This is a genomic window from Marinobacter santoriniensis NKSG1, assembly GCF_000347775.1.
Classification (GTDB): Bacteria; Pseudomonadota; Gammaproteobacteria; order Pseudomonadales; family Oleiphilaceae; genus Marinobacter; species Marinobacter santoriniensis.
Genome location: NZ_APAT01000029.1, coordinates 55,978 through 102,768, shown reverse-complemented (window position 1 = coordinate 102,768; position 46,791 = coordinate 55,978). Strand labels below are relative to the sequence as shown.

39 protein-coding genes and 1 riboswitch (1 of these 40 only partly in view) are annotated in these 46,791 nt (G+C 58.7%); of the genes, 19 read left to right on the top strand and 20 right to left on the bottom strand.

Going from position 1 to position 46,791, the window contains the following annotated elements; translation table 11 throughout:
• Positions 1 to 28 precede the first annotated feature (28 nt).
• Both MSNKSG1_RS18195 and rpmE read right to left on the bottom strand, forming a co-directional pair.
• Positions 29 to 1,294, bottom strand: coding sequence for a malic enzyme-like NAD(P)-binding protein (locus tag MSNKSG1_RS18195; protein WP_008940765.1), 1,266 nt, complete (start codon positions 1,292 to 1,294; stop codon positions 29 to 31).
• A gap of 219 nt (positions 1,295 to 1,513) precedes the next feature.
• Complete coding sequence (gene rpmE / locus MSNKSG1_RS18190) at positions 1,514 to 1,735, bottom strand: 50S ribosomal protein L31 (RefSeq protein ID WP_008940764.1); 222 nt, start codon at positions 1,733 to 1,735, stop codon at positions 1,514 to 1,516.
• Between the two features lie 220 nt (positions 1,736 to 1,955).
• Between rpmE and MSNKSG1_RS18185 the strand changes: the two genes are divergently transcribed.
• From MSNKSG1_RS18185 to hslU, 5 genes are all read left to right on the top strand, one after another.
• Positions 1,956 to 4,121, top strand: a complete 2,166-nt coding sequence (locus tag MSNKSG1_RS18185; RefSeq protein WP_008940763.1) for a primosomal protein N' — start codon at positions 1,956 to 1,958, stop codon at positions 4,119 to 4,121.
• Positions 4,122 to 4,253: 132 nt separating this feature from the next.
• Entirely contained in the window at positions 4,254 to 5,939 is a 1,686-nt protein-coding gene (gene argS, locus MSNKSG1_RS18180) for an arginine--tRNA ligase (RefSeq protein ID WP_008940762.1), read from the top strand.
• Positions 5,940 to 5,948: 9 nt separating this feature from the next.
• Complete coding sequence (locus MSNKSG1_RS18175; RefSeq protein WP_008940761.1) at positions 5,949 to 6,587, top strand: SPOR domain-containing protein; 639 nt, start codon at positions 5,949 to 5,951, stop codon at positions 6,585 to 6,587.
• Between the two features lie 92 nt (positions 6,588 to 6,679).
• On the top strand, positions 6,680 to 7,210 hold the full coding sequence (gene hslV / locus MSNKSG1_RS18170) for an ATP-dependent protease subunit HslV (protein WP_008940760.1): 531 nt from the start codon (positions 6,680 to 6,682) through the stop codon (positions 7,208 to 7,210).
• 19 nt (positions 7,211 to 7,229) lie between these two features.
• A complete protein-coding gene (gene hslU, locus MSNKSG1_RS18165; RefSeq protein ID WP_008940759.1) occupies positions 7,230 to 8,561 on the top strand; it encodes an ATP-dependent protease ATPase subunit HslU in 1,332 nt (443 codons plus the stop codon).
• A gap of 69 nt (positions 8,562 to 8,630) precedes the next feature.
• Here the strand turns inward: hslU and MSNKSG1_RS18160 are convergent, their stop codons facing one another.
• From MSNKSG1_RS18160 to MSNKSG1_RS18150, 3 genes are read right to left on the bottom strand one after another with little or no spacing between them, the layout of a single operon-like run.
• A complete protein-coding gene (locus tag MSNKSG1_RS18160) occupies positions 8,631 to 9,872 on the bottom strand; it encodes a patatin-like phospholipase family protein (RefSeq protein WP_008940758.1) in 1,242 nt (413 codons plus the stop codon).
• 10 nt (positions 9,873 to 9,882) lie between these two features.
• Positions 9,883 to 12,186, bottom strand: coding sequence for a phosphoenolpyruvate--protein phosphotransferase (gene ptsP / locus MSNKSG1_RS18155; protein WP_008940757.1), 2,304 nt, complete (start codon positions 12,184 to 12,186; stop codon positions 9,883 to 9,885).
• A 15-nt stretch (positions 12,187 to 12,201) separates the two neighbouring features.
• The gene (locus MSNKSG1_RS18150; protein ID WP_008940756.1) at positions 12,202 to 12,732 is read right to left on the bottom strand and encodes an RNA pyrophosphohydrolase; all 531 of its coding nucleotides are present in this window, start codon (positions 12,730 to 12,732) and stop codon (positions 12,202 to 12,204) included.
• A 168-nt stretch (positions 12,733 to 12,900) separates the two neighbouring features.
• Between MSNKSG1_RS18150 and MSNKSG1_RS18145 the strand changes: the two genes are divergently transcribed.
• Positions 12,901 to 13,557, top strand: a complete 657-nt coding sequence (locus tag MSNKSG1_RS18145) for a histidinol-phosphatase (protein ID WP_008940755.1) — start codon at positions 12,901 to 12,903, stop codon at positions 13,555 to 13,557.
• A gap of 10 nt (positions 13,558 to 13,567) precedes the next feature.
• Here MSNKSG1_RS18145 and MSNKSG1_RS18140 read toward each other — a convergent pair whose 3' ends face one another.
• From MSNKSG1_RS18140 to MSNKSG1_RS18130, 3 genes are read right to left on the bottom strand one after another with little or no spacing between them, the layout of a single operon-like run.
• Entirely contained in the window at positions 13,568 to 14,764 is a 1,197-nt protein-coding gene (locus MSNKSG1_RS18140; RefSeq protein WP_008940754.1) for a class I SAM-dependent rRNA methyltransferase, read from the bottom strand.
• Between the two features lie 5 nt (positions 14,765 to 14,769).
• Positions 14,770 to 15,162, bottom strand: a complete 393-nt coding sequence (gene gcvH / locus MSNKSG1_RS18135; protein WP_008940753.1) for a glycine cleavage system protein GcvH — start codon at positions 15,160 to 15,162, stop codon at positions 14,770 to 14,772.
• A gap of 46 nt (positions 15,163 to 15,208) precedes the next feature.
• A complete protein-coding gene (locus MSNKSG1_RS18130; RefSeq protein ID WP_008940752.1) occupies positions 15,209 to 16,099 on the bottom strand; it encodes a LysR family transcriptional regulator in 891 nt (296 codons plus the stop codon).
• Positions 16,100 to 16,218: 119 nt separating this feature from the next.
• Between MSNKSG1_RS18130 and metE the strand changes: the two genes are divergently transcribed.
• The gene (metE, locus tag MSNKSG1_RS18125) at positions 16,219 to 18,534 is read left to right on the top strand and encodes a 5-methyltetrahydropteroyltriglutamate--homocysteine S-methyltransferase (protein WP_008940751.1); all 2,316 of its coding nucleotides are present in this window, start codon (positions 16,219 to 16,221) and stop codon (positions 18,532 to 18,534) included.
• Here metE and cpdA read toward each other — a convergent pair.
• The 4 genes from cpdA to thiC form a co-directional block, all read right to left on the bottom strand.
• Positions 18,528 to 19,334 (bottom strand): 3',5'-cyclic-AMP phosphodiesterase, encoded by an 807-nt coding sequence (gene cpdA / locus MSNKSG1_RS18120; protein ID WP_008940750.1) that lies wholly within the window; start codon positions 19,332 to 19,334, stop codon positions 18,528 to 18,530. The genes metE and cpdA overlap by 7 nt on opposite strands.
• Before the next feature lie 162 nt (positions 19,335 to 19,496).
• Positions 19,497 to 19,982: a DUF1249 domain-containing protein gene (locus tag MSNKSG1_RS18115; RefSeq protein WP_008940749.1), complete on the bottom strand. Its 486-nt coding sequence runs from the start codon at positions 19,980 to 19,982 to the stop codon at positions 19,497 to 19,499.
• Positions 19,979 to 20,599, bottom strand: a complete 621-nt coding sequence (locus MSNKSG1_RS18110; RefSeq protein ID WP_008940748.1) for an NUDIX domain-containing protein — start codon at positions 20,597 to 20,599, stop codon at positions 19,979 to 19,981. The genes MSNKSG1_RS18115 and MSNKSG1_RS18110 overlap by 4 nt, the downstream gene beginning before the upstream one ends.
• Before the next feature lie 433 nt (positions 20,600 to 21,032).
• Positions 21,033 to 22,910, bottom strand: a complete 1,878-nt coding sequence (gene thiC, locus MSNKSG1_RS18105) for a phosphomethylpyrimidine synthase ThiC (protein WP_008940747.1) — start codon at positions 22,908 to 22,910, stop codon at positions 21,033 to 21,035.
• Between the two features lie 88 nt (positions 22,911 to 22,998).
• Positions 22,999 to 23,113: riboswitch (TPP riboswitch) on the bottom strand.
• A gap of 171 nt (positions 23,114 to 23,284) precedes the next feature.
• Here thiC and MSNKSG1_RS18100 point away from each other — a divergent pair.
• Positions 23,285 to 24,643 carry a TolC family outer membrane protein gene (locus tag MSNKSG1_RS18100; RefSeq protein WP_008940746.1) on the top strand — a complete coding sequence of 453 codons (1,359 nt, stop codon included), beginning with the start codon at positions 23,285 to 23,287 and terminating at the stop codon, positions 24,641 to 24,643.
• Positions 24,644 to 24,681: 38 nt separating this feature from the next.
• On the opposite strand, the gene waaA is transcribed toward MSNKSG1_RS18100, so the two are convergent.
• On the bottom strand, positions 24,682 to 25,935 hold the full coding sequence (waaA, locus tag MSNKSG1_RS18095; protein WP_008940745.1) for a lipid IV(A) 3-deoxy-D-manno-octulosonic acid transferase: 1,254 nt from the start codon (positions 25,933 to 25,935) through the stop codon (positions 24,682 to 24,684).
• Positions 25,936 to 26,036: 101 nt separating this feature from the next.
• Here waaA and lpxL point away from each other — a divergent pair, with 101 nt between their 5' ends.
• The 4 genes from lpxL to MSNKSG1_RS18075 are packed head-to-tail and all read left to right on the top strand — an operon-like array spanning position 26,037 to position 30,091.
• Complete coding sequence (gene lpxL, locus MSNKSG1_RS18090; RefSeq protein WP_083871166.1) at positions 26,037 to 26,984, top strand: LpxL/LpxP family Kdo(2)-lipid IV(A) lauroyl/palmitoleoyl acyltransferase; 948 nt, start codon at positions 26,037 to 26,039, stop codon at positions 26,982 to 26,984.
• 14 nt (positions 26,985 to 26,998) lie between these two features.
• Positions 26,999 to 27,934 (top strand): mitochondrial fission ELM1 family protein, encoded by a 936-nt coding sequence (locus tag MSNKSG1_RS18085; protein WP_008940743.1) that lies wholly within the window; start codon positions 26,999 to 27,001, stop codon positions 27,932 to 27,934.
• Between the two features lie 22 nt (positions 27,935 to 27,956).
• Positions 27,957 to 29,069, top strand: a complete 1,113-nt coding sequence (locus MSNKSG1_RS18080) for a glycosyltransferase family 4 protein (protein WP_008940742.1) — start codon at positions 27,957 to 27,959, stop codon at positions 29,067 to 29,069.
• Complete coding sequence (locus MSNKSG1_RS18075) at positions 29,066 to 30,091, top strand: glycosyltransferase family 4 protein (protein ID WP_008940741.1); 1,026 nt, start codon at positions 29,066 to 29,068, stop codon at positions 30,089 to 30,091. The genes MSNKSG1_RS18080 and MSNKSG1_RS18075 overlap by 4 nt, the downstream gene beginning before the upstream one ends.
• On the opposite strand, the gene MSNKSG1_RS18070 is transcribed toward MSNKSG1_RS18075, so the two are convergent.
• Complete coding sequence (locus MSNKSG1_RS18070) at positions 30,076 to 30,912, bottom strand: glycosyltransferase family 2 protein (protein WP_008940740.1); 837 nt, start codon at positions 30,910 to 30,912, stop codon at positions 30,076 to 30,078. The two genes, MSNKSG1_RS18075 and MSNKSG1_RS18070, sit on opposite strands and share 16 nt — an antisense overlap.
• 120 nt (positions 30,913 to 31,032) lie before the next feature.
• Here MSNKSG1_RS18070 and MSNKSG1_RS18065 point away from each other — a divergent pair, with 120 nt between their 5' ends.
• From MSNKSG1_RS18065 to MSNKSG1_RS18055, 3 genes are read left to right on the top strand one after another with little or no spacing between them, the layout of a single operon-like run.
• Positions 31,033 to 32,454, top strand: a complete 1,422-nt coding sequence (locus tag MSNKSG1_RS18065) for a mannose-1-phosphate guanylyltransferase/mannose-6-phosphate isomerase (RefSeq protein ID WP_008940739.1) — start codon at positions 31,033 to 31,035, stop codon at positions 32,452 to 32,454.
• Complete coding sequence (locus MSNKSG1_RS18060) at positions 32,451 to 33,356, top strand: lysophospholipid acyltransferase family protein (protein ID WP_008940738.1); 906 nt, start codon at positions 32,451 to 32,453, stop codon at positions 33,354 to 33,356. Before MSNKSG1_RS18065 ends, MSNKSG1_RS18060 begins: the two co-directional genes overlap by 4 nt.
• 46 nt (positions 33,357 to 33,402) lie before the next feature.
• On the top strand, positions 33,403 to 35,163 hold the full coding sequence (locus MSNKSG1_RS18055) for a glycosyltransferase family 2 protein (RefSeq protein ID WP_008940737.1): 1,761 nt from the start codon (positions 33,403 to 33,405) through the stop codon (positions 35,161 to 35,163).
• 16 nt (positions 35,164 to 35,179) lie between these two features.
• Here MSNKSG1_RS18055 and MSNKSG1_RS18050 read toward each other — a convergent pair whose 3' ends face one another.
• The 3 genes from MSNKSG1_RS18050 to MSNKSG1_RS18040 form a co-directional block, all read right to left on the bottom strand.
• Complete coding sequence (locus MSNKSG1_RS18050; protein ID WP_008940736.1) at positions 35,180 to 36,265, bottom strand: CDP-glycerol glycerophosphotransferase family protein; 1,086 nt, start codon at positions 36,263 to 36,265, stop codon at positions 35,180 to 35,182.
• Positions 36,266 to 37,387 carry a glycosyltransferase family 4 protein gene (locus MSNKSG1_RS18045; RefSeq protein ID WP_008940735.1) on the bottom strand — a complete coding sequence of 374 codons (1,122 nt, stop codon included), beginning with the start codon at positions 37,385 to 37,387 and terminating at the stop codon, positions 36,266 to 36,268.
• 65 nt (positions 37,388 to 37,452) lie between these two features.
• Positions 37,453 to 38,193, bottom strand: a complete 741-nt coding sequence (locus MSNKSG1_RS18040; protein WP_008940734.1) for a 3-deoxy-D-manno-octulosonic acid kinase — start codon at positions 38,191 to 38,193, stop codon at positions 37,453 to 37,455.
• Between the two features lie 150 nt (positions 38,194 to 38,343).
• Here MSNKSG1_RS18040 and MSNKSG1_RS18035 point away from each other — a divergent pair, with 150 nt between their 5' ends.
• Genes MSNKSG1_RS18035 through MSNKSG1_RS18020 form a run of 4 tightly spaced genes read left to right on the top strand, consistent with a single transcriptional unit; the run spans position 38,344 to position 42,644 of the window.
• Complete coding sequence (locus MSNKSG1_RS18035) at positions 38,344 to 39,381, top strand: glycosyltransferase family 9 protein (protein ID WP_008940733.1); 1,038 nt, start codon at positions 38,344 to 38,346, stop codon at positions 39,379 to 39,381.
• Positions 39,378 to 40,748: an O-antigen ligase family protein gene (locus tag MSNKSG1_RS19620; protein WP_008940732.1), complete on the top strand. Its 1,371-nt coding sequence runs from the start codon at positions 39,378 to 39,380 to the stop codon at positions 40,746 to 40,748. The genes MSNKSG1_RS18035 and MSNKSG1_RS19620 overlap by 4 nt, the downstream gene beginning before the upstream one ends.
• Positions 40,738 to 41,670 carry a glycosyltransferase family 8 protein gene (locus MSNKSG1_RS18025; protein WP_008940731.1) on the top strand — a complete coding sequence of 311 codons (933 nt, stop codon included), beginning with the start codon at positions 40,738 to 40,740 and terminating at the stop codon, positions 41,668 to 41,670. Before MSNKSG1_RS19620 ends, MSNKSG1_RS18025 begins: the two co-directional genes overlap by 11 nt.
• Positions 41,667 to 42,644 (top strand): glycosyltransferase family 8 protein, encoded by a 978-nt coding sequence (locus tag MSNKSG1_RS18020; protein WP_008940730.1) that lies wholly within the window; start codon positions 41,667 to 41,669, stop codon positions 42,642 to 42,644. The genes MSNKSG1_RS18025 and MSNKSG1_RS18020 overlap by 4 nt, the downstream gene beginning before the upstream one ends.
• 77 nt (positions 42,645 to 42,721) lie before the next feature.
• Here MSNKSG1_RS18020 and MSNKSG1_RS18015 read toward each other — a convergent pair whose 3' ends face one another.
• The 3 genes from MSNKSG1_RS18015 to glnE all read right to left on the bottom strand — a co-directional run.
• The gene (locus tag MSNKSG1_RS18015; RefSeq protein ID WP_008940729.1) at positions 42,722 to 43,126 is read right to left on the bottom strand and encodes a DUF6165 family protein; all 405 of its coding nucleotides are present in this window, start codon (positions 43,124 to 43,126) and stop codon (positions 42,722 to 42,724) included.
• 80 nt (positions 43,127 to 43,206) lie between these two features.
• A complete protein-coding gene (locus MSNKSG1_RS18010) occupies positions 43,207 to 44,133 on the bottom strand; it encodes a branched-chain amino acid transaminase (RefSeq protein WP_008940728.1) in 927 nt (308 codons plus the stop codon).
• A 79-nt stretch (positions 44,134 to 44,212) separates the two neighbouring features.
• Positions 44,213 to 46,791, bottom strand: the 3' portion of a protein-coding gene (glnE, locus tag MSNKSG1_RS18005) for a bifunctional [glutamate--ammonia ligase]-adenylyl-L-tyrosine phosphorylase/[glutamate--ammonia-ligase] adenylyltransferase (RefSeq protein WP_040887085.1). Its footprint extends 325 nt past the window's final position; only the last 2,579 of its 2,904 coding nucleotides appear in the window; its start codon lies off the right edge, out of view; it ends in the stop codon at positions 44,213 to 44,215.

The following is a 46,791-nucleotide window of genomic DNA, read 5'->3' as shown; positions in this document are numbered from 1 at the left end:
CGCCGGTTTTTTTGTACGCTTTTGCTGCTCAGATAATGTCGTCCATGGACTTGAGCGGGTAATGCGCCGGATACGGATCCCGGGCCACACCCGAATCCACGGCAGCACGGGCGACCGCAGCCGGAACGACCTCCAGCAGGCGCACGTCCATCGGTTTCGGAATGATGTATTCCCGACCGAACTCAAACTTGTCAACGCCATACGCCTCGCAGATCTCCTGCGGTACCGGCTCTTTCGCCAGCTCGCGAATGGCATGCACCGCGGCCACCTTCATTTCTTCGTTGATCGCCGTTGCGCGAACATCCAGGGCACCACGGAAAATGAACGGGAAGCCAAGAACATTGTTCACCTGGTTCGGATAGTCCGAGCGACCCGTCGCCATAATCAGATCATCGCGAACCGAGTTGGCCAGCTCCGGACTGATTTCCGGATCCGGATTGGAACAGGCAAATACGATTGGATTCGGCGCCATTTTCTTCAGTTGCTCACCGGACAACAGATCCGGACCGGAAAGACCGACAAACACATCCGCCCCATCAATGGCATCATCAAGGGTGCGCTTGTCGGTATCATTGGCAAACATCGCCTTATACTGATTCAGGTCGTCACGCCCCGAATGGATCACGCCCTTGCGGTCCAGCATGAAGATGTTTTCGGAGCGGACACCGCAACTGATCAGCAGCTTCATGCAGGCATTCGCCGCGGCACCAGCGCCCAGACAGACCACTGTTGCCTCCTCAATCTTCTTGCCCTGCAGTTCGAGGGCATTGATCATCCCGGCCGCTGTTACGATCGCGGTGCCATGCTGATCATCGTGGAATACCGGAACGCTGCATTTTTCGATCAGCGCGCGCTCGATCTCAAAGCATTCAGGGGCCTTGATATCCTCAAGGTTGATACCGCCAAACGTATCCGCGATGCGCTCGACCGTCTCGATAAAGGCCTGCGGACTCTCGGAATCGACTTCGATATCGAACACATCGATTCCGGCGAAGCGCTTGAACAGTACGCCCTTTCCTTCCATGACCGGCTTGCTGGCCAATGGCCCCAGATTACCCAGACCCAAAATCGCAGAACCGTCAGAAATCACAGCGACGAGGTTGCCCTTGCCTGTGTATTTATAAGCATTCTCCGGGTCTTTCGCGATCTCGCGGACCGGCTCGGCAACCCCGGGACTGTACGCCAGGGAAAGGTCGCGGGACGTTTTGGTCGGCTTGGTGATTTCAACACTCAGCTTTCCCGGCCGCGGTTTGGCGTGATATTCAAGGGCTGCTGCTTTCAGATCTTGAGACATTGCCACTGTTCCGTTTGTCACGTTTAAAGGTAATGATCCACCGATGCTCCGGCGGAGCGCGCCATTATGGCCCGCCCGACCCAAAACGACAAGTAGTCGACGCACAACTTTCGGGCCGTCAATACGTCCATTTGCTTATATCGCACCAAACTACATATTTTTGGGTTGCCCACAAAAAAAGCGCCCAAAGGCGCTTTTTTCAAGAACATCTCGACTGGATTACGACTTTTTGCCGCCGATCCGACCGCCGAAACGCTTGTTGAACCGGTCAATACGACCACCGGTATCCATCACTTTCTGCTTACCAGTGTAGAACGGGTGACACTGGGAGCATACGTCCAGCTGCAGATCGTGACCAACGGTTGAGCGGGTCTGGATAACATTACCGCAGGAGCAGGTAGCGGTAATTTCTTCGTACTTGGGGTGGATACCTTCTTTCATGACGAACCTCTATCGGTCATGCCGCTACCCGGTCATAGGCAAATCGCCCGGCGCCAGGCACCGCATGTTTGAATCAAAGTTAAAGGCAAGGCAAAATCAGCCCTCGCCCAAAATCAGACCGCGAATCATACTTGCAAAGCCGAACCCAGGCAAGCCTTGAGGGTGCCCCGAAACCCGAAGATAGGTAAAAATCCGCAGGCCTGACACCAATGGAGTTCCAGTGCCCAAGACTGTGCGAATTGCCCTGAACCGGCCACTCCGTAGACTGTTCGATTACACGGTGCCGGAAGGACTGGCACTCACCCGCGGACAACGGGTTCAGATCCCGTTTGGTCGGCAGCAGCTGACCGGACTGGTGGTCGAAATCGATTCTCCACCACCGGAAGGCATCCCCCTGAAGCCTGTCACCGGCGCACTTGAAAGCTGGCCAGCCCTTCCACCCGAAACCGTCGATCTACTGACCTGGGCCAGCACCTATTACCAGCACCCCCTCGGGGAATGCCTTTTCACGGCTCTACCTCCGGCTTTGCGCAAAGGCCGGAGCACCGAAGTCGCCCGGGAACGCTTCTGGATACCAGCCCGCTCCGACGAGCCGTTGCCGGCCAACGCCCATCGTCAGAGGGCGCTACTGGAGTGGGTCTCAGAACAGCCGGCCCCTGTCAGCGAGCGCGCGATCCGCGACGCAGGCTTCACCCTGGCTCAGATAAAAGCATTGGCGGACAAGGGGCGGATCAGCCATGCGGTCCCGGCGACAGAATCTACTACCGAGGCATCACCTGTCGCCCCCCCGCGCCTGACCCCGGCACAACAGCAGGCAGCCGAACAATTGCAACAGGGTCGAACGGGCTTTGATGCCTGCCTCCTGTACGGCATCACCGGCAGCGGGAAGACCGAACTGTACCTTCATTATCTGAAACACCAGCTGCAGCCGACCGACCAGGCCCTGGTACTGGTGCCGGAGATCAACCTTACGCCACAGACCGTGGCCCGATTCCGTCACTATTTCGGCGACCGGGTCGTTGTCTGGCATTCGGCCCTGAACGATGGCGACCGCCTGGCAACCTGGCTGAAGATCCGAAACGGGGAGCCCGTTGTCCTGATTGGCACACGATCAGCGGTGCTGCTCCCGTTCGCAAAACTGAAAACCATCATTGTCGACGAAGAGCACGACACATCGTATAAACAGGGAGAAGGCTTCCGCTATTCTGGCCGGGACCTTGCTGTGTACCGTGCCCACCTCAATGAGTGCCCGGTAATCCTCGGCTCGGCGACACCATCGCTGGAGTCCTACAACAATGCCCTTCAGGGCAAATACCGATTAGTCAAACTGGAACAGCGAGCCAAAGAAGCCTCACCGCCCACCCTGAAACTGCTCGATATACGAAGCCGGCCTCTGGAGGGCGGCCTGTCCCGACCAGCACTGCAGGCAATCCGGGAGACTCTGGAACGCGGCGAACAGGCACTGGTATTCGTCAACCGGCGAGGCTTTGCGCCGATCATGATGTGTTTTGACTGCGGACACATCGTCGAATGCCCCCGGTGCGATACCCGACTCACTTACCACCGCAGGGATCGAGCGATGCGCTGTCATCACTGCGATTATCAAACCGCGGCCACCAGTCACTGCCCCAAATGCCAAAGTGACGCATTCAAACCCGTCGGGCAAGGCACAGAGCGCACTGAAGATGTCCTGTCGCAGTCACTGCCGAACATCCCGATTGTTCGGGTCGACCGTGACAGCACCCAACGCAAGGGCAGCATCCAGGCGATCCTTGAACGGGTTAACAGCGGTGCTCCCTGCGTACTGGTGGGCACCCAGATGCTTGCCAAGGGGCACGATTTTCCGAAAGTTACCCTGGTGGTCGTGGTCAATGCCGATGGCGGGCTCTTCAGCGTCGATTTCCGGGCTCCCGAACAGCTGATCCAGACACTGCTTCAGGTCAGCGGTCGGGCCGGCCGTGCAGAAAGACCCGGAACCGTACTGATCCAGACCTGTCACAGCGATCACCCGCTGCTCAAATCACTGTGCAACGACCATTACCTGAGAATTGCAGATCGATTGCTCGGGGAACGGGAAGCCAACCGATTCCCTCCGTTCAGGCACATGGCGATTTTCAGGGCCGAAGCGGACACCATGGAGGCCAGCCTGGGACTGCTGGACTCCATCAAACCCCTGGCGCAGCACCCCGGCATCGAAACCTGGGGTCCCCTGCCGGCTATGATTGCCCGTCGCGCCGACCGCCACCGGGCACAGCTGATCCTTCTTTCAGAAAATCGAGGACGCCTGAACGCGACACTTTCCGGGGTCTGCCAGGCGCTGGACCAACGCAAGCTCCCCGCTCGTCTCAGATGGATGATTGACGTCGATCCCCAGGAAACGGGCTGACCGATACGCCGATCGCTCTCTGCCGCAGGGGCTTTTGCTTGCAGGGGCACTTTCCGCGATAATACGCGTCTTTATTCCTCCGGCGATCTCCGCCGCGCTCAAACTTTCATTTAATCCGAGTCATCCGACAGCATGAAAGAGACCGTTTCCGAGCTGCTACAATCCGCACTGGCCGCCCTTCAATCCGAAGGCACCTTACCCGCAGACCAGGCCTTCACGCCCCAAATCGGCAACACCAAGGACAAGGCCCATGGTGATTACGCCTGCAACATTGCCCTGGTCGCCGCCAAGGCCGCGGGATGCCCACCGCGACAACTGGCGGAAGCCCTGGTCAGAAATCTGCCGGACAGCAAGGCGGTCGCCAAGGTGGAAATTGCCGGACCCGGGTTCATCAACTTTTTCATGAGCACAGAGAGTGCATTCGAAATCGTCAGCACGATTCTCGACGATGCCGAGCGGTTTGGCCGGAGTGACCGTGGTCAGGGCCAGAAAGTACAGGTTGAGTTCGTTTCGGCCAACCCGACCGGCCCACTGCATGTGGGGCACGGCCGGGGAGCCGCCATCGGCGACTGCCTGAGCCGCCTGCTGGAAGCCAACGGTTTTGATGTGACCCGTGAGTTCTACTACAACGACGCCGGCGCGCAGATCAATAATCTGGCACTCTCTGTTCAGGCCAGAACCAAAGGACTGACACCGGACGATTCGAGCTGGCCGGCGGATGGCTACCGCGGGAGTTACATCGTCGATGTGGCGAACGCCTATCTGGCCGGCGAAACCGTGACAGCCGATGACAGAGAGGTGACCGGCAAGGGCGACCCGGACAATCTGGACGCGATCCGCGAGTTCGCCGTGGCCTACCTGCGCCGGGAACAGGATCTTGACCTGAAGGCCTTTGGGGTCGAGTTTGACGTGTACTTCCTTGAGTCATCGCTCTACGAAGACGGCAAAGTGGAAGCTACCGTGGAGCGGCTGAGGGACAACGGCTACACCTACGAAAAGGACGGAGCCATGTGGCTGCGGACCACGGAATTTGGCGATGACAAAGACCGGGTCATGCGCAAGAAGGATGGCGGTTACACCTATTTCCTGCCAGACGTTGCCTACCATCTGGACAAGTGGGAACGGGGCTTCACCACCGTCATCAATGAGCAGGGCGCTGACCACCACTCGACCATTACACGGGTTCGCGCCGGACTTCAGGCATTGAACGCCGGGATTCCGAAAGGCTGGCCCGACTATGTTCTGCATCAGATGGTCATGGTGACGCGCTCAGGCCAGGAAGTGAAAATTTCGAAACGGGCAGGCAGTTACGTGACGGTTCGCGACCTGATCGATGAAGTGGGCCGGGATGCAACCCGATTTTTCCTTGCCGCCCGCCGGGTGGACTCCCAATTGACCTTCGATATCGATCTGGCCCGCTCCCAGACCAATGAAAACCCGGTCTACTACATTCAGTATGCCCATGCCCGTATCTGCAGCGTATTGCGCAAGCTGGCCGACGAAGGCATCAAGCGGGACCGGAACGAATGCGTAGGCGACCTGTCGCTCCTCACCCTGGATGAGGAGAAGGATCTGGCAAACCAGCTCGCGAAATACCCTGAACTGATTGCTAACGCAGCAGCCCAGCGTGAACCGCACCATGTCGCGCACTACCTCAGGGAGCTGGCGGGACAATTCCACACCTACTACAACGCCCACAAGGTGTTGATTGAAGATGCAGCAGTCAGGGATGCGAGAGTGAGCCTTTACCTGGCAATCCGTCAGGTGCTGGCAAACGGCCTGGACATTCTGGGCGTCAGCGCACCGGAAGAGATGTAAAACGACACAATGTCCCGAGATTACGCCCGAAAAGAGCGGCCAACCCGGTCGTCCGCCACCCCCCGAAAATCATCATCCGGGGGAAGCCGCGCCAAAGCCCGTCCGCGCACACCTGCACCTGCGCGGCGACAGGGGGGAGGTCTGTCACTGAAATGGATTGTCTCACTCGCGGCGGTGGGCGGGTTCATCGGCTTCATTGTCTACCTGAACTCCCTGCCGGCCGGATCTTCCGGGTCCGCGGCCACGGCGGTCGTCGAAAAAACCGCCCCGAAGGCCCGGGAAACAACGAAAGCGCCGGAGAAAAAACAGGATTTCCGTTTCTACGAAATGCTGCCCGAGTCGGAAGTGGTGCCACCGAAGGTGGACGAATACAGTCCACCGAAATCCATGACCGAGTACGACTATGTCGTCCAGTCCGGCTCTTTCAGGCACCGAGAGGATGCGGAACGACAGCGCGCCCAGATTGCGTTCCAGGGGCTGCGGGCAAGCATCCAGAGAATCGACCTTGAAAGCGGCTCCGTCTGGTTCCGGGTCAACGTTGGTCCCTTCACCTCCAGAAGCGAGATGAACGCCGCCGTCGACAAACTGGTGTCGCTGAATATATCTCCGCTGATACGGAAGATCCCCAAGCCCAAGAAAGAAGGGTGAGCGCCGTTTTTCCTGCGCCCTCACCCTTGAAAACGCCTCCGAAGCCTCCATAAACCCCGAATACCGATTCTATTCAGGCAATTGGAGCCCACATGACTACCATTCTTTCCGTCAGGCGAGACGACGAAGTCGCCATGGGTGGCGACGGCCAGGTTTCTCTCGGCAATACGGTGATGAAGGGCAACGCACGAAAAGTGCGTCGGCTCTACAACGGCAAAGTCATTGCCGGATTCGCTGGCGGTACGGCGGATGCTTTTACGCTCTTCGAACGTTTCGAGGCCCAGCTTGAGAAACACCAGGGCAACCTGACCAGGGCTGCAGTGGAACTGGCGAAAGACTGGCGAACGGACCGGGCCCTGAGAAAACTCGAAGCGCTTCTGGCCGTCGCGGACAAGACGGCCTCCCTGATCATCACCGGCAATGGCGACGTGATCGAGCCGGAACAGGGGCTGATCGCCATTGGGTCCGGCGGTCCGTTTGCCCAGGCATCGGCAAGAGCCCTGCTCGAAAACACCGGACTTTCCGCCCATGAGATCGTGGAGAAAGGCCTCGATATCGCGGCCGACATCTGCATCTACACCAACCACAATCGCACCGTCGAAGTGCTGCCCATCCAAGACTGATCAACGATCCGGAGCGACCATGTCTGCAATGACACCCCGTGAAATTGTCCACGAACTCAACAAACACATCGTGGGCCAGGAAGACGCCAAACGGGCTGTAGCCATTGCCCTGCGCAACCGCTGGCGTCGGATGCAGCTGGACACCGGGCTGCGGGAAGAAATTACCCCGAAAAACATTCTCATGATCGGCCCGACCGGTGTTGGCAAGACCGAGATCGCACGGCGCCTGGCGAAACTGGCGGACGCCCCTTTCCTGAAAGTAGAGGCCACCAAGTTTACCGAAGTCGGTTATGTCGGCCGCGATGTCGAATCCATCATTCGCGACCTGGCCGATATGGCCATCAAAATGCTTCGGGAACAGGAAATGAAGCGCCACGAACATCGGGCGCTCGATGCCGCGGAAGAGCGGATTCTGGATGCGCTCCTGCCGCCGCCCCGTGACTTTCAGGAAGACAGCCAGCAGACCGGCAATGATTCCACCACCCGCCAGCTGTTCCGGAAAAAACTGCGTGAAGGCGAGCTCGACGACAAGGAAATCGAGATCGATCTCAGCAACGCCGGGCCCGGCGTTGAGATCATGGCACCTCCCGGCATGGAGGAAATGACCAGCCAGTTGCAGAGCATGTTCTCCAACCTGTCCTCGGACAAGCGCAAGACCCGCAAGATGAAGGTTGCGGATGCACTGAAGCGCGTGAAGGAAGAGGAAGCCGCCAAACTGGTGAACGAGGAAGAGATCAAGCAAAAGGCCATCCAGGCGGTCGAGCAGAACGGCATCGTCTTTATCGACGAGATCGACAAGGTGGCCAAGCGTTCCGAGAACACGTCATCGGACGTTTCACGAGAAGGCGTCCAGCGGGACCTGCTTCCTCTTATTGAGGGCAGCACCGTCAGCACCAAATATGGGGCTGTCCGGACCGACCACATCCTGTTCATTGCGTCCGGGGCATTCCACCTTTCAAAGCCTTCCGATCTTATTCCGGAACTGCAGGGGCGACTGCCCATCCGGGTGGAACTGCAGGCCCTGACACCAGAGGATTTCAAACGCATCCTGACCGAGCCGGATGCGTCGCTGGTGCAGCAATACGAAGCACTGATGGCGACCGAAGGTGTCACGCTGACGTTTGCCGAGGAGGCCATTGCCCGCATCGCGGAAGTGGCATGGAAGGTGAACGAAACCACCGAGAACATTGGTGCCCGCCGTCTGCACACGGTACTGGAAAGACTGCTGGAAAGCCTCTCCTACGATGCCGGCGACAAGGTCACCGAGACCTTTGAGGTGACGGCGGCCTATGTGGACGAGAAATTGGGCGAACTGGCGGAAGACGAAGATCTGAGCCGCTATATTCTCTAAGGCGAAGTCGGGGGCAGACGAAGCATTCATCTGCCCCCCCTTTTTTTGCTCAACCGGCCTCAGAAGCCCTTACTGAGCACGGGAAAAAAGGTGGGTGACATTGTCCAGGCTCGCCGCCAGTCTGCCTTTCTGGGCCTGTTTCTTGCGACCCTTGGCCACATACAGTGGCAGCATTTCCCCATAGAGACTCGTACTGATCGTACGCTGCTCGTCTTCCAGACGATCCCGACGGAGGCGGATGCCATATTTGGCCAGTTTCGGCTCCAGTTCATCGGCCCGGTTGAGAAGGTCCCTGCGGGTCATCTGGTAGGCATGCTCACAAACCATTCTCCGGCTCTGGAAGCTGAATACATTGGAGAAAAACAGCTTGGCATCATCCCGGGTGGGCTCGAACAGGAGAATGTCCTTATCCGGATAATCCCTGGCGTACTGGGCAATACCCGACTGCATCCGGGAATACACCATGGTCCGGAACATCTGTGACAACAGGTTGGGCAATCCGGACCGGGTCAGCTCACCCGGCTGCATCGATCCGGCGCGAACCGCCGCACTGGCATCAATCGGCACCTGGGGATTCACCGCAAAGACCAGATCGGCACCGTCCTCAAACGCCACAGACGCGTGCAGGCCCTTGCGCAGGGTTCCGTCCACGTAGTAACGGCCGTCGATCTCCACCGGAACATACAGCCCCGGGGACGCGGTGCTCGCCTGAATGGCCTTTGAAATAGGCACATGATCGAACCCCGGAGCACCAAAGCACACTGCCTCGGTACTCTCCACGTCGGCGGCCACCACATACAGACTATGTTTCAGTTGCCGGAAATCGTTGGTGCGTCCGAGCATCGTAAAGGCCCGCTTCAGATATTCGTGCAGGCCTTCGTTATCAAACAGACCCGTCGGAGCCGCCTGTGCCAGGATCGTCAGCGCCTCCAGGAAGCTCTGATCGTAGGGGTTGTTGATAAACCGGCTCAGGGCCGTCGTCATCAGCCCGGGTACAGCCATCAGGCGGCTGCCGATTTCTCCGAAAGCCGGGCGATAGAATACCTCCGGGTGAAAGGGGTGAACCTCAGCCTCGTTGCGGACAAAAATGCGACAGAGCTGCGCCGTGGTCATCTGGTTCGCCAGATTGGCCGCCGCAAAGGAACCCGCGTTGACGCCCACATAGACATCGAGGTTGTTGAAATCCAGGCCATCCAGCGCCTCGTCCAGAGCCCGCAGAGCGCCGATTTCGTAAATGCCGCCCAGCGGACCGCCGCCGCCCAGGGCAAGGCCGATCCTCGGCCCGGATGTTCGCTCCGTAGAAGATGCCATTCTCTGCTCCTTAGACCGCCTGTTCCGCAAACGCGGCAGATGAGGTTTTACCCGGACGCAGGTAGCGACCGAATCCGGCGTTTCTGAGGGCCAGATCCACGCAACTCTTGATCACGTGCGGCGAGTCCAGCAGGAGGACGTCTTCCAGCAACTGCATGGCCCACTCCCGCCCCACGCTGCGAATAACCGATTTGACCTTTGGCAGACTCGCTGCGTTCATCGAGAGCGAATCGTAACCCATCGCCATCAGCAATAGCGCGCCTCCCGGATCCCCGGCCAGCTCACCGCAGATGCCCACAGGCTTGCCAACGGCATGGGCATCCTGTGCGATGCGAACCAGCGCCTGCAGCACGGCAGGGTGGTACGAATGGTACAGCTGCGCGACCCGGGGATTGTTACGGTCCACCGCCAGCAGATACTGGGTCAGATCGTTGGATCCCACGGACAGGAAGTCGACGCGATCGGCCAGTTCACGAATCTGATAGACCGCCGCAGGCACTTCAACCATTACGCCGACCTTCGGCATATGGATGTCGTAGCCCTCTTCCCGCACCTCGTGATACACCCGATAGATCAGGTGCAGTGACTCTTCCACTTCCGAAATATTGCTGATCATGGGTAGCATGATCTGCAGGTTGTTCAGCCCCTCACTGGCCTTGAGCATCGCCCGCACCTGAACCAGGAATATCTCGGGATGATCGAGGGTCACCCGGATACCCCGCCACCCGAGGAACGGGTTCTCCTCCTGGATCGGGAAATAGGTCAGCGCCTTGTCTCCGCCGATATCGAGGGTCCTCATCGTGACCGGATTGGGCGCAAAGGCTTCCAGCTGTTCCCGGTAGTATTCCCGCTGCTCCTGCTCCGACGGAAACCGATCCTTGATCATGAACGGCACTTCCGTGCGGTAGAGTCCGATCCCCTCCGCCCCGTGGGACAGGGAGCGCACCACATCGGTCATCAGTCCGGTGTTGACCAGCAGGGATACCCGGTGACCATCGGTGGTCTCACAGGGCTTGTCCCGAAGCACCTCAAGCCCCTTGATGAGCTCGTCTTCCTCATCGCAGATGGCCTGGTAGAAGGCACGCAGATCCGACGACGGTGAGGCGAAAATCTGCCCTTCGAATCCGTCGACAATCAACTCTTTGCCATCGAGCTGGTTCACCGGAATATCCACCAGCCCCATCACCGTCGGCACGCCCATGGCCCGGGCAAGGATTGCCACGTGGGAGTTACTCGATCCCTTGACCGATACCAGCCCCACCAGTTGCCCCTTGGGGACTTCACCCAACATGGCTGGCGTCAGTTCCTCGCTCACGAGGACGGTCCTTTCCGGATATATCAGATGCTTCTGCTCACCTTCCTGCAGGTGGGACAATACCCGTCGTCCGAGGTCCCGGACATCCACCGCCCTCTCCTGAAGGTAGTGGTCATCCATCCGCTCGAAATGGCGGACATACTGCTGAACCACCTGTTTCAGCGCACCCTGGGCCCAGATGCCTTCACGAATGCGGTTTGCGACCTCGCCGGGCAATGCCTCATCGCCCAGCATGCGCAGATAGACATCGAATAACGCCTGTTCTTCCGGGCGGAGCTGACTGGCCAGACGACTGGCGACCCGTTCGATGTCCTCGCGCACGGCATTGACCGCCGCCCGGAACAGGGCCAGTTCGCCGTCAATGTCTTCCGTGGGTTTCTCGGGGACCACATCGAGATCCGCAGCCGGGTATACCACCACGCCACTTCCGATCGCCACGCCAGGCGCACCGGGAACGCCGTTGAAGCTGACATCCCTTGCCTCTTCGCCGGTCAGGGACATCCCGCTGATGGCGCCGGTTGCCTCACTGTGGGCGATCACTCCCGCCAGCTGAGCGGAGACGGTGACCAGAAAAGCCTCTTCGCCCTCATCAAAACAGCGCGAACTCTCGCGCTGCTGGACGACCAGCACCCCGAGTACCCGGCGGTGGTGAATAATAGGCACGCCCAGAAAGGAGCGGAAACGCTCTTCACCGGTTTCCGGGAAGTAGCGATAGCGGGGGTGGGAAGGCGCGTCTTCCAGGTTGATGGGTTCCTCACGGGAGCCCACCAGACCAACGAGGCCCTCGGAATACCCCAGGCTGACCTGACCGACGGCCTTGCGATAGAGGCCCTCGGTCGCCATCAGGATATAGCGGTTGGTGGCCGGATCCAGCAAGTAGACGGAACAGACCTCGGTGCCCATGGCCTTCTGCACCCGCGATACGATGATATCCAACGCCTCCTGCAGGTCGCGGGCGCCGTTTACCTCTTGTACAAGACTTCGCAGTATGCTCAGCATGGCAGGGTCATTCCGTCATTTCGAGTGATCCTTCAGGCGCCGGCTCTGCTCGGCTTTCCGCCACTGTTCCATGTGGTAAAAGAGCCTGGGAGCCAACTCCCGTAACGCACGTCTGTAGACTTCTCTCTTGAACGAAACCACCTGTCCCAACGGATACCAGTAGCTGACCCACTGCCACCCGTCGAATTCCGGTGAATCCGTGCCGTCCACACAAACCTGTGCGTCCGGTGATAACATCCTCAGCAGGAACCATTTCTGTTTTTGGCCCACACACACAGGGTGCGAGTTCTGGCGCACCATCCTCCTGGGAAGACGGTACCTCAGCCAGCCCCGGGTACAGCTGATGATTTCCACATCGCTGGCTGTGAGGCCGATTTCCTCTCCAAGCTCCCGATACAACGCTTCCTCAGGTGATTCGTCAGTTTTGATGCCGCCCTGAGGAAACTGCCAGGAGTCCTGCCCTATTCGCCTTGCCCACAGGACTTCTCCCCTGTGGTTGGCCAGAATGATTCCGACATTGGGTCTGAAACCGTCTGAATCGATCACGGCACAGTCCTCGCAAAAGTCGGTCGCCGCTCAAATTTTGATCGGCGAAAATTGTCCAAGTTGCTCTCATTCTTACAGAATCCCAAGGGTTCGGCAAACGGAGCCGATGCCGACAGGTCATGGTAGACTGAAGGCCTCTCACAACGCCCCGAAACCCTGGAGGACACTTTGACGCTCGCACTTTTTGATCTGGACAACACCCTGCTGGCCGGCGACAGCGATCACGCCTGGGGCGAGTTCCTGGTGGAAGAGGGACTGGTAGACGCAGAGGAGTATCGTCGGGCGAACGATCGCTTTTACCAGGAATACCTGAATGGTGAGCTCGACATTTTCCATTACCTGCGCTTTGCCCTCCAGCCGCTGGCGCGTCACGATATGGAGGAGCTTCTGGGCTGGCGCAGCACATTCATGAGCAAGAAAGTCATGCCCATGATGCAAGACAAGGCCCGGGAGCTGATCGAGCGGCACCGCCAGCAGGGCCATACCCTGATGATCATTACCGCCACCAATCGCTTCGTAACCGAGCCAATTGCCGAATACCTAGGCATCGAACACCTGATCGCGACGGAACCGGAACTGGTCAATGGACGCTTCACAGGCGAAGTAGCCGGGGTTCCCAGCTTCCAGGATGGCAAGGTCACACGCCTCAACGACTGGCTGCAATCCTGCGATCAATCGCTGGAAGGAGCCTGGTTCTATAGCGACTCCCACAACGACGTGCCACTGCTCAGGAACGTGACTCACCCGGTGGCTGTCGATCCGGATCCGACGCTCGAGCAGCTTGCCCGAGACGCCGGCTGGCCGGTGATTTCTCTTAGAGCGTAAGAGGGATTGGCTAGAAAAAACCGGTCAGCGACCGGACAAAGCACGCCTTGATGTAGTCCGTCTCGGGGATCCCGGGAACGACAGGATGATCCGGCGCCTGGTGTCCCTGCTCCAGCAGCTGAACAAAACGGTCGATCTTCCGGCCGCTGGCGCGGATGATATCAGTCAGCCGTTCCTGGGACAGATGCATCGAACAGGAAGCTGATACCAGCAGCCCGTCCCGTTCGAGGAGTCGGAGTCCGAGCTGATTCAGCCGCGCGTAGGCCTGTTCGCCGGCCTTCTGATCCCGACGTCGCGGAATCAGGGCCGGCGGATCCAGCACCACGATGTCGAACTTCTCTTTTTCATCCGCCAAAGCCTTGAGTGCCTCGAAGGCATCGCCTTCAATGGTTTCCACGTTATCAAGGCCGTTGAGACCGGCGTTGTGGTGGACCGAATCGATCGCAGAGGCAGATGCGTCGACGCAAGTCACCTGTGAGGCACCGGCGCAGCCCGCCTGAAGGCCCCAGCCACCGGCATAACTGAACACATCCAGCACGCGCTTGCCCGGTGCGTAGGCCTGCAGGCGCTGCCGGTTCATGCGGTGATCGTAGAACCACCCGGTTTTCTGCCCACCCGTGATCGGCACCTCAAACCGTACGCCATTCTCCTCAACCCGCAGGCGATCCGTCTCCGGACCGTGAGCCTGTTCAACATAGGTTTCAAGCCCCTCGATCCGGCGCATCTTGCCGTCGTTCTTGAGAATGATCGCGCGGGGCTGTACAAGACGCTGGACGGCACGTACCACGGCGTCCTTGAGCTGCTCCATTCCTGCCGTGGATATCTGGATCACTACGGTGTCGTCGAAACGGTCAATAACCAGCCCCGAAAGACCATCACTGTCACCGAAAACCCAGCGGTAAAACGGTCGATCAAACAGACGATCACGGAGAGCCAGGGCAGTATCCATCCTCTGGGTCAGCCGCTTCGGGGTCATCCCGTGGCCCGGATCCCGGCTGATCAGGCGTCCGCAGATCAGGGCATGCGGATTAACGAACAGGGTGCCAAGGGGCTTGTCGTTGGCCGCACGAAGTTCGGCCTGATCCCCCGGCTGGAAATCGGTCAGAGTCGTACGGCGGGTATCAACTTCGTTGCTGTAGACCCAGAGATGCCCGGAACGAAGCCGACGCTCCGCCCCTTTTCGAAGATACAGAGGGGGAAGGTTCATCCGGGTTACTCTTCCGCCGCCACGTGCTCCGCATAGGAGGTCGCATCCATCAGTCCGTCCAGCTCCCCGGCGTCGGAGAGCTTGACCCGAAACATCCAGCCCTCACCATAGGGATCTTCGTTGACCAGCTCCGGTTCGTCCTCGAGCGCGTCATTGATGGCAATGACTTCGCCAGTGACCGGGCTGAACACATCTGATGCGGATTTTACCGATTCGGCGACGCCCGCCTCTTCACCGCCGTTCACGGTGACGCCAAGGTCTGGCACGCCGATGTAGACAACGTCACCCAGTTGCTCCTGGGCAAAATCGGTAATGCCGACGGTTGCGGTACCGTCATCGGCCACGCGCACCCACTGGTGGGTCTCGATGTATCTGAGGTCTGAGGGGATCTCACTCATGTCGTTTGCTTCCTGTGGAATTTTTCGCGCAGTTTAACGCAAGAGCCTAGCGCCAGCGAACCTCGCGCGCGAGGTTCATGAACGAAGTCAGGTAATCCACGCTCCGATCCCGTTCACGAAGGCCTAAAAAGATCTGTTTGTGAATCCCCTCGATCCCCAACCGAACCGGTACCACGGGAAGTCGATGGCCATATTCGGCGACCATCCAGCCCGGCAAGGCGGACACACCCCGACCGGAGGCCACCATCTGTAAAAGGATATCCGTGGTCTCGATGGTCTTGTGCCGCGCCGGAGCACACTGGGCGGGCAGGAAAAACCGGGTGTAGATATCCAGGCGCTCGATCTCAACGGGATAGGTAATCAGGGTTTCCCGTTCGAGTTCTTCTGGCAGGACAAAATCCTGATCCGCCAGTTTGTGTCCCCGCGGAACCACCAGCATCTGCTCATAATCGAATACTGGCTCGAAAATCAGCCCCGGACGCCGCAAGGGGTCGGGCGTCACCAGCATATCGATCTCGTGCCCGAACAACGCCCCGATGCCGCCAAACTGGAATGCCTGTTTGACGTCCACGTCCACATCCGGCCAGGTCTCCAGATACGGGCCCACCACTTTCAGCAGCCACTGATAACAGGGATGGCATTCCATACCGATCCTCAGCATTCCGCGCTTACCTTTCGCAAACTGCGCCAGCACTGTCTCGGCATGCTCCATCTGCGGCAGGATGCGATGGGACAGCGCCAGCAGATACTCACCCGCCTGGGTCAGCCGCAACTGCCGCCCCTCCCGGGCCCACAATGCCGTTCCGGTCAGGCGCTCCAGTTTTTTCACCGTATGACTGAGCGCCGATTGGGTGAGATGAAGCGCCGCCGCAGCGGCCGTGAGAGAGCCCTCCCGATCGACCGCACGGAGAATTTCAAGATGATGGCGATCCAGCATAGCGCCCCTCTATTCGTGAAAAATCTTCATGGATCAGTGAAATAATACCATTATTTTTCATCACCAGGCCTCGCTATCCTGCCCCGATTCATCAAACAACGGATATGCAGGAGGACAGGATGGTTACCACACATACATTGGGCTACCCCCGAATTGGTGCAGACCGGGAGCTCAAATTTGCGCTTGAAGCCTACTGGGCAGGATCGGTCAGCGCCGAGGCACTGGAAACGACGGCCGCCGACCTGCGTCGCCAGCATTGGCAGGACCAGCGGGATCTGACCCTGGTATCTGTCGGAGATTTCTCGCTGTACGATCAGGTCCTCGACATGAGCGCCATTCTCGGCAATCTCCCGCCCCGAACGGCTGCGGCTGACTCAGGGGAATTGGAGCGATACTTCCGTGCCGCCCGCGGCCGGGGTGCCGGGGACACCGGCTGCTGCGGGACACAGGCCGGAGAAATGACCAAGTGGTTCGATACCAACTATCACTATATTGTCCCGGAACTGGCCAGCGACACACACTTCGAACTCGACGCCCATCGGCTGCTCGCCCAACTCGAGGAGGCCCGGCAGAACGGGCACTCTGCGAAACCGGTCATTATCGGACCTGTAACCTATCTCTGGCTGGGAAAAGCCCGGGACGGGATCGACAGACTCGATTTGCTGGAGCGTCTTCTCCCGATCTACGGGGAACTTCTCAACCAACTGGCCGAAGCCGGCGCCGACTGGGTGCAGATCGACGAACCGGCCCTGGTTACGGAACTCGACGAGGCCTGGCAGCATGCGTTCCGGGTTGCGTACCACCAGCTCAAGGCGGCCCGGCCGAAACTGCTGCTGACGACTTACTTCGGACAGCTTCGCGACAACCTTCAACTCGCCTGCGATCTGCCGGTGGCCGGCATACACCTGGATGCGGTGAGCGCTCAACCCGAAGCCAGTCGTCTGGCGGACTGGCTGCCAACGCACAAGGTGCTCTCACTGGGCGTCATCAGTGGCCGGAACGTGTGGAAATCAGATCTGAGCGAAATACTCGACTGGCTGGAGCCCCTGCATGGGAGACTCGGTGAACGACTCTGGCTCGCCCCTTCCTGTTCACTGCTTCACGTCCCCCTCGACCTGGACAGGGAAACCGAACTGGACCCGGAAATTGAACAATGGCTGTCGTTTGCCAGGCAGAAACTGGGAGAGATTGGTGTCCTGGCTCGGGCCCTGGCCTCAGGACGCGACTCGGTCAGCCGCCAACTCGCCGAAAACCGGTCCGCCCTCGAGGCAAGAAGGCGCTCGCCAAAAACCCGCAATCCGGCGGTTCGCCAGGCACTCTCCCGGGTGACACCGCAGCTCGGACAACGACGCAGTTCCTACCCTTATCGACGCCGACTTCAACACGAACGACTGGGATTGCCTCACCTACCCACCACTACGATTGGCTCCTTTCCGCAGACACAGGATATCCGGACTGCACGGCGCCAGTATCGTAACGGTCTCCTGAGCGATCAGGCGTATCGGCAACACATACGTGAGACCATTGCCCACTGCATCAGGGAGCAGGAAGCGCTTGGCCTGGATCTACTGGTTCACGGCGAAGCCGAGCGAAACGACATGGTGGAGTACTTCGGGGAACAACTGGATGGCTATCTCTTCAGCCGGTTCGGCTGGGTCCAGTCGTACGGATCCCGATGCGTAAAACCCCCCATCCTGTATGGCGACATCCATCGGCCCAAGGCCATGACCGTCGATTGGATCCGGTACGCCCAGTCGCTGACCGGAAAACCCGTAAAAGGCATGCTGACCGGACCGGTAACCCTTTTGAACTGGTCCTTCGTCCGAGACGACCAACCACGCTCCGAGACCGCCTGTCAGTTAGCGCTTGCCGTCAGGGAAGAGGTCCTGGACCTGGAGCAGGCCGGAGTCCCGGTCATTCAGGTCGATGAAGCGGCGCTGAGAGAGGGCCTGCCATTACGGCGGTCGGACTGGAGCGACTACCTGGATTGGGCCATCAAGGCCTTCCGGATTGCCGCAAACGGCGTCAGGGACGAGACGCAGATTCATACTCACATGTGCTATTCCGAATTCAACGATATTCTCGCTGCCATTGCACACATGGACGCGGACGTCATCACCATTGAAGCGTCCCGGTCGGACCTCGAACTCCTGAATGGCTTTCGGGATTACGAGTACCCTAATGACATCGGGCCGGGCGTCTACGACATCCATTCGCCGAATATCCCGGAAACCAACGACATTCTGGAAACGCTGGAAAAGGCGTCCCGGCGCATACCGGGGGACCGACTCTGGGTAAATCCGGACTGCGGCCTGAAAACGCGGCAGTGGCCCGAAGTACGGGAAGCCCTCAAATCGATGGTGGACGCAGCGAAACAGTTACGCCGGGCGCAAGGAGACAGAGCTCCGCTACAGGATCCTGAAAGGTCTCAATAGCCGGAGCTGTTTTCATCCAGTTCGAATTCGAACGCGGAGGCACGGCAAACTTCCGTCGTGAACTCCCCGTTACTCTTGAATTCGAACCAGCGATAGCCAGGCGCCAGGGGCTCAACGGAAAACCCACTGGAACCGGCGGTGAACTGGATACAGGTTGACGGCGTAGCGAACAGCTGTATGCCGTTGCGTGTCCGCTCATACTCCTGATGGACATGCCCCCAGAGCACCACACGGACCTGGGGGTGCCGATCCACAATGCGCCAGAACGCGTCCCGGTTTTTCAGACCGATCTTCTCCATCCAGTCCGAACCGATATCGACCGGGTGATGGTGCAATGCCACCAGCGTTGGGGTATCCGGATACTCTGAAAGGGCAGACTCCAGAAAATCCAGCTCGGTCTCAGCCAATTCGCCAAAGACCTTGCCCGGTACCGAGGAATCCAGGAGCACAAAATGCCAACCGGACTGCAATATCTGCCGCCTGTCGGCCTGATACTCCCCGGCGATTTCCCTGAGAACCGGCGCATTATCGTGATTTCCTGACATCCATGCGGAATCGCCACCAAGCCGGGACAGACTCTCGCCAAATACGCGATACGCGGTCTCGGAACCGTCCTGCGCCAGATCGCCTGTCGCAAGAATGAGATCTGGCTGACCGTGAACAGAGAGAACTTCCTGGATGACCGCTGAGAGGCTGTCCCGGGTGACAACGCCCAGCAGGGCTCCATCCTTGTGGGCCATAAGATGCGGATCTGTAATCTGGAGCACCCGCAGGGGGCGGGCCTCTTCCGGACTGGTCATGGCGTACCTGTTATGCCTTTTTCGAACACCTGAAAACAGGAACAAGTGTACGACGGGCACCAGCAGATTGATCGTCCACAAATGCCACCGGAGTCACATTCTGGCGAGCCACCGGGGACATATTGCATTTTTTGACAACTATGGCACAAACAGAAGACCCAGTCAGTCAATGCCTTCCTTCGCAGACCAGGCGGCGTGCTCCATCGGCAGGTGACCAAAACGCAGGCAGTAATCGAGCCAGTCGGCCAGGAACCCGTTGACCTGGGCCTTTTCGTCCGGGTGATGCATGAAGCGGTTGGGATAGTCGTTGACCGGGGCGATCTGGCGATCACGGTAACAACTGATGACCTCGGCCATAGCCGCGTCATGATAGACCCTTACGGTCATCTGGGGATTGTTGAGCCACCGGCCGGAATTGTGAATCTGCTCAAGCAGGAGGGTTTCGGTGAACTTTGCGGTCTGGAGGACCGTGATCCGGACCCGTCCCAGATACTGGTTTTCCCGGTGCAATTCGAATTCGCACACGGGCTCCCCATCCGCCTCAAGCTGACGAAGCTTGCACAGACGCTGGTAATTCCCATCGCAAAGAGCCCCCAACCTCCGGAGGTCCGGGACGTAGCGCCGGGGTTTCATGGTCCACTGGGTCATTCTGACAGTCCCTCAAGGAGCCTCGGCCGGTTCAGTTCCAGCCATTGGAGCGCAATAATAGCGGCCGCATTGTTGATGGTACCATCGTGGATCATGGCTATTGCCTCACTGGCGGGCAAAACATGGGCGCGAATATCCTCATGCTCATGCTCCACCCCGAACAGCCCACCCGCGTCGCGGGTGCTGATATGGCCGCAATACAGGTGGATCATTTCGGTACTACCACCAGGTGAGACGAAGTAATCGCAAATCTTGTCGAGCTGGCTGAACGTCAGCCCAGCCTCCTCCTGGCCCTCTCTCTGGGCCACTTCCTCGGGTGTTTCACCTTCTTCGTTCATGCCCGCGACCAGTTCGAGAAGCCAGGGCGACTGATTCCGGCCCAATACCCCCAGCCGGAACTGTTCCAGAAGCACGACTTCGTCGCGCTCGGCGTCGTAAGGCAATACGCAGGTGGCATCGCCGCGGATGAACAGTTCGCGGGTAAAGACTGGCATCTCGCGACCATCGAAACGCGGATGGGTCAACCAGAGCTTGTCCATGCGGAAAAAGCCCTGGAAGACGGTTTCGCGTTTTTCGATGGTCACATCGCTTTCGGAAAACTGAAACGGTTTCGGCATGAACACTTCCGGTTAAACGTCGATTTTGAACGATAGCCGGAACTCGGGCGGGACTGCAAGTTACGCTCCCGGGACATGAGACTGGGTGCTTGGCAGACATTGGATCGGGCTTTCCAAAACACGCTCCTGCGGCCCATCCATGGGGCGCTTGGGCTCCGCCATCCATGGCTCCGCACAGTTTTGGAAAGCCCGATCCAATCTCTGCCCCAAACCTCAAGCGGTACGCAAATAAGAACAAACCGACCAGCAATCCAACAGGAGCATAATGGTCAAGCTCTGGTAGAGCCGTGGTGGCGACCTTGTTCAGGAACGTGCGGAGCCAGGGATGGCGGAGCTCGAGACGCACAGGGACGTCTCGAGTCGTTTCCTGAACAAGGTCGCCACCATGGCTCATGCCCCAATCCTGAAGGCTGGCGAGGCTAGCACTCCAGAATCAGATCTTGTCGTAGAGCTTCCCACCGGACTCGACGAATTCCCGGGATTTCTCTTCCATGCCGGCATCAATCGCAGACACCTCATCAAGACCATGCTCTGCGGCGTAATCCCTAACCTCCTGGGAAATCTTCATGGAGCAGAACTTGGGGCCACACATCGAACAGAAATGCGCCACCTTGGCCGATTCCTTCGGCAGGGTCTCGTCGTGGTAGGCCCGTGCCGTGTCAGGATCCAGCCCCAGATTGAACTGGTCTTCCCAACGGAATTCGAAACGGGCCTTGGACAAGGCATTGTCCCGGATCTGCGCGCCGGGATGCCCCTTGGCCAGGTCCGCGGCATGGGCGGCGATCTTGTAAGTGATGATGCCAGTCTTCACATCGTCCTTGTTTGGCAGGCCAAGGTGCTCTTTAGGCGTGACATAGCAAAGCATGGCGCAGCCGTACCAACCAATCATCGCGGCACCAATGCCCGAGGTAATGTGATCGTAGCCCGGTGCAATATCGGTAATCAGCGGCCCGAGTGTGTAGAACGGCGCTTCGTCGCAGCACTCGAGCTGCTTGTCCATGTTCTCCTTCACCAGATGCATGGGCACGTGGCCCGGGCCCTCGATCATGCACTGGACATCGTGTTTCCAGGCAATCTTGGTGAGCTCGCCCAGGGTTTCCAGTTCACCAAACTGGGCCTCGTCGTTAGCGTCGGCAATCGACCCCGGGCGCAAACCGTCACCGAGACTGAAGGACACATCGTAGGCTTTCATGATTTCGCAGATGTCTTCGAAGTGCTCGTACAGGAAGCTTTCTTTATGGTGGGCCAGACACCACTTGGCCATGATGGAGCCCCCGCGGGACACAATGCCGGTGGTTCGCTTGGCGGTCAGCGGAACGTGATGCAGGCGCACACCAGCGTGGATGGTAAAGTAGTCCACGCCCTGCTCGGCCTGCTCAATCAGCGTGTCCCGGAAGATTTCCCAGGTGAGGTCCTCAGCCACACCGCCTACTTTCTCCAGCGCCTGATAGATGGGCACGGTGCCGATGGGCACCGGCGAGTTGCGGATGATCCACTCACGGGTCTCGTGGATGTTCTTGCCGGTGGACAGGTCCATCACCGTGTCCGATCCCCAACGGATGCCCCAGGTAAGCTTCTCTACTTCCTCTTCAATCGAAGAACTGACCGCCGAGTTGCCGATATTACCGTTGATCTTCACCAGGAAGTTGCGCCCGATGATCATCGGCTCCGCTTCGGGGTGGTTGATGTTGGCGGGAATGATGGCGCGACCACGGGCCACTTCGTCACGCACGAACTCCGGGGTGATTTCCGGCGGCAGGTTGGCACCGAACGACTGTCCCGGGTGCTGTTCGTCCAGCAGGCCGTTTTCCCGGGCCTCCTGCAGTTTCATGTTTTCCCGGATGGCGATGAATTCCATCTCCGGGGTAATAATGCCCTGGCGGGCGTAGTGCATCTGGCTGACATTCTTACCCGGCCTGGCGCGCAGCGGCTTGCGCTCATCCATGAACCGGAGCGGATCCAGAAGCGGATCTTTCATGCGCCGCCGGGTAAACTCCGAGGTGTAGCCGTCCAGTTGTTCCGTGTCGCCACGCTCGGCAATCCAGGCCGCCCGAAGAGGCTGAAGCCCTTTGCGGAGGTCGATGCTGGCTTCCGGATCGGTGTAGGGGCCGGAGGTATCGTACACCACAACCGGTGGGTTGGTTTCGCCTCCCATCTCCGTAGGCGTGTCGCCCACGGTAATTTCCCTCATAGGCACCCGCAGATCGGGCCGGCTACCCTGTACGTATATTTTTCGTGAGCTTGGTAACGGTTTGATTGCGGCGGAGTCCACCTGGGCGGAGTCACTGAGGTAGGACGGAAAATCGTTCATCATTCGCTCCCGGATCTGAAGAAGGGTTCGGGTCGCGTATGACGGAGTGTCGGGACGATAGACGAGGCCGGGATACAAATGGCGCTGGTTATCGTCGTGTCTTAATCCCTACGCCGGCATTATCCGGATCAGGTTGCGGGTTCTGCGATGCAATCTCAGCCGGTTTCCCGTGATGGAGGAAACCAGCACCCCGTCAAGACGCGAGTGAATTCTCGTTCGCACACTGAATGTGTGACCTTTGCAAGTGTAGAGCCAGGGGCAATTATTGTCCATAATGGCCAACCAAACGCAGACAGACAGCCGCTCCGGCAGCGAACAGCCGTCATCAAGCGTCCCGGATCGACGCCTTTGAGCACAGGTATTCAGGAGAACCAATGAAAAAACGACTGCTTTCCGGATTGATCGGCCTCATGGCAGCGCAGCCCGTGCTGGCCATGGACCTGATGGAAACCTACAAGAAAGCCCTGTCCTACGACTCTGGCATTGCCGCTGCACAGGCCAGCTACGAGGCCCAGAAGGCCGCCAGTGACGTCAGCAAGAGCGCATTGCTGCCACAGATCGGCGCCTCTGCAGATGCCAAACATACCGATATTGACGGCGAGATCCAGGACGAGAGCTACAAGTCGACCAGTTACGGAGTGCAACTCACACAGCCTCTGTTCCGGGCCGATTCCTGGTTCAGCTACGATGCGAGCAAGTTCCAGACCGAGTCCGCCCGCGCTCAATACAACCTCGCCCAGCAGCAACTCATCCTTGATGTTGCCGCGGCTTACTTCAACGTGCTTCGGGCTCAGGATACCGTCACCACTGCACGCGCTACAGAAGCCGCCATCCAGCGCCAGTACGAGCAGGCGCAGGAACGTTTCGACGTGGGGCTGATCGCCATCACGGCCGTGTACGAGGCTCGCGCCAGCTACGACGACAGCAAAAGCCAGCGCATTGCTGCCGAGAACCAGTTGAACGTGGCCCGTGAACGGCTTGCACGACTGACTGGCGAGTATCCCGAAGGCCTGGATAACCTGCAGCGCAAGTTCCCCCTGGACCGCCCGGAACCCATGGATCCGTCAGCCTGGGAAACCACCGCACTGGCGCAGAACTGGTCCATTCAGTCCTCGCTCTACCAACTGAATGCCAGTGAGGCAAATCTCAAGGTGGCCAAGGCCGGACACTACCCGACCGTCAACCTGACGGCCTCCTACGGCGATACCCAGATCTACGGCGGCAGCCCGCAACAGTTTGAAGGCACACAGGGTGTGATCGGCGTGGAACTGAACGTTCCCCTCTACACCGGCGGTGGAACACAGGCCGGTGTCCGCCAGCAGCGTTCACTCGTCAACGTTGCCGAACAACAGTTGAACACGGTGCGCAGGGATGTTCGCGTCAACACCCGCAGCCTGTTCCTCACCGTTAACAACAACATCGAAACCGCATCTGCGCTCGCCCAGACGATTATTTCCCGTCGGAGCGCCCTGGATGCAACGCGTGCCGGGTACGAAGTCGGGACACGCAATATCGTCGAAGTCCTGGACGCCGAGCGGGCCTACTACGTGGCGCTGCGTGACTATGCCAATGCGCGTTACGACTATGTGATCAACAGCCTTCAGCTAAAGCAGGCCGCAGGCACCCTCAGCCCACAGGATCTGGTGGACCTGAACAACTGGTTAAGTGAAACTGCCCCGGGCATCGAGGCACTCGCCAACGAACAGAAAACGCTTCAGGATCCCACCCAGTAACGGTTAACTGGCATCGACCACCCCGTGGCCGATGCCAGTTACAGCCGATCGATAATCCCGTCCACGACGCGCTCCAGCGCCCCCCGGTTCTGGTTCACCACATTCAGTGCCTTCCGCCCCGTTTCCAGGCGCGCCGTGGGCTGGCTGAAAAGATAAACAAGGGAGGCTGCCAGCTCTTCAGCACTGCCCACAAAGCTGACACCAGCCCCTTCCAGTAACCGATCGTAGATCGTCTCAAAATTGAAAACGTGCTTTCCGGAGAACACCGGAATGCCCCAACCGGCGGGTTCCAGAGGGTTGTGCCCACCGCGCTCAATCAGGGAACCGCCCACAAAGGCGATATCGCTTGCACCATAGAGCATCATCAGTTCCCCCATCGTATCCCCCAGATACACCTGAGCCGATGCAGGATCCTCGCCAGATGAGCGACGAGCCAGGGTAAGCCCGCGAGCGTGGACTTTACCTGCCACGGGTTCGAACCGCTCCGGATGACGAGGGACCAGTATCAATAAGGCATCGGGATGCACGGCCAGCACCTGCTCATGGGCCGTCAGCAACTGAGCGTCCTCGCCGGCGTGGGTACTCCCCCCTATCCAGATCGGCCGCGCGCCCAGGCGATTTTTCAGTTCCCGTGCCTGCCGGCGGATGTCCTCCGGAATATCCACATCGAATTTCACGCTGCCTGTCACTTCCACATTGACTGGAGCCACACCGATCCGACGAAACCGTTCGGCATCCGGCTCGGCCTGGGCGGCGACCCAACTGATGCTTTTGACAATAGGCGCGACCAGCCGACCCACCCGCTCATACCCGCGAGCAGAGCGCTCGGACAAGCGCGCGTTGATCAGAAATACCGGAATATCCCTGGAGCGGCTCTGGCGAATCATGTTGGGCCAGATCTCGGTTTCCATGATGACAAGAATCCGGGGACGGACCCGGTCCAGGAAGCGCCGGATTGAACCCGGGGTATCGTAGGGGGCATAAGCATACTGGATCCGGTTTCCGAACATCTTCCGGGCCTGGGAGAGGCCGGTGTCGGTCATGGCGGTCAGCAGAATGGAAGCCGAAGGATTGCGCACAAGAAGCCGGCGTATCAAGGGCGCCGCGGCGATGGTTTCACCGACGGATACGGCATGCACCCAGATGACCGTGCCAGCCGTAGCAGGCACATAACCCAGACGGTGGCGCCAGTTACGGTGAAGGTCCGGCGCCTCACGTCCCTGCCACCACAGCCGGATCAGAGCAAACGGCAGCAAAAATCGGATCAGCTGGGAATAGATAAATTGAAGCACACGGGACTCCAGACAAAACAGTACGTTATCATACCGACTATCCGTCGGGACCCGAATACTGCCCCGAGAACCCGCATTTGTCGACGCAGAGTTGAACGATTTTGAAGCAGAAGTACCGAAAACTGCCCCGAAATACGGACTATTCGGCCTACCGGCATCCTCGCTGGTGGCCAACCTGGATTGCCGTAGCGTGCATGTGGCTGGTAGCCCAGCTGCCCATCCGTCTGCAATGGTGGCTGGGAAAGATGATTGGATTGCTGGCCTGGAGACTCGCTGGAAGTCGGCGTCACATTACGGAAGTCAACATCCGGCTATGCTTCCCCGAACTGAATGCACAACAGCAGGCAGCGCTGGTCAGGAAGTCCTTCATTGCCAACGGCATCGGCGTGATGGAGCTGGGCATCGCCTGGTTCCGGAATCCGGCAAAGCTGACCGGAATCACCGAAATCCACGGCATCGAGCATTTTGAGAAGGCGCTGGAGGCTGGCAATGGGGTTCTGCTGCTGGGGGGCCATTACAGCACTCTCGATCTGGGCGGCAGCCTGGTGACCGAATATATCGAGGCAGACGTCATGCAACGGGACCATAACAACCCCCTCATGAACGCGGTCATGACCCGGGCCCGTGGGCGTCGATATGGGACCGTCCTGGGCGCCAGGGATCTACGGGGATTGTTCCGCAGCCTTAGAAAGAACCGCGCGGTCTGGTATGCCACAGACCAGGATTACGGGCGCAAGGATATCGTGTTTGCGCCCTTTTTCGGGATCCCCGCAGGAACCATTACGGCAACATCCAGGATTGCCGAACGCAGCCACTGCAAGGTGGTTCCGTTCAGCCATTTCAGGCGGGATGACAAGCCCGGCTACGACATCTATTTTCATCCTCCGCTGGACAACTTTCCCAGTGGCGACGATCTTGAGGATGCCACGCGGATCAACCACATCATCGAGCAGGAGATACGCAAGGCGCCGGATCAGTACCTCTGGATGCATCGCCGCTTCAAGACACGGCCTGACAGGCAGGATCCTGGCTTCTACGGACGCAAATAGGAGCAAACGCTGGCATGGAGGATCAACACACACCTGTGGTGTGGCTGATTACCGACGGCAAACCCGGTCATCGCAATCAACTGAAGGGGCTGGGCAATCGACTGCGGGTTCTTGCCGGGGCCAGCCTCCACTGGCTGGATGCCCGGGAGATTTCAACGCCACTCTGGCGGGTACTGCTTGGTGCCCCTCCGGCGTTGCCCGACCTACCCGATCCCGACCTGATTGTCGCCGCAGGCACAGGCACACACCGCCTGATTCTGGCATTGCGGCGTGTTCGCAACAGCAAGACCCTGGTGCTCATGAAACCCTCGTTTCCGCTCAATTGGGTCGATGCAGCGATCATTCCGGAGCATGATGACGTCAGTGCCTCAGACCGGGTCCTGGTCTCGGAAGGGGTTATCAACAGCATCACGCCCCTGGCCAAACTGACAACAAAACATGAAGCCCTGGTTCTGATCGGCGGTCCGTCCCCACACTTCCATTGGGACAGCGACGCTATCGCCAGTCAGTTGAGCCAGCTGCCGGCAAGCTATCCCGACTGGCGCTGGACAATCAGCGACTCCCGACGTACGCCGGCCGATCTTCGTCAGCGACTGGCGGAGTTAGCGGCACCCAGGGTCACCGTGGTCAGCTCCGATCAAACCCACGAAAACTGGCTGGCGCATCAACTGTCGGCATCAAGAGCTGCATGGGTGACCCCCGACAGCATGTCGATGGTCTGTGAGGCCGTCACCTCGGGGGTACCAACCGGCCTGCTCGAGTTACCATCGAAGGGGCACAGCCGGGTTGCACTCGGCATCGCCCGTCTGGCGGAACGGGGACGGATCGCCCATTGGCGCGACCATCCGGCCGTGATGTCAGCGCGGTTGCGCCACGACAGCAAACTCTGGGAGGCTGACCGGGCTGCGCGCTGGGTGATAAAGCGTTTCTGGAACCCCGGGCACAAATGAACAAGGCAGGATCGACAACAAGGTGAGAATTCTTCAAGCGCTACCGGCGTTGCACAGTGGCGGAGTCGAACGGGGCACGGTCGAGTTTTCGGCGGAGCTGATCCGTCAGGGCCATGAATCCTTCGTGGTTTCAAACGGAGGACCGCTTGCCGAACAGATCCGGGGCCAGGGCTCGACCCACATTCACATGCCGATCCATCGCAAATCACCGGCCTCGTTCGGGCAAATCCTGCCAATGCGGAGACTGCTTCTGGACCTGAAGCCCGACATCGTGCACGTCCGCTCCCGCATGCCTGCCTGGATCGTTTACCTGGCCCTAAGAAGCATTGCTCCGGCCGAGCGCCCCGGAATCGTCTCAACGTTCCACGGCATGTACTCGGTCAATCCCTACAGCGCAATCATGACGCGCGCCGACCACATCATTGCCGTCTCCAACTGCGTTCGGGAATATGTTCTCGAACACTTTCGGGTGCCGGAAAACAGACTCACCGTGATTCAGAGGGGCGTCGACCTGGCAGCCTTCCACAATCGGAACCTGAATACCCAGTGGCTGCAGCAGTTGTTATCACGTTTTCCGCAACTCGAAGACAAACGCATCATCATGATGCCCGGCCGGATTTCACGCTGGAAAGGCCAACTCGACTTCCTGGCGATGATGCAGCGGCTGGTCCAGGATCGTCCGGACTGCCACGGCATCATCGTCGGTGGCGCAGAACCCGGCAAGGAACGTTTCCTGGAAGAGTTGGAGCGGGAGCGGAGCCGGCTGGGACTGACAGACAAGATCACCTTTCTTGGTCAGCGCAACGACATGCACAACCTGTATCTGCTGGCCGATGTCGTCTGTCATATGTCCACCAAACCCGAACCGTTCGGTCGCACCGTCACCGAAGCCCTCGCCTCGGGCACGCCGGTGGTCGCCTATGAGCGAGGCGGCGCTGCGGAGACCTTGCAGGCCTGCTTTCAGGAAGGGCTGGTCCGCCCTGACGACCATCACGAATTCGCAATCCGTGTATCGGAGCTGCTCAGCCGCCCTCGCCGCGACATCAAGATTCCGGAACGTTTCCAACTGGACGCCCAGGTCGGTGCCACACTGGCGATCTATCGGAATATCCTGGACCGGAAACTGTCGGAATGAAGGTGGCGATGATCCTGGGGACGCCCGGAACCGGCTGGGGCGGCATGGAGAAACATACCGCCGAACTGGCCGCCGCCCTCAGCACTCTCGGCCACGAGATTCACGTACTGGCCCACGAATCCTACCGTCCCCGGTTTGCAGAGGACCTGACATTTCATCCGGTCCCCATCAATCTGGGCCGAAGAAATCCCTGGTTACGCCACCGGATACGGCGAATCCTCGAACAAATTGCACCGGATGTCGCCCATGCCCAGGGCAGCAAGGCCGCCGATATCCTGGGCCGACTGCGCCTGCCGGCAAATTGCCAGACCGTGGGAACCCTGCACGGCAGCAAATCCACGGATGCGCCCTTTCGCCGTCTGGACAAGGTCATTGCCGTCAGCCAGTCCCTCTATGACAACCTCTCCCACCCTCACCGGTTTCTCGTCTTCAATGGCACAGAATGGTCTGGCGATAGGTCCCTGCCACCCGGTTTCTGGCCACCGAACTGGTCATCCGGGCACCTGAACGCCATTGCCGCAGGGCGACTGGAGCCGGTCAAAGGATTTGAATCGTTGATTCTCGCCTGGCAAAACGTGCTGGAGCGTTTTCCAACTGCACACCTGACTATTTTCGGCGAAGGATCCCAGAAAGACCGGCTCGGGAGCCTGATCCGGGAACGAGCGCTCACCAGCGCGATCACACTCGCAGGGGCGCGAGGCAGCCTCTCGGGAGCTTACGGGCTTGCTGACCTGACGGTGATCAGCTCGGAAAGGGAGGGGTTTCCCTACGTCCTTGTGGAGGCCCTGCTGGAGCAGTGTCCCGTGGTCTCGACACCCGTTTCCGGTTGCACGGAACTCCTTCCCCCAAAAGCCATTGCCAGGGATCACAGTCATCCCGCCCTCGCCGAGTGCATCGTCAGCGCATTCAGCAGTCTGGAGGAGCTCAGGGCCCAGGAGCAGAAAGCCTTTGTCTTTGCCCGTGCAAACCTGACCGCACGGGCCATGGCGGAGGCCACTCTCGAAGCCTATCTTGCGGCCTGATCCGGCGGAACGGACACCTCCGAGGCCCGGTCCTGACGTGCAAATTCCGCCAGCATCTGTCGTTCCTTCGCTTTGGCGAGCCTCATGAAATTCCTGTTTGCGGCGGTTATCGAAACACTCAAACCAAACCAGCCGTTGAGGATCTGACGGTGGAGCAGGTAGTACTTGAGAAATTTCAACGGAAACTCGACGAACAGCCGACCGGATGAAATATGACGTCCCGTGGCTTCCAGGAAGCGGGCCTGCTCGCTGGACAACTGACAATACTTTTTCTCCATCTGTTCGAGAGAAATGAGGGTACGGTGCAAAACGTCGCCTTTGAGGTCCCGAACCTCCCCGTCCAACACCTTCGGGCGATCATCGTTACTATCGGCCACTGCATTGATCACTGCTTTCTTGCGATTGTACAAACGGAGTATTTTTTTGGTCTTGTCATGCCGGAACGGATGCCTCGGGTCCGGCTGCGACAGGACCCAACGCATGCGGAAGCCCGCAATGTCCGACGAAACCGGACGGGAAAACAGCGACCGGATATTGGCTGCGAGCTCATCGGAAAGCACCTCATCGGCGTCCAGGTCCAGAACCCAGTCATTCCGGCAGAGACTTGCGGCATACGCTTTCTGACTGGCAAAGCCCTCCCATTCGCGGTACACGACCCGCGCACCGAATTGCTCTGCGATGTCGACCGTGCAATCCGAACTGCCGGAATCGACCACAATGATCTCATCCACCCAGCCCCGGACCGACGCCAGGGATTCCGGCAAGCGTTCTTCCTCATTCAGCGTGATGTAGTAAACCGATAGCGGTAGTTTTCTGGTCATTTGCAGCCATTTCCCGATGATTCATGCCGATGGCAAACTGTTGTCCCCGAGCGCCTGTGTTAGAATTCCCGGCCAATGAACAGACCGATGCTGGACCCATCCAACGCCCGGAGCAACTCCATGATACACCCCGTCATTATGGCCGGCGGTACCGGCTCACGCCTCTGGCCCCTGTCGAGGCAGCTGAACCCCAAACAGTTCCTCAGACTCACCGACAGCCGGCTCTCGATGCTGCAGATGACCGTTGCCCGCCTGGAGGGTCTCGATTCAGCCGAGCCATTGCTGATCTGCAACGAGGAACACCGGTTCCTGGCCGCAGAACAGATGCGCCAGTCCGGCCATGAAGAAACCCGAATTATCCTGGAGCCCTGTGGCCGGAACACCGCCCCGGCCATTGCCCTCGCGGCTATTCAGCTGGTCCGGGATTTACCGGAGGACGCGGATGACCCTCTGATGCTCGTGCTCGCGGCCGATCACCTGATCCAGGATGTCGAGGCGTTTCAGCAAGGCATCCACAAAGCCGTGCCTCTGGCGGAACAGGGCAAGCTTGTGACCTTCGGCATCGTTCCGAGCCATCCTGAGACGGGCTACGGCTATATCCACCGGGGCAAGGAACTGGCACCCGAGGCACATACGGTCGACCGTTTCGTCGAGAAACCGGACCAGGAAACGGCTCAGGGCTATCTGGATTCCGGCGACTATCTCTGGAACAGTGGCATGTTTCTGTTCGGAGCCCGTCGCTACCTTGCAGAACTCGAAAAGCATCGGCCCGATATCCTCGCGATCTGTCAGGCAGCATCCGACGATGCAGCCCAGGACCTGCATTTCATTCGCATCAACGCGGACATCTTTGCCGACTGTCCCGAGGACTCCGTCGACTATGCCGTGATGGAAAAAACCAGCAACGCCGCTGTCATTTCCCTGGATGCCGGCTGGAGCGACATAGGCTCCTGGTCCGCGCTCTGGGAAGTCAATGAAAAAGACAGCCAGGGCAACAGTTTCACCGGCGATGTCATCGCCCAGGACACGGCCAACACCCTGGTCCGCGCTGACAGCCGCCTGGTCGCAACCGTTGGCGTGGAAAACCTGGTGATCATCGAGACCAAGGACGCGTTGCTGGTGGCGCACAAGGACAAGGTTCAGGATGTCAAAAAGGTGGTGGAGACGATTCGCAGCGATGGTCGCCACGAACACATGAACCATCGCGAAGTGTATCGCCCCTGGGGCGTCTATGACTCCATCGACAGTGGCGCCCGCTACCAGGTGAAACGGATTACCGTCAAACCCGGAGCCAAGCTGTCTGTGCAGATGCACCACCATCGGGCCGAGCACTGGATCGTCGTCAGTGGCACCGCGCGAGTCACCAACGGAGAGAAAAGCTACCTGGTGACCGAAAACCAGTCCACCTACATTCCGGTGGGCCAGGTTCACTCGCTTGAGAATCCCGGTGTCATCGATCTCGAACTGATCGAGGTACAGTCCGGCTCCTATCTGGGCGAGGACGACATTGTCCGGTACGAGGATCGGTACGGTCGCACATGAGCAAGCTGAAGTCTTTCCTGATTGCCGGCCTGCTCCGGTTGGCCGGTTCCCTCCCCCTGGGCGTGGCCCAGTGGCTGGGCAAATGGCTGGGACTACTGGCCTGGCGCCTGCCGACCAAGTCCCGCCAGGTCACGGATACCAACATTGCCATCTGTCTGCCGGAACTGTCACCGGAAGAGCAGCACCGGCTATCCCGGGCATCAATGGCGCAGACGGGCATGACCGCCCTGGAGATTCCCCTGATGTGGGAATGGCCCGTGGAAAAGTGCCTGGGGCTTGTAAAGGAAACCCGGGGGCTGGAGTTGATCGACCAGGCGCTGGAGACGGGTAAAGGGCTCGTGCTCCTGGCCCCTCACCTCGGTAACTGGGAGCTTGCGGGGCTCTTCTTCTCGTCACGTTACAAGATGGCCGCTCTATACAGCCCGCCCCACTTACCCGAATTCGAGGACTACATGATCCGGGTCCGTGGCCGACTGGGTTCCGAGCTCGTCCGCGGTGACCGGCGAGGGCTGACCCGGCTGATGGCCATCCTCAGGGAAGGTGGTGTCGCTGGAATTCTCCCGGACCAGTCACCAAGGGGAAAAACCAACGCCTTCGCGCCGTTCTTCGGCATGGAAGTGAAAACCATGACACTGGTCGGCAAACTGATCCAGAAAACCGGCGCCAACGCCCTGGTCACCTATGCCGAGCGACTGCCCGATCGCAAAGGTTTCCGTATTGTCGTTACCGAGGCGGAAACCGGGCTCGGGGATCCGGATCCGGTTCAGGCCGCAACAGCTCTCAACCGGTCTGTAGAAAAAGTGGTTCGCCTGTCCCCGGAACAGTATCAATGGGAATACAAGCGTATGCGGCATCGACCGCCCGGTGAGATCAATCCCTATAACCCTGACAGGGTATGCTGACCGAGTCCGAATCGACCCGACATCCCGAAAAACGATGGAATTGCCCATGAAGCCGTCCGCCCCCCTCCTCACCGCCTTGCTGGTCGTCAGCCTCGGCGGTGTGCTCGTATCCCCTTACATTCTGACGATCGGTATGGGGCTTCTGGCCGCTGGTGGACTCGTTCTCATGGCGAAAAAAGTCCCGACTCACTTCGGCTGGGAGATTCCCAAAGAGCTTCGCCTGCTGCATTTCGCCTTCTGGTTCTTTGTCGTTGTCTCCACTTACTCCTGGGCCAGGGAAGGGTTCAACGTCGAGACCTTCGGGACCTGGATCACACAGGCCGGCTTCATTCTCTTCTGGCCTCTAGTCATTGCACTGAGTTATGCGGGTATACGGGCAAAAGGCGTTTTCATTGCATTGGGGGCGATGTCGGCGGTCGTCACGATATTGTTCGCTGTCGGATTGGTTACCGATGGCCCGACCGGCAAGATCGCCCTGCTGTCCGGAACTCTGGCGCTGGCTGGAGGTTGTTTCTTTTTCACCGAGAAAGCCCGTCTGTTGGCGACCGTACTCTTGGTCACGGGAGCCTGTGCCGTCACCGCTTCAATGTTTACCGGAGCATCTGACATCCTGTTCGCGCTGCCACTCCTGCTTGTCCTGCTGCTGCCGCTGGTAACAGGGCCTTTCAGGCTTGTGGTAGTGGCTCTTGTTGTGGCCGCATCGGGTATCGCATTGGTCTTCGGCTGCTGCAGCGCCCCGGTTATCAACAGGGTACTTGATCAAGGAAAGGCCCTTGGCTTTGCCGGCCTTCTTGGCTGGGCCTTCCTGATTCTCATCCCTCTGGTAACGTTTGCCAGACAGCTGTCCAGTCGTCACCAGCCAACGGTGGCCTTGGCTGTCGCCGGCACAATGGTCGCTACCGGCTACCTGCTTTTCGGCCTGACCAGCGCCACCTTCGAGGAAGCGCCCTTGGCGGGCTTTTACCTGCTGACCCTTGCCGCAATCTCAGCCAGCTTTTTCAGGGAACTCGACCTTTCCTGCTTTCTGGATCGAAACGTGAAGGTCACGGCAACCGTCATCACCAAAAACGAAGAAGCACATATTGCCGACTGCCTTCAGTCGGCGCGCCAGGTAGCGGATGAAATCATTGTCCTCGACAGCGGCAGCACCGACCGCACAGTCGATATAGCCCGTCAATATGCCGATGTCGTGGAGGTGACTGACTGGCCCGGCTTCGGTGTCCAGAAACAGCGCGCCCTGGAGAAGGCCACCGGCGACTGGGTACTTTCGATCGATGCCGATGAGCGGGTGACCCCCGGGCTGGCGCGGGAAATCAATCACCACCTGGCCGAACCGGATGCGGATGCCTACAAGCTGCCGTGGGCCGTCACCCTGTACGGCACCCGTCTCGATTTCGGGCGCAGTGGCCGCGCCCCTCTGAGGCTGTTCAGACGCGAGGGTGTCCGCTTTTCCGACGCCATGGTGCATGAAAAGATCCTGATCCCCGAGGGCCGCACCGTAAAAACGCTGCGGGGCCGTCTAACCCACTACACCCACCGGGATTTTGGCCACGCGCTGGAGAAGAGCGCCAAATACGCCTGGCTGGGCTCACAGGAAAAATACCGGAAGGGCAAGACCACCCGCACACTGCTCTATCCGACCTTCCGGGGGCTGATGACGTTCATCCAGGTCTATTTCATCCGCTTCGGGTTTCTGGACGGACCGGTCGGATTCCTGGTCGCAGTGACCTACTCCCAGGGTTCGTTCAACAAATATGCCGGGCTCTGGACCCTGCGCCGGACGGAGAAACGCAAGGCCCGGGAGTGAAAGGAGCCCACCCGGCTCATGCAGGAGGATTATCCAGCGCTGCCTGTTTCTTGAGTTCACGTTTGAGGCGCTGCCGGATCTTGAGTTTCCGCAACAGATTCCTGGGTTTTGGGCGAAGTGCCGGCGGGTGATCGAGCACATCCTCGACCGCATCCATGACCCGAACGGACGAACGACCGTCCGAAAACGCGTGAAGCGAGGCGAAAAAGTCCCGCATATGGGCGATCCGTTCCGGGTCCCGCTCCAGAGCCTTTTTCAATGCGCCGGGTACGGCCTCCGGCGCCTGAACATCCAGCACCTGTGGCCCGGGTATCCGGGTCCGGTATGTCACCACCGGAATGTCCAGCGCCATGAACTCGAACATGATGGACGAGGTATCACAGAGCATCACGTCCGCGAGCCTCATATAAGGCACGAAATCCTCGGTACTCTCCAGGAACACCAGCTGGTCGTTCGCCAATTCCCGATACCGGGAAACCGTATCCTCCGCCATCTTCGGATGCAGGGTGACGATAATGTTCCACTCACCGGAATCCCGTAGCGCGCGGATTGTATCCACCAGTTCCGGCGCGGACGACACATCCCGGGTAAAGGTGGATGCGTAGAAAAGCACTGGCCGGGCCGTACCAGAAAACACCTGCCCTTTTCCCAGGCTCTTTTCAGGCCGGATCACCGCGTCCAGTTTGGGCCAACCGGTCTTGCGGACCACAAAATGAGGATGTTCGCGGGCAAGTGCCCCGAATCGCTCTGTATCCTGATCCGACATGGTGCAGTAGAGATCGAACCAGCCACGGATACGGTAGTGGGATTGCCTGGCCGGATCCATGGCGCGTTTATTGATGGGAAAGCCGTGAAAGACCTTCACCTTCAGCCCGGGAAAAAACGGGGGCACCCAGTCACCAGGCACAAACGTCGCGTCTGCCCGGTAGGCCATAACGTCCTCAACCGTTTCCAACCGCCGTTCGTTTGGCCTCAGGGGCTCCGCCCTGCAACCGGCGATGAACCAGGCGGCCTCGTCCCCTCGCGCCCGGATCTCCGCCTGCAGCGGACGCAGGATGGCGTACGAATAGGATTGATTGACGAAAAACAGGTAGCGTCGCATTTATGGATGCTCGCCCACCAGTGACCGGTAGAGCTCGCCGGTCTCGGCCACGGTGACCGCTGTGTTGAAGTCGGTTGCGATGCGTTCCCGGGAAGCTTGCCCCATGCGACCCAGCAGCTCCGGGTCCCGATACAGGCGTTCGATCGCTTCAGCCAGGACAGCGGAATCCTTCGGCGGAACCACCAGACCGCTGACACCGTCCTGAACCAGTTCCGGCATGCCCCCCACATCCGTCACAACAGGTGCAGTGCCATAGGCCATTGCTTCGATCACGGCCCGCGGGAGACCCTCCCGCTCGGTCGACGGTAGCACGAACACGTCACTCGCTGCGGCAATCGCCGGTGCATCGGTCCGATAGCCGGTGAAGTGCACGCGATCAGGGTGGCCGGTTTTGGCGACCTGCTCGCCGAGCTCCGCATTTTTATCCACGTCACCAACCAGCACCAGGTGGACATTCACATCGGAGGGAAGCCGGTCAAACGCTTCAACCAGTACATCAAACCCTTTGCGCGGCCGGTTCCGGCCGGTACAGCAAACCACAAATGCGCCTTCGGGCACGCCGAATTGCCCCAGGTCCGCGGGAGATTCCTGATACCAGCTCAGGTCGTGCCCCTTGTAGATGCGCTGGAGTCGATGAGCGGGAATTCGCAACCAGAGGAAACGAACGCTTGCCAGGTAATCCTTGATCGCATCGGCGACGCATACGATCTTGCTTACCCGTGGATGCAGAAAGGTGATCCAGGATTCAGGATTCAGAAAACTGATGTTGCCGATGACGCCCCGGTAGGCAACGACGCGGATATCCTTTCCCCGGGAGGCGCGGAGCCCGCACGCCAGTGCCCGTGGATTGAACGCGTGAATAACCTGGTAACGCTTGCGGTCCAGCTGTGTGCGGATGGCTTCGGTACCTTCCTTGTCGAACCGGCCTTTGAGCGCCATTGGCTGCGCCACCATGCCTTCGTCCACCAGGCGCTGATAGTTCCTGCCCTTGGGATTGCACATGACATCGACATCAAAGCCCGCTTTTTTCAAACCGATGAAAAGCTCGGTTTCAGGCCTGTCGCAGGAATCTGTCAGGCAGAGGATCGCAGGAAGAGACGGATTGGCTTCGCTGTTGCTCAAAGGGGAACTCCGGTTAATGTTTCCAGTTCGATAAAAATAAGCGGTCATATCGAAACCGCAGCGGCCTATGCAGCACCCGGCGTCGACAGAGGCGACTGGTAGCCCCGCATAAAGGCCTGCCAGGATCTTCTCAGGGAGTCGCCATCAGCATCTCCCGACACTTTGGACAGGGATCGGTGAAGCCGGTCCAGGTTAGTCTTCTTCCATCCAGCCCCCGGCGCACTGTCACCGACCAGGCGTCCACGATCAAAATCAATCAGGAAAGCCTCGCCGCCCCTTAGCAGGATATTGAAACAGTTCAGATCTGCGTGCTGAATGCCAGCGTCGTGGAACTGTCGAACGGTCCGTCCCACGCGGTACCAATCCTCATCATCCAGTGAACTCACCAGGTCCGCCAGCGGCTTTGTATTCTCCAGTCGTTCAACAATGATCGCGGCCTCGTAGCGGAGCGGGTTTATCTTTCTATACATCGCCGCAACCGGCCGCGGCACCGGCAAGCCCATGCCAACCATTCGGTTGAGCAGGCGGAATTCTGCAAACGACCGGACCCGCGACTCGGTCGTGAAGACATAGTTTTTTTCGGACAGCCTGGCGATCAAACCGCCACGGCGGTATTCCCGGAGCACCGCCGACACGTCGTCGTCACTGATAAACCAGGCACTGCCCCGCCCGCCGCTATCCACCGGACGGGCGCGCGCGCCCCAGAAGCCGGGATGAAACCAGCGGGCCTCGACGCGGTCCTTGTACGCGGGGTGAATCAGCATCACCTCCACACCGTCGCGTAAACAGATTTCCGACCCGGACATGTCCTCCAACCTCTTGTGGGGCGCAACGTTCAGTCACAGATCCCCAGGAGATCTTGAACGTCAATTGCGATAGAATGCGCGCCAGTTTATCAACGATTACCGGTAAAGCTCCATAAAGCGCTTTGCATACCGCTGACGGATCAAAACTCGATGAAGTCCATCTGCATTCTTCGCCTGTCGGCAATAGGCGACGTCACTCATGTTATCCCGGTTGTTCTGAGTCTCCAGGAGCAGATGCCGGGGGTGAACATCACCTGGGTCATCGGCAAGCTGGAAGCAAAACTCATCGGTGACCTGGCTGGCGTCGAGTTTATCGTTCTCGACAAGAAAGCCGGTCGACAGGGGTACCTGGACCTGCGCCGGGCCATGAAAGACCGCCGCTTCGACGCCCTGCTTCACATGCAGGTTGCCTTTCGCGCCAACCTGGCCGCCGCCTGTATACCCGCCGATATCCGTATCGGTTATGACCAGGCACGCAGCAAGGACCTGCATGGGCTGTTCATCAACCGGCGCATCGCGCCGGCGCCCGAACAGCATGTCCGGGATTGTCTGGCCAGCTTTCTCGAACCGCTGGGTCTGACGGCTGCACCACCGCGCTGGACCATCCCTCTGAGTGATTCGGACCATGCCTTCGCCCGCCAGCATCTGTCGGACGATTGCCGCAACCTGGTTATCAGCCCCTGTGCCAGCCATCGGCTGCGCAACTGGCCGGCGGAACGATATGCACAACTGGCCGATTATGCGATACGCACCTATGGCATGCGGGTCCTGCTGGTCGGCAGCCCCGCCCCTTTTGAACTGGACTATTGCTCGGCCATTGAATCCGCCATGACGGAAAGAGCCCACAACATCTGTGGGAAAGACACGCTCAAGCAACTTGCCGCCTTATTACAGCACGCGGATCTCGTGCTCGCGCCCGATACCGGACCTGCCCACATTGCCAGTGCCATGGGCACCGATGTCCTTGGTCTTTTTGCCGCCAGCAACCCCTACCGGTCCGGCCCTTACAATTCCCTGAAGTGGTGTGTGAACCGCTACCCGGAAGCCCTGGAGAAATTCACCGGGAAATCCGTGGCGCAATCCAGATGGGGCGCCAAGGCTGAGTTTGAAGGCGCCATGGAAATGATTACCGTGGAGGATGTTTGCCGGATGCTCGACAAGTGGTTTGAGGACCGCGCAGACTCATGATCAAAACTCTGGTTAAGCCGGTGCCATCACAGCTCAGTTCCTTTCTGTCAGATCACAAGGTCTATGCGAGAACCTACGCCCTCCTGGTGGCGTTATACGGGTTCTCGTTCCTTCCCTTTCTGCGGGTAGCCCAGATTTCCGAATCCCTGTTGGTGTTGCTTTTTCTCGGCCTCCTGGCCCTGGGCAATCGCCATTCCCCGATTCGCCAGGTGCTGGTCCGGGATCCGGTGTTCCGGATCATGCTGCTGTTTACGGTTTTCCTGGCAGGCGCCCGGGCCTGGTATGCACTGTCATTGCCCGTGGACCTCGAGCCCAACACCCGGGACATGCGCTACTATCTGAAGCCTTTCATGGTGATTATTCTGGCGACGGGGCTGGCACTCCAGCCGATCAATCGGGCCTGGCAGCTGCTTCTGATTGGATGGGCGGGGCTGCTGGTGTACCTGGGGCTCAACTTCGATGCCCATGAATGGCAACGGGCGCTGGCTGGCCGACGTGTCGACTTCGGCATCCACAATGCCCAGCACACCGGCCTGTTTTTTGGCTCAAGCCTGCTGGCGCTGATCTGTTTCGCGCCCCGATTCCTGATGCGTGCCAGATCACCGGTCGGATTCGCATTACTCGCCCTGCCGCTACTGGCATCCATTACGCTCGCTTTCGAAGGCACGCTGGCCGCCCAGACCCGTGCGGTATGGCTGGGGCTCGTCGCTTCCATCGTAATACTGGTCATTCTCCTTGCCAGCCAGGTGCGAAAGCGACACTGGAATCCAAAAGTGCTTTTGGGCTCGGCTGTTGGCCTCGTTATTGTCCTCACGGCCATTTTTGTCGCCCTGCATTCGTTGAAAACTGTCGAACACCGGGTCAATGCTTCCGAGATCAACCTCGAGGATTTTCTGGCACCACCTTCGGAACATGGTAATCCCAAAACCAGCAGCGGTGTTCGCCTGTACTCCTGGCGCGTAGCACTGGGCTGGATCTCAGAGCGCCCGCTGGCAGGCTGGGGCGCAGGCACAGTGGATGACAAGATTGATCAATCCAACTTTTTCGACCGCTGGTTCAAGGGCTTCGGCCATCTCCATAACAGCTATTTCGAGACGCTCTACGCACATGGACTGATTGGTACCGGACTTCTATGTGCCCTTATAGTATGGATTGGTATCGCCACGTGGCGATGCTTCCGCACGGGCAACATGCCACTCGACGTTTTCGTCTTTGCCTTTAGCTACTTCGGCTTCTGGCTAGTCATCAATATGTTTGAATCCTATATCATTTACTCTACCGGCCAGTACATGAACGCCCTGATTGTCGGCTTCATCTATACCTTTTATCTTTCCTCAAGGGTGACGGAGAAAGCTCATGAGCACTGAAATCCACGTTGCCGCCTGCTGCGACGAGAATTACGTCGCCTACGCAGGCGTCATGATGCATTCAGCGATTCAGGCCACGCCCGGGGCGACGCTTCATTTCCACCTGATCAATTGCAGTATCCGCGACGAAAGCGTTGACACGCTCCGCACGATGCTTGAGGCCATGGGCGCCCGATTGACCACTTACACGCCGGACGCTTCTCTCTATGAGGGTCTTCCAACACTCCGTTACGGTGAGGCGGTGTATCAGCGGATCAATCTGCCGGAATACATTCCCGAGTCGATCGATAAAATCATCTATATCGATTCCGACACGCTGGTACTCCAGAGCCTGATGGAACTCTGGACGATCGATTTGCAAGGCAACTCGACCGGCGCTGTCGAGAACCTGTCACCCAAGGCATGTCAGGATATCGGCGTGGATCGGACGGAATATTTCAACTCCGGTGTGTTGGTCATGGACCTGAACCAGTGGCGGCAACGTCGTCTGCACCGGCAGGTCACGGATTATGCTCGGGAGAATGCGGCTGGGCTCCGTTTTGTCGATCAATGCAGTCTGAATGCCGTACTTCAGGGCGACTGGCTCCGTCTGCCCTTGAAGTGGAACCAGCAATCCGACATCTATAAGGTCATCGTCAAATACCAGGAAGGCTGCAGCTACTCCGTTGATGAGATGCAATCGGCCATGCTTGAACCGGCCATTGTTCATTTCACCGGCAAAATGAAACCCTGGAAGCTGTATTGCTTTCATCCGTTCAAATCCTGCTACAGGAAGGTGCTTGCACAGACCCCCTGGGCAGGACAACCCTACCCGGACGCAGACTTTAATACCCGGCTGCGTTTCCTGTTTGCTTTGCGCAGGCATTGGAAATTTCATGCACGTCGCCAGCAACTTGCCGATCGATTTCAGGGGAAATCATGAACCAGTCCCATCAGACAGGCCGGTCCGTGGCCGAGGGTGTTATCCCTGTCGTCGCAAGCTCGGACCAGAACTATGCGATGCATCTGACCGTGATGTTCACATCACTGCTTCGTAACTGCTCCGACCCGGAAAGAGTCCAGCTTTTCTGTATCGACGGGGGCATTCCAGAGCAGACCCGTGAACGGATGAACGAGGAAATTGTTCATGCCGGAGGCCGGGGCATCGAGTTTATCAACGTGGACAAGAAGCGCTTCGAGCATTTGCCGACACTGAAGCACATCACATCCTCGGCGTATTACCGTATCGCGATCCCCGAGCTGTTCGACGAATCCGTGAAAAAGGTGGTGTACCTGGATTGCGACATCATTGTCCGTGGGGACATTCTGGAGCTGGCTGCCACCGATCTGACCGGCTTTGGCGTTGCGGCGGTGGAAAATATCTCGGGCCATACCTACAAGAAACTGGGCATTCCGCAGTCGGAGTATTTCAACTCAGGCGTCCTGCTACTGAACCTGGATTACTGGCGAGAAAACGGCATTTCCGACCAGGTCCTCCGGTTCAAGCAGGAAAACCCCCACCGCATCAGCACCAATGACCAGTGCGCCCTCAACGGAATCCTTCATGAGAGCTGGAAGCATCTTCCCCTGAAATGGAATCACCAGACCGGCCTCTACCGCCAGAGCGATCAGACGGACGCCTTTTCACCCGAGGAGGTCAAATCTGCCAATCTGAATCCCAAGGTCATTCATTATATTGGCTGGGACAAGCCCTGGAGAAAAGTCCGATTCCATCCACTGGCCGACGAGTATGACCGATATGCAGACCAGCTTCTCGGCCCCTCCCCCAGGCCAAAACCCGGCGTCGCAGACTATATCCGAGCATACGGGTCGGTCTCCCATCTGAAAAAGTGGTGGCGCTGCCGGAAAAACCGACGCTGGTATCGGTCAAACGGTTTTGATTTGTACGGAGGCTAACTGAGGCGGGAGGAACAACAGGATTTTCTGAAGACCGCCTCGCCAGGCCAGAGGGCCCGGAGAGGCGACCGGCAGGCTTACTGACCGGACTGATAATCCTTGTAAGATTTTTCTTCCACAAACCGGGAACCAAGCGCCAGGTTGACCTCTTTCTTGATCGCCGCACGCTTGTCATTGGTGACATAGACCGCCCTGGCCAACTCGATAAACCGGGGACCGAAATCCTGCGCGGCCTCCTGGTCACGGATATCGTCCTCAATTTCCCACAGCGCCTCATTCACGGACTTCAACTGATCACGAAGCTCGGCGATGGCCGCCGGGTCCTTGACCGCCTCATTCCAGGTCTCACTCAGTTCATCCAGCTCCAGCCGAACGTTCTTCAGCTTGGCTTCGTCTTTGATGCGCTCGGATTTGATTTCCAGAATCGTAATCTTGTCCAGGACTTCGCCGAAGGACACCGGCACTTTAATCACATCTGCCATGTCGGATTTCCTGCAGGTTGAGTAAATGGAAGCTGAGTCAGGCGGCCGGATTGCCGGCAGCCTGACGAGTTGCGAAGGGATCAGTCCCGGACCGGTGTCAGCCAGTTGGCGTGCTTTGCTGATTTGCCTTTGACCGCATCGAAGTACATGGCCTGGAGCTTTTCGGTAACCGGTCCACGCTTGCCAGCACCGATCACCCGGCCATCAAGCTCCCGGATAGGCAGGACTTCAGCGGCGGTCCCGGTAAAGAAGGCCTCTTCCGCGATGTAGACTTCATCCCGCGTAATACGGCGCTCACGCACCTCCAGACCCAGTTCTTTTGCAAAGGTGATGATGGTCGCCCGGGTAATACCTTCCAGGCAGGAGGTCAGCTCGGGGGTGTGGAGCACACCGTCCCGCACAATGAAAATATTTTCCCCGGAACCTTCGGCGACATAGCCCTCATTATCGAGCAACAGGGCTTCCTCTGCGCCACCGGATATCGCCTCGTTCAGGGCCAGCATCGAGTTGATGTAGTTACCATTGGCCTTGGCCTTACACATCGTGATGTTCACGTGGTGGCGGGTATAGGACGAGGTGCGAACCTTGATACCCAGTTCCTTGGCTTCCGGAGACATGTAGGACGGCCAGCTCCAGGCTGCGACCATCACGTGTACCTTCAGGTTATCGGCGCGAAGCCCCATACCCTCGGAGCCCAGAAAAACCATTGGACGCAGGTAGGCTTCGTCCAGCTTGTTCTCCCGGACAGACGCCCTCTGAGCCTCATTGAGCTCATCTTTGCTGAACGGCATCTTCATGTTCAGAATATGCGCGGAGCGGAACAGCCGGTCAGTGTGTTCATTGAGACGAAAAATGGCGGGGCCGTTGTCTGTGCTATAGGCTCGCACACCTTCAAAACAGCCAAGACCGTAATGCAGGGTGTGGGTCAACACGTGGGTTTTGGCATCCCGCCAGGGAACCATTTCACCATCGAGCCAGATAAGGCCATCACGATCAGCCATCGACATTCTTCATTGCTCCTAAAAAAGCGGTTTTCGGGGAATCGGCATTCTAGCAGGAAAGCTCTCTGAAAATAAATTTAGCTTGCTAATCAATCATCACTTTCTTCCACATCGACTGGATGTAGTGACGCTCGTCGGGGAATGCATCCCCGCTCACCTGGCTGTTGAGATTCTGCAAAGCCCGGCGATGTATGGTTGACCTGAGCGTAATAAAAGCCTCCCGCAGACCTTCCGCATCGTCAGTCGACAACACCCCGACCTGCCCCAGCGCCTCCATCTGGCGAATGTTATCCGACCACTGGGTCAATTCAGGGTATTCCGAACACCACGCCAGCATCAGGTATTGAACCAGGAACTCGATATCGACGATGCCGCCGGCATCATGCTTGATATGAAACGTTTCCGATCTCCGATTTTCGGGCGTCCCGAGACTGGACCGCATCTTTTCCCGCATGTCTACCACAGCCTGCCGAAGAGCCTGCCGATCCCTGGGTTCGCACAGAATAGCGTGCCGAATATCTTCAAACGCGCGCAGTGCATCGGCACAACCTGCGACACCGCGGGCCCGGGCCAGCGCCTGATGCTCCCACGTCCAGGCATCGTTTCGTTGATACTTTTCGAACGCTCTCAACGTGGTCACCAGCAATCCGGAGTTGCCCGACGGGCGCAGCCTCATATCCACTTCGTACAACTGGCCCGACGGTGTCTGGGTACTGAGAATGTGAACGATCCTCTGGCCCAGCCGGGTATAGAACACCGCGTTGTCGATCGGCTTGTCACCGTCGGTCGACAACTCGGGGTCGGCATTGTGAATGAACACAAGGTCAAGATCCGAGGTGTAACCCAACTCGATACCACCGAGTTTGCCATAACCGATGATGCCAAAATCCGTCTCACAGGCGGAGCCGTCCTCACGGCGTGGGTAACCGTGCCGACTGACGAGATTTGCAAACGCGACATCCACGACATGATCCAGAACTACTTCGGCGATCCAGGTAAGGTAATCACTCACTTTCATCAGAGGCAGGGTACCTTTGAGTTCGGAGGCGGCGACCCGCAGGATGTGTGCTTTCTTGAAATGCCGCAGAGACTCCATCTGCTCTTCCAGATCCTCAAAGGGAATTCGCAGCATCTGCTGCCGGAGGTCATCCTGTAACTCTTCTTTGGCCGGCGGAGAGTAGAGACTCTCGGCATTGAGCAGTTCATCAAGCAACAGCGGCGTTTCTGCCAGCTGGCGAGCGATCCAGGGGCTCTCGCTACACAACCCGACCAGCTGGGTTCGAGCCCCGGGGTTTTCCAGCAGAAGCACCATGTACGCGGTGCGCCGGAGAATCGCATTGACAAGCTGGAGAACCCGCACCAGCGTCTCGGAGGGATTGTCGACCTGAGTCAATGCCTCGAGCAGAACCGGCATGAACTGGTTCAAGCGCTTGCGCCCCTGGGTCTGCAGGGTCTCCACCGTCCGGCTGTCGCGCAGATCCGCCAATGCCTGGAGCGAGCCTTCAGGATCCTCATACCCCTGAGAGGACAACCAGGTTCTGGACGACTCGGCATCGGTTTCCGCCAGCCAGATTTCGTGCCACTCTTCAGCGAAATCTGCTTCGCCTCCTACTTCCTCCTCTTCCGTGGCGATGATATTGGCAAAGTGCGCTGCCACTCTTTCCCGATGCCCTTCCAGCTCCTTCAGACACGCCTCCCAATCGGGAAACCCCATGATGCTTGCCACACGAGCTCGGTTCAGCGCATCTTCAGGCAGAGTCTGCGTCTGTTTGTCCTCAATTCCCTGCAGGGCATGCTCGAGATTGCGCAGAAACACGTAGGCCTCCCGCAACTCGGAAACCACGTCCGGAGGCAGGAGCTCGAGTGCTTCAAGCTCTCCAAGGATGACCAGAAGCTCCCGTTGCTGCAGTTCGCGATCCCGTCCTCCGCGGATAAGCTGGAAGGCCTGGACCACGAACTCGATTTCCCGAATACCCCCGCTACCCAGCTTGATGTTGTTTTCCAGGCCCTTGCGCCGGACTTCCCGGCCGATCATCGCCTTCATACTGCGCAGCGATTCAAACGCGCTAAAATCAATGTACTTGCGATAGACGAACGGACGCAGGGTCTCCATGAGAACCTCACCGGCTGCCTGATCGCCGGCTACGACACGGGCCTTGACCATGGCATAGCGCTCCCAGTCCCGCCCCTGGTCCTGGTAATAGGTTTCGAGCGCCGAAAAGCTCAGTGCCAACGCGCCGCTCTGACCATAAGGCCGCAAGCGCATATCCACGCGAAAGACAAAGCCATCTGCCGTAATCTGATCAAGCGCCTGAATCAGACGCTGGCCCAGGCGGATAAAAAACTGCTGATTGTCCAGGGAGCGGCGCCCTCCCCGGGTCTCGCCTTTTTCCGGGAAAGCGAAGATCAGATCAATGTCCGACGATACGTTCAGTTCGTGCCCACCCAGTTTTCCCATGCCCAGGACAACCAACGGCTGTGGCACGTCGTCGCCAGAGACAGAATCAGTTCCGTAAGGGGTGCCAAACTGTTCGCAAGCGTCCTGATACAGCCATGCCAGTGCACCATCAATGCAGATGTCGGCAAAAGCACTGGCCGATCCCATCGTCTCCCGCAGATCCGCCCATCGCAGGAGATCGCGCCAGATAATACGAAACTGGGCTT

Excerpts from the sequence above, each read along its gene's own strand:
- MSNKSG1_RS18195 (WP_008940765.1), bottom strand. The coding sequence starts at position 1,294 with ATGTCTCAAGATCTGAAAGCAGCAGCCCTTGAATATCACGCCAAACCG.
- rpmE (WP_008940764.1), bottom strand. The coding sequence starts at position 1,735 with ATGAAAGAAGGTATCCACCCCAAGTACGAAGAAATTACCGCTACCTGC.
- argS (WP_008940762.1), top strand. The coding sequence starts at position 4,254 with ATGAAAGAGACCGTTTCCGAGCTGCTACAATCCGCACTGGCCGCCCTT.
- MSNKSG1_RS18175 (WP_008940761.1), top strand. The coding sequence starts at position 5,949 with ATGTCCCGAGATTACGCCCGAAAAGAGCGGCCAACCCGGTCGTCCGCC.
- hslV (WP_008940760.1), top strand. The coding sequence starts at position 6,680 with ATGACTACCATTCTTTCCGTCAGGCGAGACGACGAAGTCGCCATGGGT.
- hslU (WP_008940759.1), top strand. The coding sequence starts at position 7,230 with ATGTCTGCAATGACACCCCGTGAAATTGTCCACGAACTCAACAAACAC.
- MSNKSG1_RS18160 (WP_008940758.1), bottom strand. The coding sequence starts at position 9,872 with ATGGCATCTTCTACGGAGCGAACATCCGGGCCGAGGATCGGCCTTGCC.
- ptsP (WP_008940757.1), bottom strand. The coding sequence starts at position 12,186 with ATGCTGAGCATACTGCGAAGTCTTGTACAAGAGGTAAACGGCGCCCGC.
- MSNKSG1_RS18140 (WP_008940754.1), bottom strand. The coding sequence starts at position 14,764 with ATGAACCTTCCCCCTCTGTATCTTCGAAAAGGGGCGGAGCGTCGGCTT.
- gcvH (WP_008940753.1), bottom strand. The coding sequence starts at position 15,162 with ATGAGTGAGATCCCCTCAGACCTCAGATACATCGAGACCCACCAGTGG.
- MSNKSG1_RS18130 (WP_008940752.1), bottom strand. The coding sequence starts at position 16,099 with ATGCTGGATCGCCATCATCTTGAAATTCTCCGTGCGGTCGATCGGGAG.
- metE (WP_008940751.1), top strand. The coding sequence starts at position 16,219 with ATGGTTACCACACATACATTGGGCTACCCCCGAATTGGTGCAGACCGG.
- cpdA (WP_008940750.1), bottom strand. The coding sequence starts at position 19,334 with ATGACCAGTCCGGAAGAGGCCCGCCCCCTGCGGGTGCTCCAGATTACA.
- MSNKSG1_RS18115 (WP_008940749.1), bottom strand. The coding sequence starts at position 19,982 with ATGACCCAGTGGACCATGAAACCCCGGCGCTACGTCCCGGACCTCCGG.
- MSNKSG1_RS18110 (WP_008940748.1), bottom strand. The coding sequence starts at position 20,599 with ATGCCGAAACCGTTTCAGTTTTCCGAAAGCGATGTGACCATCGAAAAA.
- thiC (WP_008940747.1), bottom strand. The coding sequence starts at position 22,910 with ATGAACGATTTTCCGTCCTACCTCAGTGACTCCGCCCAGGTGGACTCC.
- MSNKSG1_RS18100 (WP_008940746.1), top strand. The coding sequence starts at position 23,285 with ATGAAAAAACGACTGCTTTCCGGATTGATCGGCCTCATGGCAGCGCAG.
- MSNKSG1_RS18085 (WP_008940743.1), top strand. The coding sequence starts at position 26,999 with ATGGAGGATCAACACACACCTGTGGTGTGGCTGATTACCGACGGCAAA.
- MSNKSG1_RS18075 (WP_008940741.1), top strand. The coding sequence starts at position 29,066 with ATGAAGGTGGCGATGATCCTGGGGACGCCCGGAACCGGCTGGGGCGGC.
- MSNKSG1_RS18070 (WP_008940740.1), bottom strand. The coding sequence starts at position 30,912 with ATGACCAGAAAACTACCGCTATCGGTTTACTACATCACGCTGAATGAG.
- MSNKSG1_RS18065 (WP_008940739.1), top strand. The coding sequence starts at position 31,033 with ATGATACACCCCGTCATTATGGCCGGCGGTACCGGCTCACGCCTCTGG.
- MSNKSG1_RS18060 (WP_008940738.1), top strand. The coding sequence starts at position 32,451 with ATGAGCAAGCTGAAGTCTTTCCTGATTGCCGGCCTGCTCCGGTTGGCC.
- MSNKSG1_RS18055 (WP_008940737.1), top strand. The coding sequence starts at position 33,403 with ATGAAGCCGTCCGCCCCCCTCCTCACCGCCTTGCTGGTCGTCAGCCTC.
- MSNKSG1_RS18050 (WP_008940736.1), bottom strand. The coding sequence starts at position 36,265 with ATGCGACGCTACCTGTTTTTCGTCAATCAATCCTATTCGTACGCCATC.
- MSNKSG1_RS18040 (WP_008940734.1), bottom strand. The coding sequence starts at position 38,193 with ATGTCCGGGTCGGAAATCTGTTTACGCGACGGTGTGGAGGTGATGCTG.
- MSNKSG1_RS18035 (WP_008940733.1), top strand. The coding sequence starts at position 38,344 with ATGAAGTCCATCTGCATTCTTCGCCTGTCGGCAATAGGCGACGTCACT.
- MSNKSG1_RS19620 (WP_008940732.1), top strand. The coding sequence starts at position 39,378 with ATGATCAAAACTCTGGTTAAGCCGGTGCCATCACAGCTCAGTTCCTTT.
- MSNKSG1_RS18025 (WP_008940731.1), top strand. The coding sequence starts at position 40,738 with ATGAGCACTGAAATCCACGTTGCCGCCTGCTGCGACGAGAATTACGTC.
- MSNKSG1_RS18020 (WP_008940730.1), top strand. The coding sequence starts at position 41,667 with ATGAACCAGTCCCATCAGACAGGCCGGTCCGTGGCCGAGGGTGTTATC.
- MSNKSG1_RS18015 (WP_008940729.1), bottom strand. The coding sequence starts at position 43,126 with ATGGCAGATGTGATTAAAGTGCCGGTGTCCTTCGGCGAAGTCCTGGAC.
- MSNKSG1_RS18010 (WP_008940728.1), bottom strand. The coding sequence starts at position 44,133 with ATGTCGATGGCTGATCGTGATGGCCTTATCTGGCTCGATGGTGAAATG.